Genomic DNA, 57,671 nt, shown 5'->3' on the forward strand with positions numbered 1-57,671 from the left:
CCCGACCACCCCGGCCGCCCCCACATCTGCACCCACCCTCACACCACCACCCACCCGCACCACGTCCCGCCGACCGCCCCCGCCGGACCCCTGCAAGTTGTCTGCGGCGCCAACGCCCACCACAGCATCCACCGCGCCGCCTGGCTGCTCGGACTCCCCGCCCCCGTCACCGTCCCCACACCCGACGGCACGCTCGCCCCCGCCGACCTAGCCGCCGCCCTGGAACGCCTCGATGGCCGGCCCCTCCTCGCCGTCGCCACCGCCGGCACCACCGACTCCGGAGCCATCGACCCGCTGCCCGCCCTCGCCGACCTCGCCGCCGCACACCACGCCCGCTTCCACATCGACGCGGCCTACGGCGGCCCGCTCCTCTTCAGCGACGCCCACCGCCACCTGCTCACCGGCCTCGACCGCGCCCACACCGTCACCCTCGACCTGCACAAACTGGGCTGGCAGCCGGTGGCCGCCGGATTCCTCGCCGTCCCCGACACCCACGACCTCACCCCCCTCGACCACCGCGCCGACTACCTCAACGCCGACGACGACACCGAAGCCGGCCTCCCCGACCTCCTCGGCCGCTCCCTGCGCACCACCCGCCGCCCCGACATCCTCAAGATCGCCGTCACCCTCAAGGCGCTCGGCCGCCGCGGCATCGCCGACCTGGTCGACCGCACCGTGAAGGCCGCACGCACCCTCGCCGACCTCATCGAAGCCCGCCCCACCCTCGAACTCCACTCACACCCCACCCTCACCACCGTCCTCTTCCGCCCGCACGGCGCCGACGACACCACCGTCGCCACCATCCGCCGCCGCCTCCTCCACGACGGCCGCGCCGTACTGGGCCGCGCCACCACCCCCACCGGCCTCTGGCTCAAAGCCACCCTCCTCAACCCCCACGCCCACCCCGACGACCTGCACACCCTCCTCGACCTAGTGGAAGGCCACACCCCCCGATGACCACCGCCACCGCCCCGGACCCACGCACCCCCCTCGACCTCGTCGGCGTCGGCATCGGCCCCTTCAACCTCTCGCTCGCCGCCCTCGCCCACCCCCTCACCGGCCTCACCTGCGCCTTCTACGACCAGCGCCCCGCCTTCCACTGGCACCCCGGCCTCATGATCGAAGGAGCCACCCTCCAGGTCCCCTTCCTCGCCGACCTCGTCACCCTCGCCGACCCCACCAACCCCTGGAGCTTCCTGAACTACCTCAGGCACCGCGAACGGCTCTTCCCCTTCTACTTCGCCGAACGCTTCCACGCCCCCCGCGCCGAGTACGACGCCTACTGCCGCTGGGTCAGCGAAAACCTCCCCGGCCTGCACTACCGCCACCAGATCGACGGCCTCCGCTGGAACGCCGAACACGCCGTCTTCGAGATCGACCACACCCAACTCGACGCCGAGGGCGAAGCCGAAGCACTGGGCCGGACCTACGCCCGCAACGTCGCCCTCGGCATCGGCACCGCACCCCACGTCCCCGAACCGCTCCAGCCGCTCGCCGACGCCCCCGCCCTCCCCGTCATCCACTCCGCCGACTACCTCGACCACCGCGAACGCCTGCTCAACGCCGACCACATCACCGTCATCGGCTCCGGCCAGTCCGGCGCAGAGGTCTTCCTCGACCTGCTCCGCAACCGCCCCGCAGGCCACGAACGGTTGCACTGGCTGGCGCGCACCCCCGCCTTCGCGCCCATGGAGTACAGCAAGCTCGGCCTGGAGCAGTTCACCCCCGACCACACCCGCTACTTCCACGGCCTCCCCGAAGCCACCCGCGACGCCCTCGTCCCCCAGCAATGGCAGCTCTACAAAGGCATCGACCACGACACCATCGCCGCCATCCACCAAGAGCTCTACGAACGCACCGTCGACGGCGGCTGGCCCGACGCCGTCCTCACCCCCGGCGTCACCGTCCGCACCGCAGGCCGCATCGGCGCCCACACCATCGAACTCCACCTGGAACACGCTCACCAGCAGACGCGCAGCCGCCTCACCACCGACGCCGTCGTCCTCGCCACCGGCTACCGAGAACGCAGCCTCGACGCCCTCACCGGCGCCCTCGCCCCCTACCTACGCCGCGACACCGCCGGCCGCCCCCGCATCGACGTCCACCACCGGCTCGACCTCGATGCCCGCGTCACCGGCTCCGTCTACGTACAGAACGCCGAACGCCACAGCCACGGCGTCGGCGCGCCCGACCTCGGCCTCGCCGCCTGGCGCAGCGCCGTCATCCTCAACCATCTCACCGGCACCACGCCCTACCCCCTGCCCGACCGCACCGCCTTCACCACTTTCGGCCTGGCACCACAGCCCCGCACCCCGCAGCAAACGTCAGGCGGACGGCGGCTCACCCACCAACCGCCCGCCACCGCACGCCCGTCAGAAGACCGGAACGCTGTCCCGCGTCAGCTTCCAGTCCACTGACGAGAACCGCGACGCATCGATCGAACCCGACTGCTTCACCCATTCAATGATCAGGTTCCGGATCTCGTCCGACGTCGCCCATACCTGTTCCGCCTTCGCCACATGCGGGAAATTCCCACCGCCGCTCGCCCGGTAATTGTTCACCGCCAGCACGAAACGGGCCGCCGGATCCACCGGCTCACCATTCAGCTGGAGCTTCCCGATCCGCTGCCCCGCCGGCTTCGCGACATCGATCTCGTACGACACCCCGCTCACCGCGTCATAGTTGTAATCCGGGATGTTCTCCGCATTCGTCAGCTTCGACGGATCCACCTCACCGCCCGCCGGCGTCCGCACGTAATACCGCGCCGAGAACTCCAGGTAGTCCTTCAGCTGCGCGCCGGTCAGTACCCGCGCCTCCAGCGTGTTGTCGAACGGATACAACGCCGCCATCGAGCGGATCGTCACCTCTCCCTCCGGCACCTCCGCCGTACGCGAGAAACACGACGCCTGCGACACCACCGGCAGATCCGCGTACTCCCCACCGGCCAGTGCCTTCCGTACCACCTCCGCCTGCACGAAAGCGATGAAATCCAACACCGGAGTGTCCTTGTACGGCGCCTCCGCCGCCGACAGCCGCGCGGTGGACCGCCCGATCACCTGGTTCACATAGCGCACCACCTTCGCGTGCGCGCCCCGCAGCAACCCGGAAATCCGCTCGTCCTCCGCCGCCGCATGGGAATTCAGCACCCGCGCCGATACCGCATCCACCGCCCAACGCCCGCGCTTCCACACCAGCTCGACGTCGAACAACGTCAGCCGCTGCCCCCACTTCAACGGCTCCGAAAGCACCACCTCACGACCGGTGCGCTCATTCTTCACCCGGTACTCCGCGATCTCCGTGTGCGCATGCCCCACGAGAATCGCGTCGATACCCGGCACCTGCTGCGCCACCAACGCGGCCGCATTCTCCACGTACGGCAGCTGGTCACCGTAGGACGACGTACCGCTGGCCCCCGAATGCGCCGCGACGATCACCACGTCCGCACCCTGCGCCCGCAACCGGGGAACCCACTTCGCGGCCTGCTCCTCCAGCCCCGGAAACGCCATCTTCCCCTGGACGTTCGCCTTGTCCCAGATGGCGATGCCAGGATTCGTCAGCCCCAGAATGCCCACCCGCACATCCCGGCCGTGCGGGGTGCGCAACCGCTTGATGACGTAGGGCGGAAACGCCGGACGCAACGACTTCGCATCCACCGCATTCGCACCCAGCAGCGGAAAATCGCAGTTCTCCTCGAACTTCCGCAGCACCGGGATACCGTAATTGAACTCATGGTTACCGAGCGCCGCGGCGTCGTAACCGATGGCGTTCATGGCCTGCGCCATCGGATGCACCGGTCCGCCCGCACCGGTGATCGGATCCACCTTGGCGTAGTAGTACGCCAATTGCGTCCCCTGAATGGTGTCGCCCGCGTCGATCAGGAGAGTGTTACGGCGGCCCTTCTCGGCGCGTACCTCGTTCACCAGCGTCGAAATCTTCGCCAGGCCGACATCGTTGTGCGCCGCGTCGTCGAATTCCGCGTCCGTCGCGTAATCCCAGTTGAAGACGTTGCCGTGCAGATCGGTCGTACCCATCACGGTGAACGCGTACCGCTTGTCGGAATGACCGTGGCCCGGCCCGTGACCGGCGGCGACCGGCGCGCCCGCCGGCGTGCTCGCCGCGGTGGCCGGCGCACCCGCGCCCGTCAGCGCCACCGCGGCACCCGTGGCGACGGAACTTCCGAGAAACGTTCTGCGATCGAGCGGCATGACCTCTCCTTGACCGTCCGCATCCCTGCGAACCGTTGGTCGTACGACGAGACACCGTTGGTCGTACAACGGAACCTGCAACGGAACAACGCGCGTAGATTCTGGCGCAGACGTAACTCCCGCAACACCCCTCACAGGTTGCGATCAGATGACCCCCACGCCGCCCGCCACTCCCGCACTCGCCTGACAAACCCCGGCCACCGTGCGAGGCTCTCACCGGAAGTCGTGCGAGGCCCTGCCCAGAGAAGACGCGGCCCCGGCCACCCGGAACGCCACCGCGTCGCGCCACCCCGAGGAGCCCCCACCCCATGACCGACGCGCCCACCCCCTTCACCCCCGCCGAACAGCCCGAGCACACCCTCCCGTACGGCACCCCCGACGCCCCGCGCGTCGCCGTACGCGGCGAAGCGCGCCTCGAAGTCGACCCCGAGATCGCCCGCATCGGCATCACCGTCCAGGCCCGCGGCACCGACCGGGCCGCCGCCCTGCAGGACCTCACCCGCCGCAACAGCGAGGTCATCGACCTGGTCAAGAGCTACGGCGAAGCCGTCGAAAAGCTCGCCACCGGCGCCTTCACCGTCACCCCGCAACTCACCCACAAAGGCCGCGGCGAACGCGTCCGCGCCTACCACGGCAACGTCCACCTCACCGCCACCCTCACCGACTTCAGCGCACTCGGTGAACTCGCCACCCGCCTCGCCGACCACGAACTCACCCGCGTCGCCGGCCCCTGGTGGGACCTGCGCCCCGACTCGCCGGCCCACCGCGAAGCCCGCCAACAGGCCGTACGCGAAGCCGTCCAGCGCGCCCGCGAATACGCCGAAGCGCTCGGCGCCCGCCTCGACGCCCTCCTGGAACTCGCCGACATCGGCGCCGAGGCCCCCGCCCCCGGCGGCCCCATGCTCCGCTCCCGCGCCGCCTACGGAGGCACCGCCCACGAAGAGACCGCCCCCGCGCTCGACCTCGAACCCCAACAGCAGACCGTCTACGCCCACGTCAATGCGCGCTTCACGATGACGCGCCCCACGCTCTGAGACCTCACGCGTCGACACGCGTACGCGCAGGGGCACGAGCCGGCCACGGGAACGGATCCCGGCTCGTGCGGACGTACGTACGACTGCACGTGCAAGGCTCGAATGCTGCTCATCGGAGCGGGCGTTCGCACATTGCAATACTTGTCAAGAGGCCTTCACCGCACCGCCGTTGGGCAGTCACTTCTCCACAGGTCTCTACCCGTCGGTAAGTCATAGGGTCGACCCATGCGCCGAGCAAAGATCGTCTGCACCCTGGGACCCGCCACAGATTCGTACGAGCAGATCAAAGCCCTCGTCGAAGCCGGAATGGACGTGGCCCGCTTCAACCTCAGCCACGGCACCTACGCCGACCACGAGGCGCGCTACGAGCGGGTCCGCAAGGCATCCGACGAGACCGGACGCAGCGTCGGCGTACTCGCCGACCTTCAAGGTCCGAAGATCCGCCTCGGCCGCTTCCGAGAAGGCCCCGTCCTCCTCGAAACCGACGACGAATTCACCATCACCGTCGAACCGGACACCGAAGGCGACCGCCACGTCTGCGGCACCACCTACGAAGGACTCGCCGCCGACGTCACCACCGGCGAGCGCATCCTGGTCGACGACGGCAAGGTCACCCTCGAAGTCATCGGCGTCGACGGCCCCAAGGTCCGCACCCGGGTCATCGAAGGCGGCATGGTCTCCGACCACAAGGGCCTCAACCTCCCCGGCGTCGCCGTCTCCGTTCCCGCCCTCTCCGAGAAGGACCAGGACGACCTCCGCTGGGCACTGCGCACCGGCGCCGACGTCATCGCCCTGTCCTTCGTACGCAGCGGCCGCGACATCGAGGACGTCCACCGCATCATGCGCGAGGAAGGCCGCTTCCTCCCCGTCATCGCCAAGGTCGAGAAGCCGCAGGCGGTCGACAACATCGACGACATCGTCGCCGCATTCGACGGCATCATGGTCGCCCGCGGAGACCTCGGCGTCGAAATGCCACTCGAAACGGTCCCGATCGTTCAGAAGCGCGCGGTCAAGCTGGCCCGACGCAACGCCAAGCCGGTCATCGTCGCCACACAGATGCTCGACTCGATGATCGACAACTCCCGGCCCACCCGCGCCGAGGCCTCCGACGTCGCCAACGCCGTCATCGACGGCACGGACGCGGTGATGCTCTCCGGCGAGACCTCCGTCGGCAAGTACCCCACCGAGACCGTCCGCACGATGAGCCGCATCGTCGAGGCCGCCGAGGAAGACATCCTCGCCAAGGGCCTGCGCCCGCTCACCGAGACCAGCAAGCCCCGCACCCAGGGCGGCGCCGTCGCCCGCGCCGCCGCCGAGATGGGCGACTTCCTGGGCGCGAAGTTCCTCGTGGCCTTCACGCAGTCCGGTGACACGGTCCGCCGACTCTCCCGCTACCGCTCGCCGATCCCGCTCCTCGCCTTCACGCCGGAGCCGGCCACCCGCTCCCAGCTCAACCTCACCTGGGGAGTCGAGACCTTCCTCGGCCCGACGGTCGACTCCACGGACGAGATGGTCGCCCAGGTCGACGAGCAGCTCCTGCGCATCGGCCGCTGCCGGCCCGGTGACGTCGTGATCATCACCGCCGGCTCGCCCCCCGGCGTCCCCGGCTCCACGAACCTGGTCCGAGTCCACCACATCGGCGAGGACGACTCCCCGAAGTAGGGGTACGGCGCGTAGGCGCCTAATACTTCGGCCCGACGTGGGCGTCCATGAGCGCTACGGACGCCCGTCGGGCCACGGAGACGTTGAACGGGTCGGAGCCGCGCGCGAGAACCGACCACTGGACACCGACCTCGCTCAGCGTGTCCGTGTACAGCTTCCGGATGTCGTCGGACTTGTTGGTGAAGAGGTACCGCGGATACTCGTAACGCTTCCGTTCCCCGGCGACCGTTCGCGTCGTCCAGTTGGTGATCCGGCAACCGTCGGAGTGGATCAGCCCTCGGATGAGATCCCAGGGATGTGCGTCGACGATCTCCTGCTGCCAGGTTTCGAGGACGATGCGCCGCTCGTGCTTCTTGCCGGGGCCGTGTTGCGGGAAGAGGCACCAGAGGTGCTTTGAGTAGACCTTGACGTTGCGGCAGCCGGTCCTGCGGACGCGGCACACGGAATTGTCGGGGAGCACGGCGCGCATCGCCGTCTCACACGCGTCCATCAGGCCCGGCCAGCTTTCGGCGCAGGTGATCATGAGACTGGGCGCGCGGTGCTGGGAGTACTGGATGATGTGGCCATCGCCGAGGTACAGGCCGAGTAGGTACGCATACGCGCTCTCATCGAGGGCAGAGCTGTCGCAGCGTGGACATCTCGGTAGAGGACGCCCTGGGCATGCGTTGCGCTTGTCGCGATCGACGTGCAGCCAGTAGCCGATGGTCCCCAGCGGGACGTTCAGCTCGCGGGCGACGTCAGCGTTCCGGTGGCCGGAGCGGAGGAGCGAGAGTGGCTTGTGCCGTACAGCAGGGTCATGCTGCGTCATATGATCACTGTGCGTGATGCGTGCAGCTCATGGAGTGACTTCTCGGAGATTCACGCGAAGGTGATCGTCCGCTTCGTGCGTTAAGGGTGCCCGGTGTGGGATTCGAACCCACATGCCCTAAGGCACGGCTGTTTGAGAGCCGCGTGTCTGACCAGTTCCACCAACCGGGCGGGCAGCATCAGACACCCTACCGTGTACGTGCCGCAGCTTGTCGCTAGGTAGGCTGCAATGGCACCACCCTGACTGGAACGAGGAGTCACGTGAGCGCCGCCGAGCCCGAGCAGCCCGTCGCCGACGAGCAGTCGCACGTCCCGCCGCAGACCACCCGCGTCGTCATTGCCGAGGACGAGGCGCTCATCCGCCTGGATCTCAAAGAGATGCTGGAGGAGGAGGGCTACACGGTCGTGGGTGAGGCCGGGGACGGCGCGAAGGCCGTGGAGCTGGCCCGCGAGCACCGCCCCGACCTGGTGATCCTCGACGTGAAGATGCCCGTCCTCGACGGGATCTCCGCGGCCGAGCAGATCGCCGAGGAGAGCATCGCCCCCGTACTGATGCTGACCGCGTTCTCCCAGCGCGAGCTGGTCGAGCGGGCGCGGGACGCCGGCGCCATGGCGTACCTGGTCAAGCCGTTCTCCAAGAGCGACGTCGTGCCGGCGATCGAGATGGCTGTGAGCCGCTTCACGGAGCTGCGGACGCTGGAGAACGAGGTCGCGGACCTCACCCAGCGACTGGAGACCCGCAAGCTCGTGGACCGGGCGAAGAGCATCCTGCAGACGCAGTACGGGCTGACCGAGCCCGCGGCGTTCCGGTGGATCCAGAAGACGTCGATGGACCGGCGGCTGTCGATGCAGCAGGTCGCCGAGGCGGTCATCGAGGACGCCGAGGAGAAGAAGCAGAAGGAGAAGGACAAGCCCTCCGAGTAGCCGTCCGCTTCGGGGATCGCGCACGGCGGTTCCGGCGGAGCGGCAGGAGGTACACGTATGCGGCGAGGGCCGCACCACCATCGTGGTGCGGCCCTCGCCGCATACGTAAGGGCGGCAGTGCGCCGGTCAGTCCTCGCCCAGGTATGCCTTGCGGACGGACTCGTCATGGAGGAGGTCGCGGCCGGTGCCGGAGAGAACGATCCTGCCGATCTCCATGACGTGGCCGTGATCGGCGAGGGAGAGCGCGGCCTGGGCGTTCTGTTCGACGAGGAGGATCGTCGTGCCCTGGGAGCGCAGCTCGGTGATGGTCTCCATGATCTTCTGCATCATGATCGGGGAGAGGCCCATGGAGGGTTCGTCGAGCATGAGGAGTTTGGGGCGGGACATCAGGGCGCGGCCCATGGCGAGCATTTGTTGTTCGCCGCCGGAGAGGGTGCCGGAGGCTTGTTTGCGGCGTTCTCCGAGGATGGGGAAGAGCTCGTAGATCCGCTGGATGTCGCGTTCGATAGCGGTGCTGTCTTTGCGGAGGAAGGCGCCGAGCTGGAGGTTTTCGGCGATGGTGAGGCGGGGGAAGAGGCGGCGGCCTTCGGGGGAGTGGGCGAGGCCGCGTTCGACGATCTTGTGTGGTCCGGTGCCGTTGAGGACCTGGCCGTCGAAGGTGATCTTTCCGGCGAGTGGCTTGAGGAGGCCGGAGAGGGTGCGGAGGGTGGTGGTCTTGCCGGCGCCGTTGGTGCCGATGAGGGTGACGACCTGGCCTGCCTGCACGGTGAAGGAGATGCCTTTGACGGCTTCGATCTTGCCGTAGGCGACGCGGAGGTTCTCGACTTCGAGCAGGGCGGTCATCGCGCGTCTCCGTTCGGGGCGTCCTCGTCGGGCGCGTGGTCCGGTGCCGGTCGGGTCTCGTCGGCAGCCTGAGTACCGGCAGCCTGAGTGCCGGCTGCTTGCGTACCGTCCGGGTGCGTACCGGGTGGTTGCGTTTCGGCTGCCTGCGTACCGACCGTGCCCGTACCGGCTGCCTGCGTATCGACCGCCTGCGTACCGGTCGTTCGGGTGCCGACTGCCTGCGCTTCGGCCGCGTCGACCTCGGCGGCTTCTTCCGCGCCGGGGGCACCTTCGAAGGGAGTGCCGAGGTAGGCGGCGACGACGCGTTCATCGGCCTGGACGACGTCGGCGGTGCCTTCGATGAGTTTCTCGCCCTGCACGAGGACGGCGACGCGGTCGCAGAGGTTGAAGATGAAGCGCATGTCGTGCTCGATGACGAGGACGGCGGTGCCCTGGTCGCGGATGGCGAGGACGAGGTCCTGGGTGGCGCGGGTCTCTTGGGGGTTCATGCCGGCGGTGGGTTCGTCCAGGAGGAGGAGGCCGGGTTCGCTGGCGAGGGCGCGGGCGATTTCGAGCTTGCGTTGTTCGCCGTAGGGGAGGTTGCGGGCGAGGTGGTCGCGTTTGGCGGCGAGCCCGGTGAATTCGAGGAGTTCGATGGCGCGGGCTTCGCTGCCGCGTTCGGCTTTTTTGAAGCCGGGGCCTCGGAGGAGTGCTGACCAGAGGCCTTCTTTGGTGCGGGTGTGGCGGCCGACGAGGACGTTCTCCAGGACGGTCATGTTGGCGAAGAGGCGGATGTTCTGGAAGGTGCGGGCGACGCCGGCCTGGGTGACGAGGTGGGGTTTGGGGGAGAGACGGGTGCCCTTGTAGCGGACGGTGCCTTCGGTGGGGGTGTAGAGGCCGGTGAGGCAGTTGAAGAAGGTGGTTTTGCCGGCGCCGTTGGGGCCGATGAGGCCGACGATTTCGCCGGGGGAGACGGTGAGGTCGACGGCGCGTACGGCGGTGAGGCCGCCGAACCGCATGGTGACGCCGGCGGCTTCGAGGACGGCGCCGTTGCTCTTTGTGACGGTGGTGGGTGTGGTCATGGTGTCCTCACGCCCCTGCCTTGGTGGCGCCGGTGGTGTCGTCGCTCAGGCGCTGTTCGGGTACGTCGGGTACGTCGAGTTGGCCGGTCTCGTGGAATTCGAGCTGCTTGCGGCGGTCGGGGATGAGTCCTTCGGGGCGGAAGCGCATGAGGAGGACGAGCGCGAGGCCGAAGAGGAACAGCTGGTAATCCTGGAGAAAGTCCAGCTTGGCGGGGATGAGGAAGAGGAGTGCCGCGCCGACGAGGGGGCCGCTGAGGGTGCCCATGCCGCCGAGGATGACGGCGGCGAGGAGGAAGGCGGAGTTGGGCGGTTGCGGTCCGGCGAACTGGAACTGCTCGGGTGTGACGGTCGTTACTACGTGTGCATGGACGGTTCCGGCGAGTCCGGCGAGGGCGGCGCCGAGTGCGAAGGCGAGCAGGCGAAGGCGGAAGGAGTTGATGCCCATGGCGATGGCGGCGGTTTCGTCCTCGCGGATGGCGATCCAGGCGCGGCCGATGCGGGAGGCGGCGGCGCGGCGGAAGACGAGGACGACGAAGGCCGTCACGAGGATCATGAGGAGGTAGTAGTTGCCGTAGGTGGCGATGGGCACGCCGAGGATGGTGTGGGGTTCGCCGAAGTTGAAGCCGAGGATTTCCAGGTTGGGGACGTTGGGGATGCCCATGGCGCCGTTGGTGACGTCGGGTCCGGTGGTGTCGTTGAGGTTGAGCATGGCGATGCGGAAGATCTCACCGAAGCCGAGGGTGACGATGGCGAGGTAGTCGCCGCGCAGTCGCAGGGTGGGGGCGCCGATGAGGACGCCGAAGACGAGGGCTGCGGCGGCTCCGGTGAGAAGGGCTGCCCAGAAGGGGAGTTGGATGCCGAGGGCGGAGTCGGGGGAGCCGGAGACGAGGGCTGCGGCGTAGGCGCCGACGCCGAGGAAGGCGACGTAGCCGAGGTCGAGCAGGCCGGCGAGGCCGACGACGACGTTCAGGCCGAGGGCGACGGTCGCGAAGATCAGGATGTTGGCGCCGATGATCGTGTACTCGTCGGTGTCCTGGGTGAAGGGGAAGGCGGCCGCGGCGAGGAAGGCGGCGGCGAGTGCGACGCCGCGGTGCCGGCGGGTGAGCGCGGTGAGGCGGTCGATGAGGCCGGCGCGTTGGACTGCGGGGACGGCGAGGGCGACGAAGAGGAGGTAGCCGACGAAGGGGGGCCCGTCCTCGGCGTCGATGCCGTAGGTGAAGGCGAACAGCCCGATACCGAAGGCCACGACGATGAGGAGGAGCTCGGCCCAGGAGGGGAGCTGTTTGGCGGGCCTGGGGGTGGGTACGGCGGCGCAGCTGTTGGTGAAGCGTTGCCAGGGGCCGTGCGGGGGTGTGGAGGGGGTGCGGTCGGCCGGGAGGCCGAGGGCGCCGGCGAGGGTGAGCAGTGCGGTGGCGCCGGCGATGAAGCCGCCGGGTTCGAGGTTGATCAGGCCGCCGAGTTGTACGGCGATGGCGCCGAGGGTGAACCAGGTGGCGGCGAAGGTGGCGAGTGCGGCGAAGAGGACGGGTGCGTTGCGGCCACCGGGGGTGAGCACGGTGAGGCCGCGGAGGCCGAGGCCGGAGAGGGCGAAGGCGAGGGTGAGGAGGGCTCCGACGAGGGTGATGAGCTGGAGTCCGGCCGGGGAGCCGTAGTAGGTGAGGTCGCCGGGGAATTCGCTGCTCCAGGTCCAGGAGAGGCCGGTGGAGGCGGCGGTGAGGAGGGCGCCGGCGGCGGTGATGATGCGGGCGGTGAGTGCGGGGAGGGGGAGGAGGCCCTTGGGCGGTGTGTCCGTGGCGGGGGTCTTGGTGAGGGGAGTGGTGGTCATCGCTATCACGCCCGATCCGCGACGCGTTCGCCCAGTAGGCCCTGTGGCCGCAGGAGGAGTACGAGGATGAGGAGGACGAAGGCCCAGACGTCTTTCCAGGCTCCGCCGCCGAATTGGGCCATGCCGGGGATGTCTTCGACGTAGGCGGTGGCGAGGGCTTCGGCGACGCCGAGGACGACGCCGCCGAGCATGGCGCCGTAGATGTTGCCGATGCCGCCGAGTACGGCCGCGGTGAAGGCTTTCAGGCCCATGATGAAGCCCATGCGGAACTGGACTTCGCCGGTGCGCAGTCCGTAGGCGACGGCGGCGACGCCGGCGAAGGCAGCGCCGATGGCGAAGGCGAGGACGATGATGCGGTCGGTGTTGATGCCCATGAGCGCGGCGGTGTCGCGGTCCTGTGCGGTGGCCTGCATGGCGCGGCCGCTGCGGGTCCGGGAGACGAAGTAGCCGAGGGCGAGCATGCAGAGCGGGGCGGCGATGAGGACGAAGAGGTCGCCGCGTTGGACGGTGGCGCCCAGGACGTCGAAGGCGTCGCCTTTGAACTGCGGGAAGACGCGGGCTTTCTTGGCGTCGGGGTACCACTTCCAGACGGCTTGCTGGAGTGCGATGGACAGGCCGATGGCGGTGATGAGGGGGGCGAGGCGGGGTGCGCCGCGCAGGGGGCGGTAGGCGAAGCGTTCGGCGGCGACGCCGACGAGTACGGAGACGAGGATGCCGCCGATGAGCATGAGGGGGAGGGCTGCCATGAGGGGCAGGCCGGAGGGGAGGGCGAGGTAGACGGTGAGCGCACCGAAGCCGCCGACCATGAAGATCTCGCCGTGTGCGAAGTTGATGAGCTGGACGATGCCGTAGACCATCGTGTAGCCGATCGCGATGAGTCCGTACATCGCGCCGAGGATGAGTCCGTTGGCCAGCTGTTGCGGCAGTTCGTTCACCGCAGGGCCTCCGTGGGGTGGGAAGGTACCGGTGGGCCGTGCATGCGGGGGGTGTGCGGTGTGCCGCGGGCCGCGCCAGGGGCTCGGTGTCCTGCTGGCGCGGCCCGGTGAGGGGGGCAGAGGTGGTGCCGGTCAGCTCTTGTCGAACTTCTTGAACTCGGCGCTGAAGCGGGCTGCCCACTTCTTGTTGTCGACCTGGTAGGCCGTGATCATGGTGTTGGTGGTGTCGCCGTACTTGTCGAAGGAGACCTTGCCGGTGACGCCGTCGAAGGAGACCTTGTTCATGGCGTCGACGACCTTCTTGCGGGCGTCGTCGGGGAGCTTGCCGTTGTTGTCCTGGACGACCTGCTTGACGGCCTGGACGATGGCCCAGGTGGCGTCGTAGGTGGAGCCGCCGTAGGCCTCGTAGGCGTCCTTGTATCCGGCGTCCTTGTAGTCGGCGATGAACTTCTTGGCGGAGGCCAGCTGCTCGACGGGCTTGCCGACGGAGGAGGCGTAGTCGCCCTGTGCCTTCTTGTTGAGTTCGATGTAGTCGCCGCTGTACATGCCGTCGCCGCCCATGAGGGGTACGTCGACGCCGCCGTCCTTGAGCTGCTGGCTGAGCGGTCCGGAGGCGGGGTATTCGCCGCCGTAGAAGACGAGGTCGGGATTTGCGCCCTTGGCCTTGGCGACGACGGCCTTGAAGTCGCGGTCGTCGGGGCTGACGTGTTCGGTGCCGACGATCTTGCCGCCGAGCTCGGTGAACTGGTCTTTGAAGGAGGAGGCGAGGCCGACGCCGTAGGTCTTCTGGTCGTCGATGACGTAGGCGGTCTTGGCCTTCATCTTTTCGTAGGCGTACTGGCCGTCGAACGCGCCCTGGACCTCGTCGGTGGTGGCGGTGCGGAAGTAGGTGGAGAACTGCCGCTTGCGGTCGTTCTTTTTCCAGTTCTTGCCCTGGGTGAGGTCGGGCGTGGTGTTGGCAGGGGAGATGAGGGTGACGCCGTTGGACTGGGCGACCTGCTGCATCGACTGGGCGACGCCGGAGTTCAGCGGGCCGACGATGCCGAGTACTTCCTTGTCGCCGGCCAGTTTGGTGGCATTCTGCTGGCCTGCGTTGGGCAGTGCCTTGTCGTCGAGGGGCCGCAGTTCGAAGGTGATGCCTTCGACCTCGTTCTGTTTGTTGGCGTTCTTCACGGCGAGGTCGGCGGAGTTCTTGATGCCCTGGCCCAGTGCGGAGAGTTCGCCGGTGAGCGGGGCGTCGAGGCCGATGACGACGGTGGCCTTGGACCCGTCGCCGCTCTTGTCTTCGCCGCGGGAGCCGCACGCGGAGAGCGTGAGGGCGCCGGCGGCTACCGCGGTGGTGAGTATCAGCAAGGAACGGTGACGCACGATCAGTCCTTTCCCCTGGCTCGGTCACGCCACTGCGTGACCGTTCGCGCGCCGGGCTGTACGGGGTGATACAGGCCGTGCTGGTACAGCGCGCCCGGCGGCGCGGTGACTGGCGGTGATGGTAGAGCTGCCCCATCGGCGGGGGTAGCGGCGCCGACGAGGATGTGACGCTCTTGTTATGACCTTCGATGAGCGTTTCGCGTGATTGGTCCTTACCGCTGGGGTGTGTACGGCAGGCGGAGCGTCAACTCGCACTTTCACGAGGGAGTTTGCCGGGAGGTGCCCCCGGGGCGTCCGCAATGCGGTGCGGAGGGCAGTGCGGAAGCGGCGCTCCGGAGGCCCGGGGAGGCGTGGCGTAGGCAAAGTGCGTGTGTGTTACACAGCGTTAGGGATACGGGCGGATGGAACGTTCGTCTGTGGGGGAGCGCGAGGGGAACGGGACGGAGCGGAAAGGCCCGCGGACGGGGCTTGCGGGGGCGGAACACACCGCGGCCCCGCTCCGGAGCGTCCGGAGCGGGGCCGCGGGTGTGACGTGGTCGCGCCAGGTCAGGAGGGCTGCGCCGGGGACTCGCTGTCGCGCAGCAGGCAGGTCAGCCGCGCGCTGCAGACGCGCTTGCCCTGCTCGTCGGTGATGGCGATCTCGTACGTGGCGGTGGAGCGGCCGCGGTGTACGGGGGTGGCGACGCCGGTGACCAGGCCGGTGCGTACGCCGCGGTGATGGGTGCAGTTCAGGTCGACGCCGACGGCCAGCTTGCCGGGGCCGCCGTGCAGCATGGCGCCGACCGAGCCGAGGGTCTCGGCGAGCACGGCGGAGGCACCGCCGTGCAGCAGGCCGTACGGCTGGGTGTTGCCTTCGACGGGCATGGTGCCGACGACGCGCTCCGGGGAGGCCTCCACGACCTGCACGCTCATCCGCGTGCCGAGGTGGCCGGCGGAGAACAGGGCCGGCAGGTCCAGGCCCTGGCCGGCCCACTGGTCGAGAACTTCCTGGGGGAACGTGGTCGTGGTCTGCTCGCCCATCGCGTACGGCTCCGTTCGCTTGCGCTGCTCGTCGTGATCGCTGCTCGTCGTGATCGCTGTGCGTCGTGGTGTGCGGGGTGTCGTGGCCGTACGCGTACGGGCCGGCGGCGGGGGCCGCGGGCCGGGCCGAGGCGGGCGTCGTGCCGCCCTCAGGCTACTGAGCGAGCGCTCAGTTCGGGGCCCGGACCGTTGTGCGGCTCGTCACTGCGGGGGTGCGGGTGACAGGACCGCACAGCGGTGGGGCGGGTGGACGCCGCGGCTCCACGGCCCTCGGGGCCATGGGAGCCCGCGGCGATGCAAGGAGGGCGCTCGATCGATCAGACCGTCGTCGGCTCCAGCCTCACCACCACCGACTTCGAGGCGGGGGTGTTGCTGGTGTCGGCCGTGTGGTCGAGGGGGACCAGGACGTTGGTCTCCGGGTAGTAGGCGGCGGCACAGCCGCGCGCGGTGGGGTAGTGGACGACGCGGAAGCCGGGCGCGCGGCGTTCGCTGCCGTCGATCCACTCGCTGACGAGGTCGGTGTACGCGCCGTCGGCGAGGCCGAGTGCGCGGGCGTCCTCGGGGTGCACCAGGACCACGCGGCGGCCGTTCTTGATGCCGCGGTAGCGGTCGTCCAGGCCGTAGATCGTGGTGTTGTACTGGTCGTGCGAGCGCAGCGTCTGCAGGAGCAGCCGGCCTTCGGGGGCGTCGGGATACTCCACCGGAGCGGCGGTGAAGTTGGCCTTGCCGGTGGCGGTCGGGAAGCGGCGGTCATCGCGTGGGGCGTGCGGCAGGGCGAAGCCGGCCGGGTTCGCGACGCGGGCGTTGAAGTCCTCGAAGCCGGGGACGACGCGCGCGATGCGGTCACGGATCGCGGCGTAGTCGTGCGCGAACTCCTCCCACGGTATGCGGCTGGTCTCGCCGAGCACCCGGCGGGCGAGGCGACAGACGATGGCGGGCTCGGAGAGCAGATGCGGGCTCGCGGGCGCCAGGCGGCCGCGGGAGGCGTGCACCATGCCCATGGAGTCCTCGACGGTGACGAACTGCTCGCCGCTGTCCTGGACGTCCTTCTCCGTGCGCCCGAGGGTCGGCAGGATCAGCGCACGGGCGCCGGTGATGACGTGCGAGCGGTTGAGCTTGGTGGAGACATGGACGGTGAGGCTCGCCCGGCGCATGGCCGCCTCGGTGACCTCGGTGTCGGGGGTGGCGGAGACGAAGTTGCCACCCATGGCGAAGAAGACCTTGGCCTGGCCGTCGCGGAGCGCCCGGATGGCGCGTACGACGTCATAGCCGTGCTCTCGGGGCGGAGCGAAGCCGAACTCTTTCTCCAGGGCGTCCAGGAAGGCGGGCGCGGGGCGTTCGAAGATGCCCATGGTGCGGTCACCCTGGACGTTGCTGTGGCCGCGTACGGGGCAGACGCCGGCGCCGGGCCGGCCGACGTTGCCGCGCAGCAGCAGGAAGTTGACGACCTCGCGGATGGTGGGGACGGAGTGCTTGTGCTGGGTGAGGCCCATCGCCCAGCACACGATCGTGCGCTTCGAGGCGAGGACCATGCCGAGCGCGCGGTCGATCTCGGCACGCGTCAGGCCCGTGGCCCGCAGGGTCTCGTCCCAGTCCAGCTTGTCGCGCGCGACGGCCGCGAACTCCTCGAAGCCGTACGTGTGCTCGCGGATGAAGTCCTCATCGAGCGCGCCGTCGGTCGTGAGGAGCAGGTGGTTCAGCGCGCGGAAGAGCGCCTGGTCACCGCCGAGGCGGATCTGGAGGAAGAGGTCGGTGAGGGCGGTGCCGCCACCGGCCAGGCCGCGCGGGGTCTGGGGGTTCTTGAAGCGCTCCAGGCCGGCTTCGGGCAGCGGATTGACCGTGATGATCTTCGCGCCGTTGGCCTTGGCCTTCTCCAGGGCGCTGAGCTGGCGGGGGTGGTTCGTGCCCGGGTTCTGGCCGGCGACGATGATCAGGTCGGCCTTGTGGAGATCCTCCAGGGAGACGCTGCCCTTGCCTATGCCGATGGTCTCGGTGAGGGCCGAGCCGGAGGACTCGTGGCACATGTTCGAGCAGTCGGGGAGGTTGTTCGTGCCGAACTCGCGGGCGAAGAGTTGGTACAGGAACGCGGCTTCGTTGCTCGTACGGCCGGAGGTGTAGAAGACGGCCTCGTCGGGGGAGGCGAGGTCGGTCAGCTCCTCGGCGATGATGTCGAAGGCCCGCTCCCAGGACACGGGGGAGTAGTGGTCGGCGCCCTCGGCGAGGTACATGGGTGTGGTGAGGCGGCCCTGCTGGCCGAGCCAGTAACCGCTGCGCTTCGCGAGGTCGGCGACGGAGTGGGAGGTGAAGAAGTCGGGTGTGACGCGCCGCAGGGTGGCTTCCTCGGCGACGGCCTTGGCGCCGTTCTCGCAGAACTCCGCGGCATGCCGGTGGTCCGGGTCGGGCCAGGCGCAGCCGGGGCAGTCGAAGCCTTCCTTCTGGTTGACGCGCAGCAGCGTCAGCGCCGTACGCTTCACGCCCATCTGCTGCCGGGAGACGCGCAGGGCGTTGGTGATGGCGGGCAGGCCGACGGCCGAGTGCTTGGGGCCGCTGACCTCAGGTGCGTCCTGTACCGGGTCCGACTCGGGTGCTTTGCCTGCCATGGCGTTCTCCTGGGGTGCCGATGTCGCGCCGCTGCCCTGCGAGCAGCCGTTCTGTATATCACCATGCAACCGTTCGGATCGTGCATGGGGCGGTCCCCTGCACGCTCTTCCGGCCGCACTCGATCCTGGCACGGGCGACCGCCCGTCGGCCGGTCGTCCACAGGTCGTCATGGCGAAGTCGGCGACGAGGGGTGACGAAGTTGTCCACAGCTGACGCGTGCGAACAGGTTCCCGCCCCGTCGACCAGGCCGCGGGAGCGGTTCCACGGTCGGCCGGGCAGTACGTGGGAGCGGTCTCGCGGCCGTCGCGTCAGGGAATGTCAGTGGGGCGTGGCAGGATCGGGGGCGTGGCAGCAAAGGCAGCGAAGAAGAGCGAAACGACCGGCAGCGAGACGGCGGGGGGAGAGCGTCCCCGGCTGCTCCTGATGGACGGGCACTCCATGGCGTACCGGGCGTTCTTCGCCCTGCCCGCGGAGAATTTCACCACCGCCACGGGGCAACCGACGAATGCCGTGTACGGCTTCACCTCCATGCTCGCGAACACCCTGCGCGACGAGGCGCCCACCCATTTCGCGGTGGCGTTCGACGTGTCGCGCAAGACCTGGCGGTCGGAGGAGTTCCCCGACTACAAGGCCAATCGTTCCAAGACCCCGGACGAGTTCAAGGGGCAGGTGGAGCTGATCGGTGAGCTGCTGGACACCATGAAGGTGAAGCGGTTCGCCACCGAGGGCTTCGAGGCGGACGACATCATCGCCACGCTCGCCACGCAGGCCACCGAGCAGGGCTTCGAGGTGTCCATCGTCACCGGCGACCGGGACGCCTTCCAGCTGGTCAACGACCATGTCACGGTGCTCTACCCCACCAAGGGCGTCTCCGAGCTGACCCGCTTCACCCCGGAGAAGGTGTTCGAGAAGTACGGCCTCACCCCGGCCCAGTACCCGGACTATGCGGCCCTGCGCGGCGACCCCTCGGACAACCTCCCCGGCATCCCCGGGGTCGGCGAGAAGACCGCCGCGAAGTGGATCAATCAGTTCGGTTCCTTCCAGGAGCTGTGCGAGCGCGCCGAAGAGGTCAAGGGCAAGGCCGGGCAGAACTTCCGCGACCATCTGGACGCCGTGAAGCTCAACCGCCGGCTGACCGAGATGGTCCGCGACGTCGAGCTGCCCTGCGGCCCCGCCGAGCTGGAGCGCGTGGGCTACGACCGGCAGGCCCTCACGGTGTTCCTGGAGGGTCTGGAGATCCGCAACCAGGGCCTGCGCGACCGCCTGCTGGCCGTCGACCCCGGCGCGGAGGACACGGTCACTGCCGAGCCGGTGCCGGGTGTCGAGATCGACGGCCTCGTGGCGGGCGCCGGTCAGCTGGCCCCCTGGCTCGCCGAGCACGGCAGCGCCCTCCTGGGGGTCGCCACGGTCGACTCCTGGAAGCTGGGCAGCGGATCGGTCGCCGAGGTCGCGCTGGCGACCGCGACGGGCCCCGCCGTGTGGTTCGACCCGACCCAGCTGGACGAGGCCGACGACCGGGCTTTCGCCGAGTGGATCGCGGACCCGCAGCGCCCGAAGGTGATGCACAACGCCAAGGGCCTGATGCGGATCTTTCCCGAGCACGGCTGGGACATCGACGGCGTCACCATGGACACGGCCCTCGCCGCCTATCTGGTGAAGCCCGGCCGACGCTCCTTCGCCCTGGACGCGCTCTCCGTGGAGTACCTGGGCCGCGACCTGGCTCCCGCCGCGGCCGGTGACGGTCAGCTGGCCTTCGGCGCCGACGAGCAGGCAGAGGCCGAGGCCCTGATGGCCAAGGCCCGTACGGTCCTCGACCTCGGGGCCGCCTTCGAGACGCGCCTCGAAGAGGTCGGCGCCGCCGACCTGCTGCGCGACATCGAACTGCCCACCAGCGCGCTGCTGGCCCGTATGGAGCGTTCCGGCATCGCCGCCGACCGGGGCTGGCTGGAGCGCATCGAGCAGCAGTTCGCCGCCGCCGTCCAGCAGGCTGTCACCGAGGCGCACGCCGCCGCGGGACACGAGTTCAATCTCGGCTCGCCCAAGCAGCTCCAGGAAGTGCTCTTCAACGAGCTGGGCCTGCCGAAGACCAAGAAGACCAAGACCGGCTTCACCACCGACGCGGACGCTCTCGCCTGGCTCGCGGCGCAGACCGACAACGAGCTGCCCGTGATCATGCTGCGCCACCGTGAGCAGGCCAAGCTGCGCACGACAGTCGAGGGCCTGATCAAGACCATCGCCGCGGACGGTCGCATCCACACCACCTTCAACCAGACGGTGGCCGCGACCGGCCGGCTGTCCTCCACGGACCCCAACCTGCAGAACATCCCCGTACGGACGGACGAGGGCCGCGCCATCCGCCGCGGCTTCGTGGTCGGCGAGGGCTATCAGACGCTGCTGACCGCGGACTACAGCCAGATCGAGCTGCGCGTGATGGCGCACCTCTCGGAGGACGAGGGCCTCATCGAGGCGTTCACCTCCGGCGAGGACCTGCACACCACCGTCGCCTCGCACGTGTTCTCGGTGCCGAAGACCGACGTCGACCCCGAGATGCGCCGCAAGATCAAGGCGATGTCGTACGGGCTGGCGTACGGCCTGTCCGCCTTCGGCCTGTCCCAGCAGCTGGGCATCAGCCCGGATGAGGCCCGCAAGCTCATGGACAACTTCTTCGAGCGCTTCGGGGGCGTGCGGGACTACCTCCAGGACGTCGTCGACCGGGCCCGCGCCACGGGCTACACCGAGACCATGCTCGGCCGCCGCCGCTATCTGCCCGACCTCAACAGCGACAACCGCCAGCGCCGTGAGATGGCCGAGCGGATGGCGCTGAACGCCCCCATCCAGGGCACGGCCGCGGACATCGTCAAGATCGCGATGCTGCGCGTCGACGAGGCCATGACCGCCGCCGGGCTCAGCTCCCGGATGCTGCTCCAGGTCCACGACGAAATCGTGGTCGAGGTGGCGCCCGGCGAGCAGAAGAAGGTCGAGGAGCTGGTGCGGCGCGAGATGGCCGGCGCCGTCGAGCTGCGCGCCCCGTTGGACGTCTCCGTCGGCTCGGGTGGCGACTGGGAGTCGGCCGCGCACTGATCACGGAAGGCGTCACCGCACGCCGAGTGCGGTAGGCGGCCGGGGCGGGTCCGATCGGATCAGCTCCCGGCCGCCGCCTCTTCCGTCGGGGCGGTGGCCCGCAGCCGTCGCCGCCGCCGGCCGATGAGGTGGACCGCTGCCGCCCACGCCGGGAGGCCCACCCCCAGTCCGGCGCCCGCGCCGAAGAGCACCGTCGGCACGTAGTCGAACCACGTCGCCGACCCGCCGTACACCGCGTGCGCCCGCACCACCCGGTGCCCGGCGCCCAGCAGTACGCACACCGTCAGCAGCACACCGCACCCCGCGCGCGTCCGATTGCCGAGCACGGGCAGCGCTTCGGGTGCCGTGCCGCGCGGCGCCCGTCGCCAGGCGGACCGCACGAAACACGCCAGGGCCACCAGGGCCACCGCCGACGTGCCGTACTGCACGTACGTGTACACCGGCCACCCCGCGACGTGCTCCTGCAGTACGGGCAGCAGCCGGACACCCCAGCGCCCGGGATGGGTGAAGGCGTCCCACACGATGTGCGTGAGCGCGCCGATCACCGCCGAGCACCAGAAGCGCACCACGAGCTGCCCGGGCGACAACTCCCGCCAGTCCCGGCCGCGGAACACCGCCCACGCGCGGTCCCGCCACGCCCGCGGCAGCACGGCGAGCAGCGGACCGCGCAACAGGAGCCAGACGCCGACCAGAAGGCCGGCGCACAGCGTGTCCACGGTGAGAACGCCGGGCAGCGCGTGCGTGAATTCTCCGAACGCCATCGCGCCCGGCACGACCGTGTCCGCGAAGTACGTCAGGTCCGGTGCGAACGACCCCGCGACGAGAGCCGAAGCCAGCAGCGGGCCGTGTGCCGTGCCGTCGTGCCGCACCGCCGGAAGCACCGCCGCGGCATGGCTGAGTGTGAACGGCATGCCCCTCCTCCTGACCGAACCCGACCGCTGTACCTGATCGAGTGATCGGTTCGAGGCAGTATGCCGGATGTGGGCGGACGGTGAGCGTGTGCCGGGAACGGTAGCTGCGCGCGGGGAGTTGTCGTAGTGTCGCGTGCGTTGGAGCGCCGAGAGCGCGACGCCGTGCACCCAGCACGGTGGTTCGACGCGAAGGGGGAGTAGGACGTATGGCAGCCAAGTTCGGCCGACGGCTCCGCAGGGGAGCGGCCTCCGGTGTGGTCGCGGCGCTGGCCGTTGCCGCGCTCACCGCCTCGCAGGCGCCGGACGCCGCCAAGGCCGTGGGCAGTTCCCGGGACGTCCCCCGGGGCGACACTCCCATCGACGGTGACTCCTCGTACTTCACCGACCTTCCGCCGCTCGCCGGCCCGCAGTCGCCCGGCAAGGACAAGGGTGGGGACGGCCCCATAGCCACCGGCCCCAGGGAGTCCGGCATACCGGCGACCGTGCTCGCGGCCTACAAGAAGGCCGAGGCCTCGCTCGCGCAGAGCAACCCCGGCTGCAACTTGCCCTGGCAGCTGCTCGCCGCGATCGGCAAGGTCGAGTCCGGGCAGGCCCGCGGCGGTGCGGTCGACGCGAACGGCACGACGCTGCAGCCCATTCTCGGCCCCCAGCTCAACGGCAACGGCTTCGCCCGGATCACCGACACCGACGGCGGCCGTTTCGACAACGACACCACGCACGACCGCGCGGTCGGCCCGATGCAGTTCATCCCGTCCACCTGGGCGAAGTGGGGCACGGACGCCAACGGCGACGGCGCCAGCGACCCCAACAACATCTACGACGCGGCCCTGTCGGCCGGCCACTACCTCTGCGCGGCCGGCCGCGACCTGTCGGTACAGGCAGACCTGAACCGCGCGATCCTCGGCTACAACCAGTCCGAGGAATACCTGCGCACGGTGCTGTCCTGGTACGAGTTCTACCGCAACGGCACGCACGAAGTGCCCGATGGCACCGGCATCCTGCCGACCGGGCCGCGCACGCACCACTCCGGCGCGGGCACCGGCGATTCCGGCAACGGCGCCGACAAGGGGAAGACCGGCGGCAAGCAGAGCGGCGAGAAGGACCGCAAGGGCCCGGGGAAGGACACCGACTCCGGGAAGGGCTCCGGGCCCGACAAGGGCTCCGACACGGGCAAGAGCCCCGAGGGCGGTAAGGGATCCGGCTCGGACACGGACACTGGTGACTCGGGGACCGCGGGCCCGGGGACCGGCGGTGACAATGCCACCAGGCCCGCCCCGACCCCCGCACCCGACAGCGACGACGACTCCGACTCCGCCGGCGACGATGCCACCCCGGGTACGACGCCGGGCGGCGGCAACGAGTCGACCACGAAGCCCCCGGCACCCACCCAGCCCGCGCCCCTCGCCTCCCTCCAGCGCGTGGGGGACAAGGCGCGCAGCGCCACCGCCGGCGAGACCTTCGCCGACCGGCTGCAGGTCCGCGCGAAGAACACCGCGGACCGCACCGTCTCCGGCGTGCGGGTGCAGTACGAGATACGCGGCGACGGCGACACCCGCTTCGAAGGCGGCGCCACCAAGGTCACCGTCACCACCGGCAAGGACGGCCTCGCCACCGCCCCGGCCCTGATCGCGGGCGAGAAGGCCGGAACCTGGACCGTTCGCGCGACGGCGGTCGGCCGCGCCGTGCCGGCCACCGACTTCACCGTCACCGTCAAGGCCGAGCCGCAGGCCGAAGCCCTGTCCCGTACCTCCGACAAGGAGATGCAGGCCGAGCCGGGCGCCGGCTACGCCGACCCGGTCGAGGTGAAGGCGACCTACCGGGGCAAGGCCGCGGCGGGCGTGGCCGTCACCGCGACGATGATCGCCGGGGACGCCGCGGACCCCGCCAAGGCGAAGCAGAGCACCGAAGGCCCGTACTTCAAGGACGCCGAGGGTGCACCGCTGCGCACCCTCACCGGCCTGAAGACCGACGCCGACGGCCTGCTGAAGTTGCCGCAGATCTTCACGGACGGCCACTCCGGCACGTACAAGCTGCGGCTCACCACGGCCGACGGAGCCGTGCTCCTGGTGGACCTCAAGGTCGGCTGACTCTCGTACCGGTACGCAGTGGACCATCACTCGTACCGGCAGGAACCGGGACCGGCAGGCATCGGGAGGGGCGTGACGCGCGGGCGTCACGCCCCTCCCGTATGCGGTCCTGGCGTTCCGTGCGCGGTCTCCGGGATTCGTGCCGGCGCAACGTGTTCTCATCTGCGCCGCCCGTTGCTACGGTGCCCCAGCCCCAACTCCTGACGCTTCGTCAGCTCTGCTGGTGAGGTCCACGGTCGAACGGGAGGCCGAGCATGCGCGCCCTCACAGCAGCCGCGATCGGGCTGGCAGCCGCCCTCGCCCTGGTCTTCGCCCTCACCGCCGTCGGCGCGCCCGACGGGCACACCTCTCCCGAACCACTGCTGACCACCGTCCCCGAACACCCCTGAGGGACCGCCCCCACCCCACCGACGCACCCGAGGGAGGCCGCCGTCATGCGCCGCAAGGCCAGCCTCGTCCTGCTCGCCTTCGCCGTCTTCTGCGCCGCACTGGCCCCGCTGATGCGGTGGTACGCCTTCCCCAGGCTCGCCAAGATCCCGCCGAGCCAGTACCAGTCGATGGTCCTGGAGGCGAGCCCCGCCACCCTCGTCGACTACGGCACGATGAAGGCCGAGAAGGTCCCCGAGGTCAGCATCGTGCAGACGCTGAAGGGCAACGTCGAAGCCGCCGACAAGGTCGAACGCACGGCCGGCCGCGACGTCGTCGTCTGGGACGCGCTGTCCTACGTCGCCGGACCCGACGGCAAGATGGTCTCCGAGATCCCCGAGCGCTACATCTTCGACGCGCACACCCAGGACCCCGTGCACGCAGCGGGCGAGTCGGTCGACGGCGAGCCGGTCCGCCGCGACGGCATCGAGTACAAGTGGCCCTTCCTCACCGAGAAGCGCGACTACACCTACTTCGACGCCCAGACCCGCACCTCAGCGCCCATCCACTACAAGGGCACCCGCCGCTTCCACGGTCTGGACATCTACTACTTCGAGCAGACCATTCCCTGGACCAAGGTCCCGCTCCCCAAGAAGATGCCGGTCAAGGGCGTCACCCCGGAAGCCGTCGAAAAGATGGGCACCACCCGCTGGTACACCACCAAGCGGATGTTCTGGGTCGACCCGATCACCGGCGCCCCCGTCAACGGCGAGGAGATCCACAAGGAGGAGCTGCGCGGCGGCGACCTGCTGCCCGGCGGTGGCAAGGTCACCGCCTTCGCCGGGCACGTGAAGATGCGTGCCGACTACCTGGACGCCACGGTCGCCCTGGTCTCCTCGCAACGCACCCTGATCCTGCTGCTCACCACCTACCTGCCGTGGGGCCTCCTCGGTACGGGCGCCGTACTGCTGGCCCTGAGCCTGTACCTGGAGGCGCGTGGACGACGCCCGGACGCGGGGCGGCTGACGGTCGCGCCGGACGGCCCGGTGGCGGGGCACGAGGCGACGACGGCTTCGTGACCCCTCGCAGCCCGGGCCGCTCCACGACAACAGGCCCGGCCGCCGCGGCTCCCGAGCCACCGCCGCCGCGGCCTCAGCCCCGCCGCATCCGGGCCGTCGTATGGCGCGTCGGCTCGGCCGTCGCCGGGTCCTCCGGCCACGGGTGCTTCGGATACCGGCCGCGCAGCTCCGCCCGGACGGCGCGGTAACCGTCCTGCCAGAAGGAAGCCAGATCGGCGGTGACCGCAGCGGGCCGTCCGGCCGGTGACAGCAGATGGACCAGCACCGGAACCCGGCCGCCCGCCACCCGAGGCGACTCCCGCAGCCCGAACATCTCCTGCAGCTTCACCGCCAGCACCGGCTGATCACCGCCGTAGTCCACCCGGATGTGCGAACCGCTGGGCACCTCGATGCGCTCCGGAGCCAGTTCGTCGAAGCGCGCCGACTCGCCGCTCGCCCACGGCAGCAGCCGCGACAACGCCTGCCCCGCGTCGATCCGCGCCAGGTCCGCCCGCCGCCGGGCCCTGCTCAGCTCCGGCTCCAGCCACTCGTCCCGGCGCGCCAGCAGCGCCTCGTCCGCGACATCCGCCCACGGAGCCCCCAACTCCCCGTGCAGGAACGCCATGCGTTCCCGGAGCGAGCGCGCACCGTCCGACCAGCGCAACAGGCCGAGCCCTTCCCTGCGCAGACCGTCCACCAACGCCTCCCGCACGAGCGCCGGATCCGCGTCCCGCAACGGCCGGGACACCAGCTCGACGGCGCCGAGCCGCGCCACGCTCCGGGCGACCACGTCCCCGTCCGCCCAGCCGACCTCCTCGGCCTCGGCATACAGGGCCCCCGCGGCCCATCGCGCGGTCTCCTCGTCGACGACGGCCGCCAGCCGCACCCGCGCCGAAGCCGCCGTCACGGGCCGGTCCGCCACCGCCACCGCAAGCCACTCGGCACTCCGCAACCGCGAACCGTCACCGACCTCGGCACCGGTCCCCGACGCCATCACGTACGCCCCCGCACCCCGCTTACGGGCCACCCGCTCGGGGAAAGCCAGCGCCGCCACGATGCCGGCCACCACGTCGTCGTTCTCACCGGGTGCCGCCGGCGCGGGGGAGGACGATCCACGGCTACCGGGGGACGCGGAGGGCGCCTCGTCCCGGGACGCGCCCGCACCGACCGCATCCGTGGCTGCCGTGGCGACGGCGGCGCCGGACAAGGCGGAGGCCAGACGCCGGGACTCCTGCCGCCACCGGCCGGCGTACGCGTCCCGCCCGCGGCGGGCCGTACGCCAGGCGTCGGCGAGATCGTCTCCGTACTCGCGCGGCGGCTCCTCACTGAGCAGCGCCACGACCTCCGCCGCCCGCCGCGCACCCACCTGCGCCGCGCCGTCCAGCAGCGCCCGCGCCAGCCGCGGGTGCAGGCCGAGCCGGGCCATCCGAACGCCCCGCCCCGTCGCCCGACCGGCCGCGTCCACCGCGCCCACCGCCGTCAGCACGTCCCGCGCCGCCGCCATCGCCCCACCCGGCGGCGCATCCAGCAGCGCCAGGCCCGACGCGTCCGGATCCCCCCAGCACGCGGCCTGCAGCGCGAACGCCGTCAGATCCGCCACCTTGATCTCCGGGGACGGGAACCGCGGCAGCCGCCCGTCCTCGCCCTCCGACCAGCACCGATAGACCGCACCCGGCGCCTCACGCCCCGCACGGCCCGCCCGCTGCCGCGCCGCCGCCTGCGACGCCCGTACCGTCGTCAGCGCGCTCAGCCCCCGGGCATGATCCATCCGCGGCTCACGCGCCAGGCCGCAGTCGACCACCACCCGCACCCCGGGAACCGTCAGGCTCGACTCCGCCACCGACGTGGCCAGCACCACCCGACGCCGGTCACCCGCACCGGCCAGCACCGCGTCCTGCACCGCCGCCGGCGCCCGGCCGTGCACCTGAAGCACCTCGACACCGGCAGCCCCCAGGTCGGCCAGCTGCCCCGCCACCCGGGCGATCTCCCCCACGCCCGGCAGAAAACACAGCACATCCCCCTCCCGCTCGCGCAGCGCCCGTCGCACCACCGACGCGACATGTGACAGCAGCGCCGGATCCACCCGCATCCCGTGCGCCGGACGCACCGGCCGCTCCGGCGGCGCCCACAGCGTCTCCACCGGATGCGACACCCCCTGCGCCGCCACCACCGGCGCGTCCCCCAGCAGCCGCGACCAGCCCTCCGCGTCCGTCGTCGCCGACGCCGCCACCAGTCGCAGCTCGGGCCGCAGTGCCTCCCGTACGTCCAGCAGGAACGCGGCCGCCGTATCCGCGTCCAGATGCCGCTCGTGGCACTCGTCCAGTACAACGATGTCCACGCCCGGGAGTTCCTGATCACGCTGGAGCCGCTGGAGCAGCACGCCCGTCGTCACCACCTCCACGACGGTGCGCGCTCCCACCGCACGCTCCCCGCGCACGGTGAACCCCACCCGCTCGCCCACGCGCTCCCCGAGCAGCCACGCCATCCGCCGGGCCGCCGCGCGCGCCGCGATCCGACGCGGCTCCGCGACGAGCACCTTGCGTACCGGCGCACCGTCCGCCGTCAGACCCGCCAGCGCCAGCGGTACGAGCGTGGTCTTGCCGGTACCGGGAGGCGCACACAGGACGGCGGTCCCGGCGCCCTCCAGCGCCTCTTGGAGCGCGGGCAGCGCGGACCGTACGGGCAGAGCATCGAGTTCATAGCGGCGGATCACCCGCCCAGTGTCTCGTGGCACGCACACCGTCCCCCTGAGGGATGCTCACGTCCACCGCGCTGCGCCATGCAGCCCGGTCAGGGACTCGCCTACGGGTCGCGGCGGCACACGAAGATCGCCGTCCCCGGGATCAGCCCGCCCCGGAGGGGCGACCAGCCGCCCCACTCCTGGGTGTTCCACGCGGGCCACTCCGGCTCCACCAGGTCCTCCAGCCGGAAGCCCGCCGCGACCACGTCACGTACGCGGTCACCCAGGGTGCGGTGGTGCTCCACGTACACCGCCTCGCCCCGCTCGTCCTGCTCCACGTAGGGAACGCGGTCGAAGTAGGACGACGCGACCGACAGACCCTCGGGACCGGGCTCGTCGGGGAAGGCCCAGCGGATCGGATGCGTCACCGAGAAGACCCAGCGGCCACCCGGCCGCAGCACCCGATGCACCTCACGGAAGACCCGTACCGGATCGGCGACGAAAGGCACCGCCCCGTAGGCCGAGCACGCGAGATCGAAACTGCCGTCCGCGAACGGCAGCACCCCGGCGTCCGCCTCCACCAGCGCCACTTCGGGGGCCGCTGACTGCGCCACCTCGGGTGACGCCTGCCCCTGCGCCTGAATGTCGGCGCCGATGCGCAGGGCGTGCTGCAACTGCCGGTGCGAGAGGTCCAGCGCCACGGGAAGCGCACCCTGCGCCGCCAACCAGCGCGAACACTGCGCCGCACCCGCACCGATCTCCAGGACCCGCCGGCCCTTGAGCTCGGCCGCCGGACCCAGCAGTCCGGCCTCCGCCTCGTCCAGCCCTTCCGGCCCCCACACGAAGCGGTCGTCCCCCAGAAAGGCGCCGTGCTCGCCCTGGTACTCGTCGGCGTTGCGGTCCCACCAGCCACGGCTGGCCCGGCTGCTCTCGGCGTCCCCCGCGTCGCGCCGTACGGCCACGGAGTCGTCGTCCCAGGCTGCCTCGGTGCCGGCCTCGGCGTTCGTGGAAGCGGTGTCGGTGGAGTCGTCGTGTTGGTTCATCGCGCCGGTCGTCGTATCCTTCGCCAAAGCTTGTAGTTTTCTGAGGTTCGTGGGACTGCGCTGGTCCTGACTGGTCACAGTCCCGCGATAGATCTTGGTCAGGCCCCTGTGGCCTGTGACGGCAAGGCTGTGCGGCTCCATCTGTGCCCGGCGCGTGCCGGTTATGGGGCGATCCGCCCGCGGTGTGCGCGTTCGCGCATTGACCGTGTCCGGCTGCCCCCGTATGCTACAAGTTGCGCTGCGGGCCTGCGCACCTCAGACGGAGCAGGTCGCGCTCGCATCTGTTGCATGTCCCCTCGGTTTCGAGGCGCTGACCGGATTCTCCGGAGTTCCGGAGGGCGCGCCTCATTGCTGTCCGACTTCTGCAGAAGCGATAAAGGCTCTCGGCGTAGCAGTACCTACGACTTCAATGTCCGTACCGGAGCCCTTTCCCACATGACGAGCAGCACCGAGACCACCGCCACCACCCCGCAGGTAGCGGTCAACGACATCGGTAACGAGGAAGCCTTCCTCGCCGCGATCGACGAGACGATCAAGTACTTCAACGACGGCGACATCGTCGACGGCGTCATCGTGAAGGTCGACCGGGACGAGGTCCTGCTCGACATCGGTTACAAGACCGAAGGCGTCATCCCGAGCCGCGAGCTCTCCATCAAGCACGACGTCGACCCGAACGAGGTCGTCGCGGTTGGTGACGAGATCGAGGCCCTGGTTCTCCAGAAGGAGGACAAGGAAGGCCGCCTGATCCTCTCGAAGAAGCGCGCCCAGTACGAGCGTGCCTGGGGCACCATCGAGAAGATCAAGGAAGAGGACGGGATCGTCACCGGTACCGTCATCGAGGTCGTCAAGGGTGGTCTCATCCTCGACATCGGCCTCCGCGGCTTCCTCCCCGCCTCCCTGGTCGAGATGCGCCGCGTCCGCGACCTGCAGCCCTACGTGGGCAAGGAGCTCGAGGCCAAGATCATCGAGCTGGACAAGAACCGCAACAACGTGGTCCTGTCCCGCCGTGCCTGGCTGGAGCAGACCCAGAGCGAGGTCCGCCAGACCTTCCTCACCACCCTGCAGAAGGGCCAGGTGCGCTCCGGCGTCGTCTCCTCCATCGTCAACTTCGGTGCCTTCGTGGACCTGGGTGGCGTCGACGGTCTGGTCCACGTCTCCGAGCTGTCCTGGAAGCACATCGACCACCCGTCCGAGGTCGTCGAGGTCGGCCAGGAGGTCACGGTCGAGGTCCTGGACGTCGACATGGACCGCGAGCGCGTGTCCCTGTCGCTCAAGGCGACCCAGGAAGACCCGTGGCAGCAGTTCGCCCGGACCCACCAGATCGGTCAGGTCGTCCCGGGTAAGGTCACCAAGCTCGTTCCGTTCGGTGCGTTCGTCCGCGTCGACGAGGGCATCGAGGGTCTGGTCCACATCTCCGAGCTGGCCGAGCGCCACGTGGAGATCCCGGAGCAGGTCGTCCAGGTCAACGACGAGATCTTCGTCAAGGTCATCGACATCGACCTCGAGCGCCGCCGCATCAGCCTCTCGCTGAAGCAGGCCAACGAGTCCTTCGGTGCCGACCCGACGGCGGTCGAGTTCGACCCGACCCTGTACGGCATGGCCGCGTCCTACGACGACCAGGGCAACTACATCTACCCCGAGGGCTTCGACCCGGAGACCAACGACTGGCTGCCCGGCTACGAGGCGCAGCGCGAGGCCTGGGAGAACCAGTACGCCGAGGCGCAGCAGCGCTTCGAGCAGCACCAGGCGCAGGTCATCAAGTCCCGCGAGGCCGACGAGCAGGCTGCTGCCGAGGGTGCTGCGGCGCCGGCGGCCGGTGGCCAGGGCGGCGGCGGCAACGTCTCCGGCGGCTCGTACAGCTCGGAGTCGACGGACAACTCCGGCGCCCTGGCGTCGGACGAGGCGCTCGCCGCGCTCCGTGAGAAGCTGGCCGGCGGCCAGAGCTGAGCACCACACGCTCACCGCGCTAGCGCCGGGCACGCCAGGCGCTAGCCGATAGCGATGGAGGCCCGTCCCCTTCGGGGGGCGGGCCTCCGTGCTGTTCGCCGGGTGGGCGTCAGTTCACGGGTACGCCGGGATTGGCGATTCCGCGGCCTCCCTTGACCGTGTTGTCGCCGGTAATCGTGACCGGGCAGTCCGCCGCGTCGTAGTTGGTGATGTTGAATCCGTAGCGGCCGGAACCCGAAGCGCCGCTGACGTCCGATTCATTGCCGCGGAAGACCGTTCCGCACCCCCATCCCGACTGCTGCGTATGCGTCTCGTAGCCGTTGTTGATCGTGTGCGTACCGGTGTTGTCCTCGACCAGAACGCCGTTGCCCTTCACGTCGACCCACGAGTCGTCGTAGTGGGTCCCGGTGAGCCCGCTTCCGTCGAACGTGTTGCCGATGATCTTGGTGCCCGTGGTGCCTTCCTTGATGTCGATGTTCTCGCCGCCGACATCCGGACCGATCGTGTTGCCACGGATCTCGACGTTGTCGCTGTTGTCACCGAGGTCCCCCGCACCGCCCACATAGACGCCCTCGCCCATGCCGCGACCGTCCCTGCCGGTGTCGTAGATCCGAGAATCCTTGATCACGCCGTCCTTGCTGGAGTGGCGGAAGTGGACGCCCTCCATGTCGAGCCCGTGCACGGTGACGGAATCGATGACGACACCCCGGGCGGCGTCCGCCATGATCCCCTTCTGCCCGCCGGTGACGGTGAGGCCCTGCACCGTCCAGTACGACGCGCCGTCCAGATGCAGCCCGTAGCCGCCGCTCGCGGTCAGCACCGCCTTCGAGGAACCGGTCAGGGTGATGCGGGACGAGGCGGTACCGGCGACGGAGGTCTCGAAGTTGCCGCGGTACGTACCGTCCGCGAGCTGGATGGTGTCTCCGGGGCGCGCCGCGCTCATCGCGTCCTTGAGCTGGGCGGCCGTGGAGACGTTGATCGCTTCGCGGGCGCCTTCGGACGTCGGCGTCGCGTCCGCGGTGGTGACGGTGACGGCGAAGAGCGTGCCGGCTGCGAGCACGGCGAGGGCCGGCACGAGGAGCAGCGGGCGGGCATGGATCGCCAGGAGAGGTCGGGGGACGCGCATCCTGGGGCCTTCCTGTGAGTGGGGGGAGGGAAGACTGTGCGGTGTGCGGTACTTCGTGTGGCGGGTGGTGTGGGGTGCGACGAGCACTGGGGGCGTATTCGTATCCGGCATGTTCGTATGCATGAACAGTGGGTGTTCACGTGAACACTTTGGGCTGTTGTGAAAGTAGAGTCGGACACGGTGACCGTCAATCCCTTCGACCGTCAATCGCCTCGACCGTCAATCCCTTCGGCTGGGACGACTGCCACACCTGCAGGTTGTGTGACCACCGGGCCGACGCCGATGTGCGTAGAGCGGTTCGCCGGGCTGCCGCATCGGCACCGGTAAACGCCGGGTGAGGAGGGGGCGTTAGGGGGAGCGGGCCAAACAGTGGGAATTCCCCAGGGGCTTCGACGCCCGCACGTGCGGGTGACAGTTCGCGAAGCGGGAATGCTTGCGCCTCGTGCCGCGTTGTTCCGGGCGGACATCGAGGAGGAGCGGTCACTGTGTTGGATCCCCAGGGTTTGTACGAATGGGAGCCGAGCGGGCTCGCGGCGGTCGACGCGATCGCCTCACGCGACTCCGCCGGGCTGGTGCTGCTGTACCACCTGGACGGTTACATCGACGCCGGTGAGACCGGCGACCAGATCGTCGAATCCCTTCTGGAAGGGCTGCCGAACGAGGTCGTCGCCCGCTTCGATCACGACCGTCTCGTGGACTACCGCGCCCGCCGCCCGATGCTCACCTTCGACCACGGCCGCTGGACCTCGTACGAGACGCCCAGCATCGAACTGCGCCTGGTCCACGACGCCACCGACGCCCCCTTCCTGCTGCTCTCCGGACCCGAGCCGGACGTGGAGTGGGAACGCTTCACGGCGGCGGTGCGCGAAATGGTCGAGCGGTTGAACGTACGGCTCGCGGTCAGCTTCCACGGCATCCCGATGGGCGTCCCGCACACCCGCCCGGTCGGCATCACCCCGCACGGCAACCGCACCGACCTGACCCCGGGCCACCGCGACCTCTTCGAGCAGGCGCAGGTTCCGGGCAGCGTCGAGGCGCTGATCGAGTACCGGCTCGCCGAAGCCGGCCACGACGTACTGGGCGTCGCCGCGCACGTACCGCACTACATCGCACGTTCCGCCTACCCGGACGCCGCACTGACCGCACTGGAAGCGGTCACCGCCGCGACCGGCCTGGTGCTGCCCGGTGCCGCGCACGCGCTGCGCACCGAAGCACTGCGCACGCAGGAAGAGATCGAGCGGCAGATCTCCGAGGGCGATGAGGAGCTGGTTGCGCTGGTCAGCGGCCTTGAGCACCAGTACGACGCGGTGGCCGGCGCCGAGTCCCGCGGCAACCTCGTGGCCGAGCCCGCCGAATTGCCCTCCGCCGAGGAGATCGGCCGCGAGCTGGAACGCTTCCTGGCCGACCGCGAGCGCGACCTGGGGGAGGGTGGCGTCTGACCGACGCCTCCGCGGGAGATCGATGGGGGCTTTGCCTGGCGGCGGAGACTGACGTGATGTCGCCCGAAGGCGTGGGGCCGGCTCTGGGCCGGAGCCGGGTGGCCGTATAGCGTGGGGCGCATGGTGAAGGTGGGGCTCACAGGCGGTATCGGGGCAGGCAAGAGCGAGGTGTCGCGCCTGCTCGCGTCGTACGGCGCGGTGATCGTGGACGCGGACAAGATCGCACGAGAGGTCGTCGAACCGGGTACGCCCGGCCTCGCCGCCGTCGTCGAAGCGTTCGGTACGGACGTACTGACCCCGGAAGGCGCGCTGGACCGTCCCAAACTGGGTGCCGTCGTCTTCGCCGATCCCGACAGACTCAAGGCGCTCAACGCCATCGTGCACCCCCTCGTCGGCGCCCGATCCGCCGAGCTGGAGGCCGCGGCCGGCGAGGATGCGGTGGTCGTCCACGACGTGCCGCTGCTGACCGAGAACGGCCTCGCCCCCCTCTACGACGTGATCGTCGTGGTCGACGCCAGCCCCGAAACGCAACTGCGGCGACTGGTGGAGTTGCGCGGCATGACCGAGGACGAGGCCAAGGCCCGTATGAGCGCTCAGGCCGACCGGAAGCAGCGCCTCGCGATCGCGGACCACGTCATCGACAACGAAGGGCCGTTGGAGGATCTCGAGCCGCAGGTGCGCGAGGTCTGGGAGCGGCTGCGGGCTCGCTGAGACCGGGCGGGCGGTAGCCTCACGCCATGACTGCTACCGATCTTGGCCCAGCGTCGTTCGTCGTCAACATACCGGGCGTTCCCGACGCCGAACTGGATCCCGAGCCCCTGGAGCCGGACCAGATCATCTCCGGCGACCCGGTCGTCACCGGCAAGGTGTTCTGGGAGGCCCCGGACGGCAAGCAGATCCGCGGCATCTGGCAGATCACGCCGGGCGTCGTGACGGACATCGAGGCCAACGAACTGTTCGTGGTCGTGTCCGGCCGCGCCACCATCGAGGTCGAGGGTGGATCCACTCTGGAGGTGGGCCCCGGCGACGCGTGCTTCCTGCGCGAAGGCGACCGAACCCGGTGGACGGTGCACGAGACGCTTCGGAAGGCGTATCACATCAGCCTCTAGCGCCCGGAGCACTCGGGCGGCTGCCTTGGCGACCCCCGGCCGGGGCCGCTGTGACGGGTGGAGGATGTGACCGGGCGTGGCTGTGACGGGTGGCGGCTGGGACTGGGGGGCCGGATGTGACGGATGGAGCTGTTAATGGCGGGCGGTCGGCGCGCCGGTTCGGAGGCGAAAGGGTGAGCTGGCCCCAGCCGGGGAATGCGGTGCTAAGCGGGCTTGTTGGGAACTACGCAACGACTTGGCGGCCGAACGCGTCGGGTTGCCCGAATCGCCAGGAGGCGGCGAGCCGCCTGAACGTGGCAGCCGAACGCGGCAGCCGCTGGTACATGGCGGGTGCCCGTGCAGCGGGTGCCCGTACGTACGACCAGGCGGGCTGCCGTACGTACGACCAGGCGGGCTGCCGTACGTAGGAACAGGCGAGCTGCCGTCCGTGCGAGGTGAGTCGCCTGTACGCGTCGGAAGCTTGTACGCGTCGGAGACCTGTACGCGTCGGAGAGGAGACGGCCGTGACCGAGCGCACCCCCGAGACACACGTCATCGACTTCCGCGCGGCTGAGCAACTGTTGGCCGCGCGCGATCCGCGGGGTGCTGTTCAGCTCCTGGACCCGGTCATCGCCGCCCACCCGGAGAACACCGCCGCCCGGCTGTTGCGGGCTAGGGCCTTCTTCCTTGCCGCTCAACTGCGCCCTGCCGAGCTGGAGTTCCAGGTCGTCCTTGAGCGTGAACCCGACAACTCCTTCGCACACTTCGCGCTCGGCCGCACGCTCGAGCGCGCCAATCGCCCCGACGAGGCGCTGCGCCACTTCCGCCTGGCCGCCGCGCTGGACCCGCGTCCGGACTTCATCGAGGCGGCACGGTTTCCGCTGCCGCCGGGCGACTCGGACGACTTTGGCGACTCGGACGGCTCTGGTGACTCGGGCGACTTGGGTGGCCGGGAGGGGTGAGCTGGGGGAGCGGACCTCGACTTATGGGTCTTCGCTATCGCTTCGGCCATCGTCGTCGTTACTGTCACTGTCGCCGCCACCGCAGCGGTCCTGGTCACGCCCACGGCCACGCCCGCGATCGCCGCTGGGCCCGCGACCACTGCTAGGCCCGCGGCCATCGCTGGGGATGTACCCCACGGTGCGTCCCCAGTCCGGTTCGTACGGGGGCACATCCTTGCCGGGCTGGTAGTGCGGCCCCTGGCGTATGTGGCGGCACACGATCACGAGGTCCGCGGCGGCCAGACCCACCACCACCGCACAGGCCGCCGCCCACCCGGGGCGTCCGGCGATCACGAAGATGGCGACCCCGGCGGCCGCCCAGACCAGCCCCCACAGCGCGAGTGCCCGACGCGTCTTCAATGCGCTCCGCGCTTCGACAGGCTCACTGCCCGTACGCATCTCTCCTCACCATTCACCCTGCCTCGTCGCCGTCCACCGGCCTCGGCTCATCGAGAGGCCCAGTTGGCCGGCTCCCTACCTTCCCGGCATGCTCCGGCCGTCTGAGCTGCTGTCTTCCTCAACCCGGGCTGCTCCCTTCTCCTCCAGCTCTTCCTCAAGGATCCTCCGGTCGGGGCTGCCCGTCACGTGGCTGCTTCGGCCTGTGGACAACTTGCGAGAGAACTCGGAACGGGAGGGGGATCGCTACCTTCCGTGTTCGCGCCCCGGCGTTCGGCACGGGCTCCGACGTCACCGCTTCGACGCCACCGTTCCGACGCCGCCGCTCCGATGTCACCCGCCGGGTGACTGTTGATCCAGGAGAGTCCGCCGAGGTCGAGGCGTCGCCGGGCTCGGGTGACCGCCACGTACGCCAGCCGCGCTTCAGCGAGGTCGATCGGGCCCGGCAGACGTTCGCCGTTCTCGTCGGTGTCCTCCAGCTCGACCGGCTCCGTGAAATCGGCAGCGATGCGCACGCTCGGCCACTCCCGCCCCTTCGCGCGATGGGCGGTCGACACCGTGGTCTCGGCCGTCTTCTCGCTCGACAGGCACCGCAGTGCACGGAGGACGTTCTCGGCGCTGTGCTCGTCGAGCAGCTCGACCAGCGGCAGCAGGTCCCGGCCGGACGGGTCGGAGGTGGCGTACTCCCGTAGTTCCTCCCAGGACTCGAACAGCATCAGCTCCGGGTGGGTGGTCCGTCTACCGCCCTGGAGGTCATGGGCAGCCCGGGCCAGTGTGGTCAGCGTTTCGTCACCGCCGGCCAGTGCCACTCTGCGCCCGTCCGACAACAACCTCATGACCTCGGCCATCGCGCCGGCGTTGGAACGGCACAGGACCGCATCGGGGCGAGGAACGGGGCCCAGCTCTGTGTCGAGCAATCGTGATCCCGTGAGCCGGACGGGGGCGTCGACGATGGCCAGCCAGCGGTTCGCTTCCACCGCCAGTACAGGACCGAAACGGAACGAGCGGGAGAGCGTGAGCTGTCTGCCGCGGAACCCGGTCATCACATCGCGTGCGCCTCGCCAGCCGTAGATGGCCTGGGCGGAGTCACCGACGAGAACGAGCTGGGCATGTGCACGCTGGGCGTTGAAGACCTGCTCGACCACCGGGTTGGTGTCCTGAGCTTCGTCCAGGAGCAAGAAGTCGGTCTCGATGAGTGGTGCGCTCAACGCCCACATCTTGAGGTAGTGGTCGTGCTCGAAGCGGACAGCTCCACGATCCGGCTTCTGCAGGTCGGCCCACGCCTTGCGGGCGTAGGGGAGGGCGATCTCTGCCAGCTGATCGTGTTGTGCGTCCGCCTCGGCGCCGCGGAGACGTGGCACGTGTGCGGCAGTGAGTGTCGGATCGGCGGATCGGCAGAAGTTGGTGACCGTGCCCAGGACTGTGCAGGAGAGGGCCTTGCTGGTCACTGTTCGTGAGCCGAGACTCAGTCGAAACCCTGCGTCGATGCCCAGAGCGGCGCCGGTGCGCCAGCCTGCCTGGCGCGGGGCGCTCATCCGCCGCCGGAATCGGTGGCCGACGGCCGCGTACGCCAGGGAGTGCGCCGTACTGCATGTGACATGGGCGGGAAAGCGCCGGGCTGCGTCCTGCGCGATGGCTTTGTTGAAGGCGAGGTATCGGCCGGGGCGGCGGGTGCTGCGGGCGAGCAGGGCCAGCGTGGTCGTCTTGCCCGTGCCCGCCCCGGCCTGGATCACCAGATGGTCGCCTGCGTGAAAGGCGTCGGCGGCGGCCAGCTGCTCGTCGGTGGGGGAGTGGCGAGTGACTCCTGCCGAACCGCGGTCGGGTTGTGCGTCGGGCGGTCGGCTCCGGTTGCGTGGCGTGCCGGGCGAGGGCGTGGGCCCGGCCACTGAGGAGGCAATGAGGGCGCGGGTCGGGGCGGTGAGCGTACGGGGCTGGTCGGACATGAGTCTCCTCCTGCGGGATCGTGTGGGTCGGGTTCGGGTGGTGGGCGGACCGGCGGCAAGGCGCTGACGTCTGTTCGCCGCGCTCGCCGCACTCACCGCGCTCGCCGCGTTCGGTGAACTACGGAGAGTTACTGACGTGGGAACGTTAGCGGATCGCGGTGAGTTGTGGGCGGTGAATTTTTGACCAGCGACTATGCCTGTGGATAACCGTTCGGCGGGGCGGCTGGTCGGGCGTTGTCAGTGCCGTCTGCTTCCATGAATTTCACGTTGGGTCGCGGCATCGCCGCCGCGGTCGCTCAGCGGACGCAAGGGGGAACAGATGGAGGCGACCGTAGACTCGCGAGTCGGGGCACGACACGAACGGAACGACATGGCAAGACGGTGGGAGATGAGCGCGGAGGATGAGGCCGGGGACCCCCGGTCCACCGATGCTCTGTCGTCCGCGTCGTCCGCGTCGTCCGCGTCGTCCGCGTCGTCCGCGTCGTCCGCGTCGTCCGCGTCGTCCGCGTCGTCCGCGTCGTCCGCGTCGTCCGCGGAAGGTCGCCTTCTGGAGTCCGGACGGTCTGCCGCTGCCCGAGCCCGCCGGAGCGGCGGAAGCGAGGGAGCTGAAGGTCGTGCGGCGGCACGGCAACTCCGTCCGTAGCCGTACGGTTCCCGCGTTGTGCCTCACTATCGCCGACGCCCTGCCATTGCTCGTCCGGGCACGGCACGACCCGTCGGCGCATCCCGCTGCGGCCTGCTGGGGCGCTGCTGCTTGGCAGGCGCTGCACCTCGCGGCGCGCGGTCGCCTGCTCCCAGGCCTCACCGCCGGTGATGTGGACGCCTGGCGCGCCGGCCCGTGGGACGCCGAGGACGCCGCGCAGGTGCGAGCGATCGCCGCCGCCATGCCCGCAGAGGCATACGCAGTCCCCGTGCCCGACAGCAAGCCACTGCAACTGCATGCACCGAACGCACTGGTCCGTGCCTTCATCGATGCCGTCGTGGACGCCCTGCCGCGCACACCGGCAGCGGCACACGTGGCGGGCGCCCCGTTCGCCGCGGAGGAGCCCCAGCGGTTGCCTGGCGCGCGGGACTGGGCCGCAGAGGTCGCAGCCGGCGTGGACAGCGGAGTGCGGATCTCCCTGCGCCTGGATCTGGCCACACACGAGCTGTTCGACATCTCGGCGGAGGAGGAAACGCCGAAGACGCCGGAGACGCCAGAGGCTGAGGTGCCGGGAGCGGAGGCGCCAGAAGCGGAGACGACCGCGGGAGCGACAGGGGAGACAAGCGGCAGGGCCGGGGCTGCAGCAGCCGTGCTTCAGGTCAGCCATCTCACCGATCCGACACTCGTCGCCGACGCCCGACAGTTGTGGGAAGGGGAGGCGCCCGACGGGTTCGGGCCGCGCGCCCAGGTGGACACGCTGCTCGCGTTGCGGCGGGCGGCTCGTGTCTGGCCCCCGCTCGGCCGACTGCTCGACCGCGCCGTCCCCGATGTGCTGTCACTCGACGAAGATGAGCTGTACGAGCTGTTGGGGGACGCCGCACCGCGCCTGAGGGCTGCGGGAGTCGCCGTCCACTGGCCCAAGGAGCTGGCTCGAGGCCTGACCGCGAGCGCCGTCCTACGGCCCGCGCCGGGGTCGGCCGCCGACGGTTTCGGTTTCTTCGAGGCCGAGCGGCTGCTGCGCTTCGAATGGCAGATGGCCCTCGGCGGAGTCCCCTTGAGCGACGCGGAGATGAACGTGCTCGCCGAGGCGCACCGCCCCCTCGTACGGCTGCGTGACCAGTGGGTGCTGGTGGACCCCGCACTCGTACGCAAGGCCCGCAAGCGCGAGCTGGGGTACCTCGACCCCACCGAAGCGCTCGCCATGACGCTCGCCGGAGAGACCGAGGTCGACGGGGAGCGCGTCGAGGTCGTACCGCTCGGAGCGCTCGCCGGCCTACGTACGCGCCTCACCTCCGACGCCGCACCCCTGGAAAAGCCTGCCGGACTTCAGGCCACGCTCCGGGACTACCAGCTCCGCGGCCTGGCGTGGCTGGACCGCATGACCACCCTCGGGCTCGGCGGCTGCCTCGCCGACGACATGGGCCTGGGCAAGACCGTCACCACCATCGCCCTGCACCTGCACCGCGACCACCCCGACCCGACCCTCGTGGTCTGTCCGGCCTCGCTGCTCGGCAACTGGCAGCGGGAGATCGAGCGGTTCGCCCCCGGCGTGCCCGTACGGCGTTTCCACGGGACGGGCCGCAGCCTCGCCGACCTGGACAAGGGCGGTTTCGTGCTCACCACGTACGGCACGATGCGCAGCAGTGCCAAGAGGCTGGCCGAGTGCTCCTGGGGGCTGATCGTCGCCGACGAGGCGCAGCACGTGAAGAACCCGCAGTCGTCCACGGCCAAGGCGCTGCGCACGATCCAGGCGCCTGCCCGGGTGGCCCTCACCGGCACCCCCGTGGAGAACAACCTCTCCGAGCTGTGGGCCCTGCTCGACTGGACCACTCCCGGGCTGCTCGGGTCGCTCAAGTCCTTCCGGGCACTGCACGCCCGCGACATCGAAGGTGGTGAGGTGCCGGGTGCCGCGGAGCGCCTCGCCAGGCTGATCAGCCCCTTTATCCTCCGGCGGAAGAAATCCGATCCCGGAATCGCCCCGGAACTGCCGCCGAAGACGGAGACCGACCATCCGGTGCCGCTCGGCCGGGAGCAGGTGGCGCTGTACGAAGCGGCCGTTCGCGAGACGCTCGCACGCATCGAGGCTGCCGACGGCATGGCGCGACGCGGATTGGTGATGAAGCTGCTCACAGTCCTGAAGCAGATCTGCAACCACCCTGCGCAGTACCTGAAGGAGGCCGCGCCCGGTCTCACCGCGCGCTCCGGAAAGCTCGAACTGCTCGACGAACTGCTGGACACCATCCTCGCGGAGGACGGTTCGGTGCTGATCTTCACACAGTACGTGGAGATGGCGCGCCTCCTCGAAGAGCACCTCGGCGCCCGTGGTGTACCCACTCAGCTGCTGCACGGCGGGACGCCGGTTGCCCAACGGGAGGCGATGGTCGACCGCTTCCAGGCTGGGGACGTGCCGGTCTTCTTGTTGTCGTTGAAGGCGGCGGGCACGGGCCTGAACCTCACCCGTGCCGGGCACGTGATCCATTACGACCGCTGGTGGAACCCGGCTGTGGAGGAACAGGCGACGGACCGCGCCTACCGGATCGGGCAGACGCAGCCGGTTCAGGTCCACCGGCTGGTCACGGAAGGGACGGTGGAGGACCGCATCGCCGAACTGCTCACCGCGAAGCGCTCCTTGGCCGAAGCCGTGCTCACCGGAGGCGAGGCCGCGCTGACCGAACTCACCGACGCGGAGCTCGCCGACCTCGTCACGCTGAGGAGGACGGCATGACCGGTCACGAACACGGGCAGCACGGCGAGCACGAGCAGCACCATGAGTACGAGCAGCATGACGAGTACGAGCAGTACGGTGAGCACGATGAGGCGCGGGCGTCTGCGGCCATGGGCGAAGGGCTGGAGAGGGTCCGCAGGGAGCTGGAGCGCGGACGGGCCAGGGCGCGGGCGCGCGAGGCCGCGGCGGAGGAGATCCGTGCCCGGGAGGCCGAGGGCGCGCCGGGCAGCGCCACCCACGTACCGGGCAAGGCTGACCACGAACCGGGCAAGGCTGACCACGCACCGGGCAGCGCTGCTCAAGAAGGGGACGATGGCGGCCCCGGTGCAGGCGAGCCGCGCGCGGGGGACCGTATGCGGCAGGCCGACATCCGTACGCAGCGGATCGACGAGGCCGAGGAGGGGGACAGCGGGCAGACGTCCGGGACTCGGCAGCGGAGCGAGGCGGCCGAGCGCGCGCGACGGGCGGTGCGACGTACGGGCGAGGGACCGCGGAGCGTCGGCCACGAGTCGGCCGGGACAGCGGCTCCGACGAACGAGGGTGAAGCGGACGCCGGACTGTCCTCCGCAGGAACACGTGGTGCTGCAGGCATAGGCCGTAGCCGTGCAGCCGAGCGGGCCCGGCAGGCGTTGAAGCGGGCAGCCCCTGAAGCGAGGCGTGCCAGGGAAGAAGCCTCCCGGCCCCCGGCCCGGGAGTCGCAGCAGGGCGCGGGTATCGCCGAGAACGTCGCAGGCGGCGCAGACGGTGCAGACGGCGCAGCGCAGGCGGCAGTGCGCCGGAGCGCGGCCGCAGAACGGGCCCGCCAAGCGGTGACCCGCCCTGGGCGGACCAGGACGCGCTCCGAGGACGACCGCCGGAACCGCGAGGATCGAGAGGACAACCAGGGCCGCGAAAAACACGAAGGCCGCGAAGACCGCGAGGACTACGAAAGCCGCGAGGACCGGCACGATGAGGCCCGTTCCGAAGCGGGCTCCAGCGACGAACGCCGCCCCGAGGGGCGCCACCCCGAGGAGCGCCGCCCCGAGGAGAGTCGCGACGGCCGTCCCGCCGCTCATTGGTCGGCTCCAGGCCCTGTCCCGGCCGACGTGACCAGCGACCACGACCAGCTGCAGGTACGACGGCAACAGGCCTCGAAGCACGCGCCGCAGGGCCCAGGGCGTGTGGGGGACGCCCTGGGCGGCGGAGGCGACCGGGGCGCTGCGAGCGCGGCGGTGGACGAAGCAGCGGCGGCGAGTCGGGTCGCGGGGCGGACCCGGGTGTTCCCCGCGGTGGCGGCCGGCGGTGTGGACGGTGAGGAGTTCGCCGAGACCTGGTGGGGCCGGGCATGGCTCGAAGCGCTGGAGAGTACGGCGCTCGACACGGCGCGGCTGGCACGGGGCCGGGACTACGCGAGCGGTGGGCACGTGGGCCGCATCACCGTGGCCCCCGGGCGCATCTCGGCGCCCGTGACGGGGAGTCGGCCCTATCCCTACCGGGCCGAGCTCCGCCTGCGGCCCTTCTCGGACGCCGTGTGGGAGGCCTTCCTCGACGGCGTGGCTGCGCGGCCCGCTCACCTCGCCGCACTGCTGGGCAGGACCCTGCCGCGCGCGCTGGCCGAGCGTGGGGACGAGACGGGCGTACGGCTGTTGCCGGGCCCTGGGGACCTCGTACCGCGCTGTTCGTGCCCCGATCGGGGGCACCCCTGTAAGCATGCCGCGGCCCTCTGTTTCCAGGCCGCGCGCCTGTTGGACGCCGACCCGTTCGTGCTGCTCCTCATGCGCGGGCGCGGCGAACGCGAGCTGCTCGACGAGCTGTCGCGGCGCAACGCCACGCACAGTGCCGACACCGAACGAGCGGCCCGTGCCACGCTGCCCGTGGTCCCGGCGCGTGCCGCGGTGCAGGCACGGGAACTTCCGCCGCTGCCGCCCCCGTTGACCGTACCGGAGCACCCCGGTCGGCCCCCGGTGCTGCCGACGGCCGACGACCCCGCCATCGACCCGGCCGCCGTCGAGCTGCTGGCCGCCGATGCCGCCGCCCGGGCCCGTGCCTGCCTGGCCGCCGCGCAGGCTGCCGCTGCATCTCCGGAACACTCCAGCACCGCGTCTCGGGAACGTTCCGGCGGCGCGTCTGGGGAGCACGGCTCCTCGCCGTTTCCCGCTCGCACCCTCTGGGAGGACGCGATCCGGCTGGTCGCCGGGGCGCATCCCACCTCCGGGCTGACCGCCAGCACCAGGGAGATCTACCGCGGCGTGGCCGAGGCCACCGGCCGTCCGGTGAGCGATGTGGCGCGGGCGGTGGCCGCCTGGCGGCAGGGCGGTGCCGAAGGTCTCGACCTCCTGGAGTCGACGTGGGATCCGCCGGCCGGTGACTTCGACCGCGCCCGCAGCGCCCTGTCGTCCGCGGACCTTCCCTCGCTGCGGCCCCGGCACAACCACCTCACGGACGCCGACCGCGGCATACAGCTCCGCTTCGGCCGTGACGGCCGCTGGTACCCGTACGAATCCGACCCCGGTACGGAGGACTGGTGGCCCACCGGCCGCGCCGACGACGACCCGGTGGGCGCCCTGACCCCGCTGCTCGCGACTGAATAGAGTCACCCCGTGGAAGGTCTCGACACACTCACCAGCGCGCTGGCGCGGCGGACGCCCGAGCGGCTCGCCGTGCTGCTTGCCCGGCATGCCGAGCCGCTCTCGCGTCGGCCGGCTCCCGCACGGCTCCGGGAACTGGCCGCCTCCCTCTGGTCGTACGAAACGCTCCACCAAGTGGTGCTCGGGCTCGACAAGCCGGGGCTGCACGTACTGGCCGTGACCGCGCGGCTCAGCCAGGAGCGCGCCCGGCAGGAGGCGCACGGGCCGGCGGCGCCCGAGCCGGGCACCGGGTACCAGTCCCTCATGGCCCACCGGCTGGCCTTCCCGGATCTCGCGGCGGAGCCGGTGCCGGTGGCCGAGGTGTACGCGGCCCTGACAGCGGCCGGGCACGGTGGCGACGCGGACCGTGAGGCCATCGGGGCGGCGCTGGAGGGGCTGTACGAGGTGGCGCTCGCCGCGCCGACGGAGGACGGCCGGGTCGTCGTCCCACCGCGTACGGCGCAGTTGATCGGCGGGCGTGATCTCGGGGAGTTCGAAGCCGCGCCGTCAGTCGAGGAGACCGCCCAGGCCCCCGACCCCGCCCCCGAGCAAGCGTTGATCGCCGAGTCGCAGGCTGCGGCTGCCGGGCTCGGTGGGGCGTTGGAGCGGTTGCTCGCGGCGCTGGCGGTGCAGCCGGCGGCGCTGCGCAAGTCGGGCGGGCCCGCCGTGCGGGAGATCAAGCGGCTGGCGAAGGCCGCCGGCACGTCCGAGCCGCGTACCCGGCTCCTCCTGGACCTCCTGCTCGCGGCCGATCTGATCGCGCTGACCCGCACGCCCACCGGAACCGTCGCGCTGCCCACCGGCGGTTACGACGACTGGCTCGCGCTGCCGCCCGGGGAGCGGCTGGTGCCCGTCCTCACCGCGTGGGCCGGGCACTGGGCGATCGCGACATGGACGCCGTTCGGGGAGGCCCCGACTGCTCTGGAGCGCGGCGACGACCGCCGGGCCCCCGCGCTGCGCCACGGACTGCTCGCCGCGCTCGCCACCTGCACGGAGGGCGGGGCGGGCCGCGGCGTGCCGGTCCCCGCGCTGGATGCGCCCTCGCTGGAGGCGCTGCGGCCGTTGATCGCGGTCACGGCGTGGCACCGTCCGCTGGCCGTTGCCGACGAGCCGCTGATCCTGGAACGCGCCGCCCACACGCTCGACGAGGCCGCCTTCCTCGGGCTCGTCGCGTACGGGACGCTCACGCCGCTCGGCCGGGCTCTCCTGCGTACGGAGACGGACGCCGACCCCGCGCCGTTGCGCGGGGCGCTGCGGTCGCTGCTTCCACCCCCGCTCGAACAGGCCCTCTTCCAGGGCGATCTGACGGCAGTCGTGCCGGGGCCGCCCTCCACGGCGCTGTCCACGCTGCTCGCGCTCGTCGCCGACCGGGAGTCCGAGGACAGTGCCACCGCGTGGCGGTTCAGCGGCGCGTCCGTCCGGCGGGCACTGGACGCGGGCCGCACGGCGGACGCGCTGATCGAGGACCTCACCGCGGTGTCCGCCACGGGGCCGCTGCCGCACCCGCTCACGTACCTGATCAAGGACACGGCGCGCACGCACGGGCGCATCCGGGTCGTACGCGCCGGCTGCTGCATCCGTTCCGACGACCCCGCCCTCGTGGCGGAGCTGGCCGCCCACCGGGCGCTGCGCGACCTGGGACTGCGGGCGATCGCGCCGACCGTGCTGGTCAGCGCGCAGGAGCCCGGGCCCACCCTGGAGGCGCTGCGTGCGGCCGGTTATGCCCCGGCCCTCGAAGCCGAGACCGGGACGACCGTCGTCGAACGCGCGCCGACGCATCGCAGTCGGGCGCCGCTCCGCAAGCCCGCCGATCATCTCGCCGTGGCTCGGCGGCTGTTGGACGGCGAGTCGGAGTGAGGGCGTGGGCGGGGGCGTGACGGGGAGGGAGAGAGCCCTCCGGCCGGCTGTCCGTGCGGCCGGAGAGCCTCCCACATCATGATCAACTAAGCGGCGCACGAGGTCAACGACGTGCCCGGCCGGCCGGTCGCTCCGGCAGAATGGTGGGGTGCGGCTGGAAGCGATCACATGGGAACGGCTGACCGACGCGCTCGCGGAGGAGGCGGCGGGCAGGACGGCACAGGACGGCAGCCCGTGGCTGCGCGTGGGCATCGACGCAGCCCCTGCCGCGCGCCCCGGCGACTTGGCCGGGCGGCTCGCCGAAGCGTTGCGGCTGCGCGGCCGGTTCGTGCAGAAGAGCGGCACCTACGGGTTCCTGCGGCCGGCGTCGCTGCGGCTGGAGTACGGGCGGCACGACCCGGACGCGTACTACGGCGAGTGGTTCGACCGGCAGGCGCTGTGGCGGGAGGTGTTCAACCCGCTGGAGCCCGGCGGCAGCGGCCGCATCCTGCCGGACCTGTGGGACCCCGAGCGCGACCGGGCGACGCGCAGTCCGTACGTCTCGCTGCCGCCCGGCGGTGTCCTGGTGCTGCACGGCCCGCTGCTGCTCGGACACTGGTTCCCGTTCGACCTGACCGTGCACCTCGGACTGTCCGAGGGCGCGCTTCGGCGGCGTACGGAAGAGGGCGAGCGGTGGACGCTGCCGGCGTTCGAGCGGTACGAGACGGAGGTCGCGCCCCGGGAGGTGGCCGACGTGGTCGTACGGGCCGACGACCCGCGACGCCCCGCATGGGGTGGTATCGGTGCACACGGGGGAGCGTGAACCCGCGCAGCCTCCGGCGCCCGAGCCCGTGCCTTCGGTAGCCCTCACCGTTCCTTGATCCACTGGCCGTTACCGTGAGGCGCATGGCAATCGATGAAGTGGGCGAACAGGCAGTGCTGCCGGGCAGCACGGGGCCGACGGCGACTACGGAGGCGCATCCGCGCACGGTCGGCGCGGTCAGGACGGTGTACGCGCCGGACCACGACGGTGATCCGGACCCCGGCGAGATCGTGTGGACCTGGGTGCCGTACGAGGAGAACGACGGGCGCGGCAAGGACCGGCCCGTGCTGGTCGTCGCCCGGGAACCGGCGGGCACGCTGCTCGCCGTGCAGCTGTCCAGCAAGCGGCACGACGACCACGAGTGGATGGCGATCGGTGCCGGCCCCTGGGACCGCGCCGGGCGGCCCTCGTGGGTCGACCTGGACCGGGTGCTGCGGGTGCATCCGGACGGGATGCGGCGGGAGGCCTGCGCGCTGGACCGCGGCCGCTTCAACCTGGTCGTGAACCGGCTGCGGGAGCGATACGGCTGGCGCTGAGCCGATGCGGCCGGGTCGGATGCGGCCCGCGCGTCATCCGTCGTCGGTCGCCGCCAGGATCTTGAGGACGGTGTTCCAGTTGCGGGCGGTGGCCGTGACGCCCAGCTTGACGCTCGCCGCGGTGACGGCCACGGCCAGCTGGGAACGGCCGATGCCGCCCGGACACCAGAGGTACAGGTCGCGGCCGAGCAGCCGGAACGCGTCGGGCGCGTACCCGGCCGCATCCAGGACGTCCAGCGGGGCCGTGTCGGCGGGCGGCTCCGACAGGAACGTGAGGTGCAGCGTCTTGGGCTCCGCCGCGGCCTGTGGGAAGGGATTGGCCGCCACGGCCGCGGCGAGCTCGTCGCGGGTGCGCACCATGACCGGTACGGGAAAGCCCAGGGCGTCCGCGAAGCCGGCCTCCAGGCTGCGCGCGGTTTCCTCCGGCGGGGTGCCGGGATCGGCGAAGACGATGTTGCCGGTCTGGAGGAGGACGGTGACGTCCTGGAAGCCCAGCTCCGCCATGAGGGCGCGCTGCTGCGCCATGGGGAACTTCCTGTGTCCTCCGACATTGATGCCGCGGAGGAGGGCCACCTGGCGAGGCATGGGCGGGACCTTTCGGGAAAGGAGCGGGAGTCCGGGTGGGACGCACGCGGCCGGCGGCTCGGAACAGTGGCTGCCAACGGCTCGGAACAGTCGCCGCGGTCGGTTCAGAACAGCGGCTGCGGGAGCACTCCCTCCAGCGCCAGGAGCTGCCGCTTCGTCTCCAGCCCGCCGCCGAAGCCGCCCAGCCCGCCACCGCTCTCGACGACGCGGTGGCACGGCACGACGACCGGCAGCGGATTGGAGCCCATCGCGACGCCGACCGCACGCGCGGCGCCCCGCTCCCCGACCCGGTCCGCCAGGTCCTGATAGCCGACGACCGTGCCGTACGGGACGTGCGCTGCCAGCTCGCGGAGCACCCGCTCGTTGAACCCCGAGGACAGCGACCAGTCCAGCGGAACCGTGAACTCCCGCAGCTCTCCGGCGAAGTACGCGACGAGCTCCGCGGCGGCGGTGTCCACGGCCGGTATCGCGGCGACCGGCTCGGGGCCGAACGCGCCGCGCAGCCGGGCGAGCGACCGGGCCCGGGCCCGCTCGTCGGCGTGGAAGACGACCATGGCCAGCCCTGCGCCGGTCCCCGCGAGCAGGAGCGGACCGATGGGGGTGTCCAGCATGCGCCAGGCCCACTCGCGCGGCGGCCGGACCGGCGTCTGCGCGCCGTCGCGCGCGGCCGCCGGGGCCGGGCCGGTGCGCTCGGTGGCGGACGCGTCGGCGGTCGCCGTCGCGGGGATTTCGCGTTCCTCGGAAATCGTCACGGCTTCAGCCTAGGGCCGCCCACCGACAATCGCCGTGGGGAGCGGAAATGCCGGTCACCGCTCCCGACGGCTGGGGCCTCAGCCCCGGAAACACCCGGCCCTTACGCGGCCGGGACCTGGAACCCGGCGTCCTTCACGGCGTCCCGTACGACGTCCGGCTTGTTGGTGATGATGCCGTCCACGCCCCAGCCCGCGACCTTCTTCGCCGTGGCCGCGTCGTTGACGGTCCAGGTGTAGACCTCCAGCGGGCGCCCGTGCGCGCCCTCGAAGGCGTGCACGGCCGAGACGTAGGCCATGTTGATCGAGGTGTGGCTGGGGTTGATCTGGTCGGTGAACTGCGCGTACTTGGGCAGGTCGGCGACGGCCGGGGTGCCGAGGAAGCCCGTCTTGATGTCCGGCCGCAGCTCGTGCACCTTCTTGACCGAGTCACCGTTGAAGCTCTGGATGATCAGCCGGCGCTTCACGTGCTGCCGGTCCATCCAGCCCTCGCGCCGCAGCTCCTTGATGGTCTGCGCCTCGATGCCCGGGTAGAGCTCGGGGGACTTCAGCTCCAGAAGCAGCTTCTGGTGGTTGTGGCTGACCGCGTCCATGTAGCGCTCCAGCGTGGGGACCCGCTCGCCCTTGAACTTCTCGCCGAACCAGCTGCCGGCGTCCAGCTTGCGGATCTCGCCGAGGGTGAAGTCGGAGATCTTCCACGGAGAGCGGTTCGGGTACAGCTCCTCGACGTTCGTGGTGCGGTTGAGCGTCGTGTCGTGCATGACGATCAACTTGCCGTCCTTGGTGCGCTGGACGTCGTTCTCCACCCAGTCGATGCCCATGCGGTGCGCCGCGTTGATCGAGGCGATGGTGTTCTCGGGCGCGTACGCCGAGGCTCCTCGGTGTGCCACGGTGACCGGTCTGTGCGGGTGGTCCGCGGCCTGGGCGGCGGCAGCGGGGAGGCTGAACGCCGTCAGCCCTACGAGCGCGCCGGTAACGGCGGCAACAGGCCGAATGTGCATACGGACTCCTCGGATTCGTCGGCAGCGGGGGGTGGTCGGCGGCAGGTTCCCAGCGAGGGTGTACTGGAAGATAGGTCAGAGATGGACATAAATTGAACGAGAAGTGTCGTGTGTCCTGGGTTTGGGACCGTCCGGGGTGGATTTGTGGGGTGTGGCCGCGCAACGGGAGTTCTGGTCGCGCCCGGGAAACCGCCGCTTGACCGGCGTTCGAGGGTCCCTGGTGGCAGATCGTCGCCTTTTCATCCATCGACTGCTTTGGCTGGTTCATCCCTTACCTGTCGCCGCTGCCTCGCATAGGCGGGCGGTGGCGCAGCCCGCAGGGATGGATCAGGCGTCGTTACGGCGAGTGCCCGGGTGTTCGCTCCATGTCGTCCTCGGCGTCACGGGCCCCGGTTGTCAGTGGCGGGTCGTACGGTGGGTGACATGCGGCCCGTTTCCCACATCGAACGCACGGTGGCGCCTTTCGAGGTCGTCAGTCCCTATCAGCCCAGCGGCGATCAGCCGACGGCCATCGCCGAGCTGGAGCAGCGCATCCGAGGCGGTGAGAAGGACGTCGTCCTGCTGGGCGCGACCGGCACCGGCAAGTCGGCGACGACCGCGTGGATGATCGAGAAGCTGCAGCGCCCGACCCTGGTCATGGCGCCCAACAAGACCCTCGCCGCGCAGCTCGCCAACGAATTCCGCGAACTGCTGCCGAACAACGCCGTCGAGTACTTCGTCTCGTACTACGACTACTACCAGCCCGAGGCCTACGTCCCGCAGTCCGACACGTACATCGAGAAGGACTCCTCGATCAACGAAGAGGTCGAGCGGCTGCGCCACTCCGCGACCAATTCGCTGCTCACCCGGCGGGACGTGGTCGTGGTCTCGTCCGTCTCCTGCATCTACGGCCTGGGTACGCCGCAGGAGTACGTCGACCGGATGGTCCCCCTGAAGGTCGGCGAGGAGATCGACCGCGACCAGCTGCTGCGCCGCTTCGTCGACATCCAGTACACGCGCAACGACGTGTCGTTCACCCGCGGCACCTTCCGGGTGCGCGGCGACACCATCGAGATCTTCCCGGTCTACGAAGAGCTCGCCGTCCGCATCGAGATGTTCGGCGACGAGATCGAGGCGCTGTCGACGCTCCACCCGCTCACCGGCGAGGTCATCAGCGACGACCAGCAGCTGTACGTCTTCCCCGCGAGCCACTACGTGGCGGGCCCCGAGCGCATGGAGAAGGCCATCGCCGGCATCGAGGCCGAGCTCGCCGACCAGCTCGCCAAGATGGAGAAGCAGGGCAAGCTGCTGGAGGCCCAGCGGCTCCGGATGCGTACGACGTACGACATCGAGATGATGCGGCAGATCGGCACCTGCTCCGGCATCGAGAACTACTCGCTGCACATCGACGGCCGCGCGCCGGGCACCGCGCCGAACACCCTCCTGGACTACTTCCCGGAAGACTTCCTGCTGGTCATCGACGAGTCGCACGTCACCGTGCCGCAGATCGGCGCGATGTACGAGGGTGACGCCTCCCGTAAGCGGACCCTGGTCGACCACGGCTTCCGGCTGCCGTCCGCGCTGGACAACCGGCCGCTGAAGTGGGAGGAGTTCCAGGAGCGGATCGGGCAGGCCGTCTACCTCTCCGCGACGCCGGGCCAGTACGAGCTCTCGCGCGGCGACGGCCACGTGGAGCAGATCATCCGCCCGACCGGCCTGGTCGACCCGGAGGTCGTCGTCAAGCCCACCGACGGGCAGATCGACGACCTGGTCCACGAGATCCGTACGCGCACGGAGAAGGACGAGCGCGTCCTGGTGACCACGCTCACCAAGAAGATGGCCGAGGATCTCACGGACTACTTCCTGGAGCTCGGCATCCAGGTGCGCTATCTGCACAGCGACGTGGACACGCTGCGCCGCGTCGAGCTGCTGCGCGAGCTGCGGGCCGGTGAGTACGACGTACTGGTCGGCATCAACCTCCTCCGGGAGGGCCTGGACCTGCCAGAGGTCTCCCTGGTGGCGATCCTCGACGCCGACAAGGAAGGCTTCCTGCGGTCGGGCACGTCCCTGATCCAGACGATCGGCCGTGCGGCGCGCAACGTCTCCGGCCAGGTGCACATGTACGCCGACAAGGTCACCCCGGCAATGGCCAAGGCCATCGACGAGACCAACCGGCGGCGCGAGAAGCAGCTCGCGTACAACAAGGAACACGGCATCGACCCGCAGCCGCTCCGCAAGAAGATCAACGACATCGTCGCGACGATCGCGCGCGAGGAGGTCGACACGCAGGAGCTGCTGGGCACGGGATACCGCAAGTCGGCAGACGGCAAGGACGCCAAGGGCAAGGCGCCGGTGCCCGCGCTGGGTGGCGCGGCGGAGAAGGGCGGCAAGAGCGGCAAGAAAAAGGCTGCCGCCACCCCGACGGACCGGCCCGCGGCCGAGCTCGCCGAGATGATCGAGGAAATGACCGAGCGCATGCGGGCGGCCGCCGCTGAGCTCCAGTTCGAGGTCGCTGCCCGGCTGCGCGACGAGGTGGGGGAGCTCAAGAAGGAGCTGCGCCAGATGAGGGAGGCAGGGCTGAAGTAAGCGGGGGAACGGGCAGAACGGTAGGCGTACGGGCGTGGCCTGTACGCCTACCGGCATGTCGAGAGGAAGGCGGGCGCTCCTTGAACCTGCCCCGACCTGCGTTTTTGCCAAAATCTTTACTTAGCCATGGCGTTCCTTTACTCTCGATGGTGCGGAGGGGAGTATTCCCGCAGCGGCGTACCCGTCATCACGGATCGGATGGAGATCCCGGGGCGTCGGCCCACAGAGTCGCCGAGCACGGTGCGCGACCTCGGGCGGAAGAGACCTCCGGCAGCGACGACGCTGTTGTGTTGTTACGAACCTGCCGGAGGAGCAGTGGACGTTTCCCTGACCATGTGGGTGCTGACCATTGTCGGTCTGTGCGCCCTGATCACCGCCGACTTCTTCATCGGGGGCCGCAAGCCGCACGACGTATCGATCAAGGAAGCCGGCATCTGGACCGGTGTCTGGATCGCGCTCGCCGCCCTCTTCGGGCTCGGACTTCTTCTGTTCGGCGGCGGACAGCCGGCCGGTGAGTTCTTCGCCGGCTTCATCACCGAGAAATCGCTGAGCGTCGACAACCTCTTCGTCTTCGTCCTGATCATGGCGAAGTTCGCGGTGCCGTCGATATACCAGCAGCGGGTGCTGATGGTCGGCGTACTGATCGCGCTCGTCCTGCGGGCCGTCTTCATCGGCGCCGGCGCGGCGATCATCGCCAACTTCTCCTGGGTCTTCTACCTCTTCGGCGCCTTCCTCATCTGGACGGCCTGGAAGCTCATCCAGGAGGCGCGGGCCGAGGAAGAGGACGAGGAGTTCGAGGAGAACCGCTTCCTGAAGATGGTCGAGCGGCGCTTCCCGTCGACCGACAAGTACCACGGCACGAAGCTGTTCATCGTGGAGAACGGCAAGCGCCTGATGACGCCGATGTTGATCGTCATGCTGGCGATCGGCACCACCGACGTCCTCTTCGCGCTGGACTCGATCCCCGCGATCTTCGGCCTCACCCAGGACCCGTACATCGTGTTCACCGCCAACGCCTTCGCCCTGATGGGTCTGCGGCAGCTGTACTTCCTCATCGGCGGACTGCTGAAGAAGCTGGTCCACCTCTCGTACGGCCTGTCGGTGATCCTCGGCTTCATCGGCGTGAAGCTGGTGCTGCACGCACTGCACGAGTCGGGTGTGCACGTCCCCGAGATCAGCATCCCGGTGTCGCTGGGCGTCATCTGCGCCGTACTGATCATCACGACGATCACCAGCCTGCGGGCCTCGAAGAAGCAGGCACAGACCGAGGCGGCAAGCCACGCGCCGCAGGACGAGCAGAAAAAGTCCATAGGCGCCTGACGCCGCAACGCACACGCGGTGTGCGGGCCCCGCCCGCACACCGCGCCTCCTCGATCGTCCGTGGCTCTACCAGCCGCGCTCGCGCCACTCCGCGAGGTGCGGGCGCTCGGCGCCCAGGGTGGTGTCCGCGCCATGGCCCGGGTAGACCCAGGTCTCGTCCGGCAGCTGCGCGAAGAGCTTGCTCTCCACGTCGTCGATGAGGCTGGTGAAGTGCTCGGCGTCGCCGTGGGTGTTGCCGACCCCGCCGGGGAAGAGGCAGTCGCCCGTGAAGAGGTGGGGGTGGCCGTGCGGGTCGTCGTAGACCAGGGCGATGCTGCCGGGCGTGTGGCCCTTCAGGTGGCGGGCGGTGAGCGTGACCCGTCCGACGCTGATGGTGTCGCCGTCGTCGACCAGGACGTCCGTGGGAACGGGAATGCCGTCGGCGTCATAGCGGCCGGCGAAGGTCCGCGCGCCGGTCCGCTCGACGACCTCGCCGAGCGCTCCCCAGTGGTCCTGGTGCCGGTGCGTGGTGACGACCGAGGAAATGCCGCCGTCGCCGATCAGCCCGAGGAGCACGTCCGGCTCCGCCGCGGCGTCGATCAGCACCTGCGTATCGGTTGCGCGGCAGCGCAGCAGGTAGGCGTTGTTGTTCATCGGACCGACCGCGATCTTGGAGATGATCAGGTCGGTCAGCTCATGCACGTCGGCCGGTCCGCCGACTTTGACTGCTCCGGTGTACGCCATGCCCGCAGCCTACTGGCCGGGGTCCGGGGAAAACCGGGCGCGGGCGGTCCGGCGACCGCGCTGTGTTCGAAGCCGGGGTCAGCGGTCCGGTCGTGCCCGGGATCAGCGGTCCGGCAGCTCCGGCAGGGCGGCGTCGCCGTCGGTCGAGAGGCCGGTGCCCGAGGTGCGGCCGGTGAGCCAGCCGACGAGCGCGGTGGGGGAGCCGCTGACGGTGAGCGGGGTGCCGTCCGCGCGACCGGTCCGCCAGCTCCGCCCGTCGTCCGTGCGCAGCCGCAGCGCGACGACCCGGTCGTCGTCCTTCAGCCGCCGCTCCGCGAGGAAGGCCAGCTCGGCGTCCACGTACTCCGTGGCCAGGTGGTCGATCGTGTAGCCGACGCCGAGGTCCACGTGGTGCAGTTCGACCTCGGCGAGGCGGCGGAAGGGCAGCCGCCCGGCCCGCTCGAAGACGCCGTTCCGCATCTCCACCTCGAACGTCAGGCGCTCGGGGCCCAGGGCCGCGCAGGCCGTCTCCCAGCGCTCGGCGGCGGACCGCAGGTCCTCCAGGTGGGCGGTGAGCGGGCGGTCGGCGTCCCGCTCGATGTCGGCGTCGCGGGCCGCGGGGGAGGCGTACATGGGCGTGGGCGTGCCCGTACGCGCCCATGTGAAGAGGTTGACGAGGGCGTCGGCGTTGCGGGCGAGGTGGGCCAGCACGTGGCCGCGGGTCCAGTCGGGCAGAAGGGAGGGTTCGCCGACGGCCTCGTCGTCGAGTTTGCCCATGGAGACCAGGAGGCGGTCGGTGGCGGCGTGGACGGCTGCCGCGTCGTACGCGAATTCCTGTGCGATGTCGGTCATGGACCGAAGCTAGCGCCGCCATCGTCCCGGCGGGAGTCGGCGCGCGTCGCCAGCCGGGAGCGCGCGACCGGCGTGGCACGCGCCGCGGCGGAAGGGATCGGCCGGTCGCGGTGTTGAGGGAGGTTGAGGGAGGGGGTCGCCCGGGGCGGCGTGGCGCGGGTCCGGTGTCGGTCGCGGGGCTGTCCACGACCGGATCTCGATCACATATCCGCAGGTCAGGAGTGGTGTCAACGGTTCGCGAGAGGGCGTTGTCAGACCCCGGCGTTACGGTGAATGACGCGGTGGGCTCTGCCGTCCGGAAGGGCCGTGTGCAGGCGTGTGCAGGTCTTCGACACGGCGCCGCCAGGCGGTCGGAACCACCGTGCAGCAGGCCACTCGGCGCTCGCGTGCCGGGCCACCGGCGTCTTCGCGTCAGTGGAGCGCCGCCCGGCCACACCTTCGGGTGAACCCGGTCGGCGGAAACCGTAAATCGAATGCACGTGCTATAGGCTCGTGTGTGGCATCGAAACGACATTGAACAGACATTGCCGCGACGGCCCCCATACCCTGGGGCGGGGGTGCGCGGCACCCCGCCCCTCTCACGAAAGGTGCCGACCGGCGTGACAGACCGTCTCATCGTCCGTGGCGCTCGCGAGCACAACCTCCGCAACGTCTCGCTCGACCTCCCCCGTGACTCCCTCATCGTGTTCACGGGTCTCTCCGGGTCGGGCAAGTCCTCGCTCGCGTTCGACACGATCTTCGCCGAGGGGCAGCGGCGCTACGTCGAGTCGCTGTCCTCGTACGCCCGGCAGTTCCTCGGGCAGATGGACAAGCCCGACGTGGACTTCATCGAGGGCCTCTCCCCGGCGGTCTCGATCGACCAGAAGTCGACGTCGCGCAACCCGCGCTCGACGGTCGGCACGATCACCGAGGTCTACGACTACCTCCGCCTGCTCTTCGCCCGCATCGGCAAGCCGCACTGCCCCGAGTGCGGCCGCCCGATCGCCCGCCAGTCGCCGCAGGCCATCGTGGACAAGGTGCTGGAGCTGCCCGAGGGCAGCCGGTTCCAGGTGCTCTCGCCGCTGGTTCGCGAGCGCAAGGGTGAGTTCGTCGACCTCTTCTCGGACCTGCAGACCAAGGGGTACAGCCGGGCCCGGGTCGACGGCGAGACGATCCAGCTCTCCGAGCCGCCGAAGCTGAAGAAGCAGGAGAAGCACACGATTGAGGTGGTGGTCGACCGCCTCACGGTCAAGGACAGCGCCAAGCGCCGGCTGACCGACTCCGTCGAGACGGCGCTCGGCCTCTCCGGCGGCATGGTCATCCTCGACTTCGTGGACCTCGACGCCGACGATCCGCAGCGCGAGCGGATGTACTCGGAGCACCTCTACTGCCCGTACGACGACCTGTCGTTCGAGGAGCTGGAGCCGCGCTCCTTCTCCTTCAACTCGCCGTTCGGCGCCTGCCCCGAGTGCACCGGCATCGGTACGCGCATGGAGGTCGACCCCGAGCTGATCGTCCCGGACGAGGACAAGTCGCTCGACGAGGGCGCCATCCACCCCTGGTCGCACGGCCACAACAGGGAGTACTTCGGCCGCCTGATCGACGCGCTCGCCGACGCGCTCGGCTTCCGTACCGACATCCCGTGGGCCAGCCTGCCGCAGCGCGCCAAGAAGGCCCTGCTCAACGGCCACCGGACCCGTATCGAGGTGCGCTACCGCAACCGCTACGGCCGGGAGCGGGCGTACACCACGCCGTTCGAGGGCGCCCTGCCGTTCGTGCGGCGGCGGCACTCCGAGGCGGAGAGCGACTCCAGCCGCGAGCGCTTCGAGGGCTACATGCGCGAGGTGCCCTGCCCCACCTGTGAGGGCACGCGCCTGAAGCCGATCGTGCTGGCCGTCAGCGTGCAGGGCAAGTCCATCGCCGACGTCGCTGCCATGTCCATCAGCGACTGCGCCGACTTCCTGCGCGACATGAAGCTGGACGCCCGCCAGAAGAAGATCGCCGAGCGGGTGCTCAAGGAGGTCAACGAGCGGCTGCGGTTCCTGGTCGACGTCGGCCTGGACTACCTCTCGCTGAACCGCGCGGCCGGCACGCTGTCCGGCGGCGAGGCCCAGCGCATCCGGCTCGCCACCCAGATCGGCTCCGGCCTGGTCGGCGTGTTGTACGTGCTCGACGAGCCGTCGATCGGCCTGCACCAGCGGGACAACCACCGCCTCATCGAGACCCTGGTCCGCCTTCGCGACCTGGGCAACACCCTCATCGTCGTGGAGCACGACGAGGACACCATCAAGACCTCGG

42 protein-coding genes and 1 tRNA gene (1 of these 43 running past the window's edge) are annotated in these 57,671 nt (G+C 70.3%); 22 read left to right on the plus strand and 21 right to left on the minus strand.

All coding sequences use genetic code 11. The features are described 5' to 3' along the window. On the plus strand, nt 1-957 hold a 957-nt coding region (locus tag IF20_RS34805), incomplete at its 5' end, for a pyridoxal phosphate-dependent decarboxylase family protein (protein WP_234426961.1). Next, nucleotides 954-2,417, plus strand: a complete 1,464-nt coding sequence (locus IF20_RS34810) for a lysine N(6)-hydroxylase/L-ornithine N(5)-oxygenase family protein (protein ID WP_110944842.1) — start codon at nt 954-956, stop codon at nt 2,415-2,417. The genes IF20_RS34805 and IF20_RS34810, both read left to right, overlap by 4 nt. Here the strand turns inward: IF20_RS34810 and IF20_RS34815 are convergent. Next, nucleotides 2,373-4,205 carry a bifunctional metallophosphatase/5'-nucleotidase gene (locus IF20_RS34815; protein ID WP_052869453.1) on the minus strand — a complete coding sequence of 611 codons (1,833 nt, stop codon included), beginning with the start codon at nt 4,203-4,205 and terminating at the stop codon, nt 2,373-2,375. The two genes, IF20_RS34810 and IF20_RS34815, sit on opposite strands and share 45 nt — an antisense overlap. Before the next feature lie 308 nt (nt 4,206-4,513). Here IF20_RS34815 and IF20_RS34820 point away from each other — a divergent pair, with 308 nt between their 5' ends. Next, nucleotides 4,514-5,239: an SIMPL domain-containing protein gene (locus IF20_RS34820; protein WP_052869454.1), complete on the plus strand. Its 726-nt coding sequence runs from the start codon at nt 4,514-4,516 to the stop codon at nt 5,237-5,239. Between the two features lie 225 nt (nt 5,240-5,464). Continuing rightward, nucleotides 5,465-6,901, plus strand: a complete 1,437-nt coding sequence (pyk, locus tag IF20_RS34825; RefSeq protein ID WP_052869455.1) for a pyruvate kinase — start codon at nt 5,465-5,467, stop codon at nt 6,899-6,901. Between the two features lie 19 nt (nt 6,902-6,920). On the opposite strand, the gene IF20_RS34830 is transcribed toward pyk, so the two are convergent. Together IF20_RS34830 and IF20_RS34835 are read right to left on the minus strand one after the other, a co-directional pair. Next, on the minus strand, nt 6,921-7,709 hold the full coding sequence (locus IF20_RS34830) for a hypothetical protein (RefSeq protein WP_052869456.1): 789 nt from the start codon (nt 7,707-7,709) through the stop codon (nt 6,921-6,923). An 87-nt stretch (nt 7,710-7,796) separates the two neighbouring features. Next, nucleotides 7,797-7,879: transfer RNA gene (locus IF20_RS34835), tRNA-Leu, on the minus strand. Nucleotides 7,880-7,969: 90 nt separating this feature from the next. Here IF20_RS34835 and IF20_RS34840 point away from each other — a divergent pair. Beyond that, the gene (locus IF20_RS34840) at nt 7,970-8,632 is read left to right on the plus strand and encodes an ANTAR domain-containing response regulator (protein WP_052869457.1); all 663 of its coding nucleotides are present in this window, start codon (nt 7,970-7,972) and stop codon (nt 8,630-8,632) included. 126 nt (nt 8,633-8,758) lie between these two features. Here the strand turns inward: IF20_RS34840 and IF20_RS34845 are convergent, their stop codons facing one another. The 7 genes from IF20_RS34845 to IF20_RS34875 all read right to left on the minus strand — a co-directional run bounded on the left by IF20_RS34845 (nt 8,759) and on the right by IF20_RS34875 (nt 18,284). After that, nucleotides 8,759-9,475, minus strand: a complete 717-nt coding sequence (locus IF20_RS34845; RefSeq protein ID WP_052869458.1) for an ABC transporter ATP-binding protein — start codon at nt 9,473-9,475, stop codon at nt 8,759-8,761. After that, nucleotides 9,472-10,536 (minus strand): ABC transporter ATP-binding protein, encoded by a 1,065-nt coding sequence (locus tag IF20_RS34850; protein WP_052869459.1) that lies wholly within the window; start codon nt 10,534-10,536, stop codon nt 9,472-9,474. Before IF20_RS34850 ends, IF20_RS34845 begins: the two co-directional genes overlap by 4 nt. A gap of 7 nt (nt 10,537-10,543) precedes the next feature. Continuing rightward, a complete protein-coding gene (locus IF20_RS34855; protein WP_052869460.1) occupies nt 10,544-12,361 on the minus strand; it encodes a branched-chain amino acid ABC transporter permease in 1,818 nt (605 codons plus the stop codon). A gap of 5 nt (nt 12,362-12,366) precedes the next feature. Continuing rightward, on the minus strand, nt 12,367-13,296 hold the full coding sequence (locus IF20_RS34860) for a branched-chain amino acid ABC transporter permease (RefSeq protein WP_052869461.1): 930 nt from the start codon (nt 13,294-13,296) through the stop codon (nt 12,367-12,369). Nucleotides 13,297-13,428: 132 nt separating this feature from the next. After that, entirely contained in the window at nt 13,429-14,649 is a 1,221-nt protein-coding gene (locus tag IF20_RS34865; RefSeq protein ID WP_052869507.1) for a branched-chain amino acid ABC transporter substrate-binding protein, read from the minus strand. A gap of 561 nt (nt 14,650-15,210) precedes the next feature. Next, nucleotides 15,211-15,684, minus strand: a complete 474-nt coding sequence (locus IF20_RS34870; RefSeq protein ID WP_052869462.1) for a PaaI family thioesterase — start codon at nt 15,682-15,684, stop codon at nt 15,211-15,213. Between the two features lie 317 nt (nt 15,685-16,001). Beyond that, complete coding sequence (locus tag IF20_RS34875) at nt 16,002-18,284, minus strand: FdhF/YdeP family oxidoreductase (RefSeq protein WP_052869463.1); 2,283 nt, start codon at nt 18,282-18,284, stop codon at nt 16,002-16,004. A gap of 346 nt (nt 18,285-18,630) precedes the next feature. On the opposite strand from IF20_RS34875, the gene polA reads away from it, so the two are divergent. Continuing rightward, the gene (gene polA / locus IF20_RS34880; RefSeq protein ID WP_052869464.1) at nt 18,631-21,366 is read left to right on the plus strand and encodes a DNA polymerase I; all 2,736 of its coding nucleotides are present in this window, start codon (nt 18,631-18,633) and stop codon (nt 21,364-21,366) included. A gap of 59 nt (nt 21,367-21,425) precedes the next feature. Here polA and IF20_RS34885 read toward each other — a convergent pair whose 3' ends face one another. Then, entirely contained in the window at nt 21,426-22,277 is an 852-nt protein-coding gene (locus IF20_RS34885) for a DUF4184 family protein (protein ID WP_052869465.1), read from the minus strand. A 206-nt stretch (nt 22,278-22,483) separates the two neighbouring features. Between IF20_RS34885 and IF20_RS34890 the strand changes: the two genes are divergently transcribed. The 3 genes from IF20_RS34890 to IF20_RS34895 all read left to right on the plus strand — a co-directional run bounded on the left by IF20_RS34890 (nt 22,484) and on the right by IF20_RS34895 (nt 25,809). Further along, entirely contained in the window at nt 22,484-24,364 is a 1,881-nt protein-coding gene (locus IF20_RS34890; protein ID WP_052869466.1) for a lytic transglycosylase domain-containing protein, read from the plus strand. 254 nt (nt 24,365-24,618) lie between these two features. Beyond that, entirely contained in the window at nt 24,619-24,753 is a 135-nt protein-coding gene (locus tag IF20_RS38665) for an SPW_0924 family protein (RefSeq protein WP_110944843.1), read from the plus strand. Between the two features lie 45 nt (nt 24,754-24,798). Next, nucleotides 24,799-25,809 carry a DUF3068 domain-containing protein gene (locus IF20_RS34895; RefSeq protein WP_052869467.1) on the plus strand — a complete coding sequence of 337 codons (1,011 nt, stop codon included), beginning with the start codon at nt 24,799-24,801 and terminating at the stop codon, nt 25,807-25,809. A gap of 73 nt (nt 25,810-25,882) precedes the next feature. On the opposite strand, the gene hrpB is transcribed toward IF20_RS34895, so the two are convergent. Together hrpB and IF20_RS34905 are read right to left on the minus strand one after the other, a co-directional pair. Beyond that, nucleotides 25,883-28,501, minus strand: coding sequence for an ATP-dependent helicase HrpB (hrpB, locus tag IF20_RS34900; RefSeq protein ID WP_052869468.1), 2,619 nt, complete (start codon nt 28,499-28,501; stop codon nt 25,883-25,885). Between the two features lie 89 nt (nt 28,502-28,590). Beyond that, nucleotides 28,591-29,511 (minus strand): class I SAM-dependent methyltransferase, encoded by a 921-nt coding sequence (locus IF20_RS34905; RefSeq protein ID WP_234426962.1) that lies wholly within the window; start codon nt 29,509-29,511, stop codon nt 28,591-28,593. Nucleotides 29,512-29,946: 435 nt separating this feature from the next. Here IF20_RS34905 and rpsA point away from each other — a divergent pair, with 435 nt between their 5' ends. Continuing rightward, nucleotides 29,947-31,458, plus strand: a complete 1,512-nt coding sequence (gene rpsA, locus IF20_RS34910; RefSeq protein WP_052869469.1) for a 30S ribosomal protein S1 — start codon at nt 29,947-29,949, stop codon at nt 31,456-31,458. Between the two features lie 109 nt (nt 31,459-31,567). On the opposite strand, the gene IF20_RS34915 is transcribed toward rpsA, so the two are convergent. Next, nucleotides 31,568-32,584, minus strand: a complete 1,017-nt coding sequence (locus IF20_RS34915; protein ID WP_052869470.1) for a right-handed parallel beta-helix repeat-containing protein — start codon at nt 32,582-32,584, stop codon at nt 31,568-31,570. A gap of 485 nt (nt 32,585-33,069) precedes the next feature. Here IF20_RS34915 and IF20_RS34920 point away from each other — a divergent pair, with 485 nt between their 5' ends. The 4 genes from IF20_RS34920 (at nt 33,070) to IF20_RS34935 (ending at nt 36,073) form a co-directional block, all read left to right on the plus strand. After that, nucleotides 33,070-34,023, plus strand: coding sequence for a PAC2 family protein (locus tag IF20_RS34920; RefSeq protein WP_052869471.1), 954 nt, complete (start codon nt 33,070-33,072; stop codon nt 34,021-34,023). 120 nt (nt 34,024-34,143) lie between these two features. Then, nucleotides 34,144-34,734 carry a dephospho-CoA kinase gene (gene coaE, locus IF20_RS34925; RefSeq protein WP_052869472.1) on the plus strand — a complete coding sequence of 197 codons (591 nt, stop codon included), beginning with the start codon at nt 34,144-34,146 and terminating at the stop codon, nt 34,732-34,734. A 26-nt stretch (nt 34,735-34,760) separates the two neighbouring features. Continuing rightward, the gene (locus IF20_RS34930) at nt 34,761-35,132 is read left to right on the plus strand and encodes a cupin domain-containing protein (RefSeq protein WP_052869473.1); all 372 of its coding nucleotides are present in this window, start codon (nt 34,761-34,763) and stop codon (nt 35,130-35,132) included. 503 nt (nt 35,133-35,635) lie between these two features. Beyond that, entirely contained in the window at nt 35,636-36,073 is a 438-nt protein-coding gene (locus tag IF20_RS34935) for a tetratricopeptide repeat protein (RefSeq protein WP_052869474.1), read from the plus strand. 21 nt (nt 36,074-36,094) lie between these two features. Here the strand turns inward: IF20_RS34935 and IF20_RS40320 are convergent, their stop codons facing one another. Continuing rightward, nucleotides 36,095-36,511: a DUF6343 family protein gene (locus tag IF20_RS40320; protein WP_234426963.1), complete on the minus strand. Its 417-nt coding sequence runs from the start codon at nt 36,509-36,511 to the stop codon at nt 36,095-36,097. A 182-nt stretch (nt 36,512-36,693) separates the two neighbouring features. Then, the gene (locus IF20_RS34945) at nt 36,694-38,451 is read right to left on the minus strand and encodes a UvrD-helicase domain-containing protein (RefSeq protein ID WP_110944845.1); all 1,758 of its coding nucleotides are present in this window, start codon (nt 38,449-38,451) and stop codon (nt 36,694-36,696) included. Nucleotides 38,452-39,110: 659 nt separating this feature from the next. Here IF20_RS34945 and IF20_RS34950 point away from each other — a divergent pair. The 5 genes from IF20_RS34950 to IF20_RS34970 all read left to right on the plus strand — a co-directional run bounded on the left by IF20_RS34950 (nt 39,111) and on the right by IF20_RS34970 (nt 47,620). Then, nucleotides 39,111-41,819, plus strand: a complete 2,709-nt coding sequence (locus IF20_RS34950) for a DEAD/DEAH box helicase (protein ID WP_052869509.1) — start codon at nt 39,111-39,113, stop codon at nt 41,817-41,819. Beyond that, nucleotides 41,816-44,389, plus strand: coding sequence for an SWIM zinc finger family protein (locus IF20_RS38675; RefSeq protein WP_234426964.1), 2,574 nt, complete (start codon nt 41,816-41,818; stop codon nt 44,387-44,389). Before IF20_RS34950 ends, IF20_RS38675 begins: the two co-directional genes overlap by 4 nt. 9 nt (nt 44,390-44,398) lie before the next feature. After that, nucleotides 44,399-46,282, plus strand: coding sequence for a helicase-associated domain-containing protein (locus IF20_RS34960; RefSeq protein ID WP_052869476.1), 1,884 nt, complete (start codon nt 44,399-44,401; stop codon nt 46,280-46,282). Nucleotides 46,283-46,430: 148 nt separating this feature from the next. Beyond that, nucleotides 46,431-47,084 carry a nucleoside/nucleotide kinase family protein gene (locus IF20_RS34965; RefSeq protein WP_052869477.1) on the plus strand — a complete coding sequence of 218 codons (654 nt, stop codon included), beginning with the start codon at nt 46,431-46,433 and terminating at the stop codon, nt 47,082-47,084. 83 nt (nt 47,085-47,167) lie between these two features. Continuing rightward, on the plus strand, nt 47,168-47,620 hold the full coding sequence (locus IF20_RS34970; protein WP_052869478.1) for a type II toxin-antitoxin system PemK/MazF family toxin: 453 nt from the start codon (nt 47,168-47,170) through the stop codon (nt 47,618-47,620). Nucleotides 47,621-47,653: 33 nt separating this feature from the next. Here the strand turns inward: IF20_RS34970 and IF20_RS34975 are convergent, their stop codons facing one another. From IF20_RS34975 to IF20_RS34985, 3 genes are all read right to left on the minus strand, one after another. Continuing rightward, nucleotides 47,654-48,205 carry a DUF1697 domain-containing protein gene (locus IF20_RS34975; protein ID WP_052869479.1) on the minus strand — a complete coding sequence of 184 codons (552 nt, stop codon included), beginning with the start codon at nt 48,203-48,205 and terminating at the stop codon, nt 47,654-47,656. A 104-nt stretch (nt 48,206-48,309) separates the two neighbouring features. Next, on the minus strand, nt 48,310-48,816 hold the full coding sequence (locus IF20_RS34980; protein WP_052869510.1) for a methylated-DNA--[protein]-cysteine S-methyltransferase: 507 nt from the start codon (nt 48,814-48,816) through the stop codon (nt 48,310-48,312). A 242-nt stretch (nt 48,817-49,058) separates the two neighbouring features. Further along, entirely contained in the window at nt 49,059-49,955 is an 897-nt protein-coding gene (locus tag IF20_RS34985) for a glycerophosphodiester phosphodiesterase (RefSeq protein ID WP_052869480.1), read from the minus strand. 423 nt (nt 49,956-50,378) lie between these two features. Between IF20_RS34985 and uvrB the strand changes: the two genes are divergently transcribed. Continuing rightward, the gene (uvrB, locus tag IF20_RS34990) at nt 50,379-52,520 is read left to right on the plus strand and encodes an excinuclease ABC subunit UvrB (protein ID WP_052869481.1); all 2,142 of its coding nucleotides are present in this window, start codon (nt 50,379-50,381) and stop codon (nt 52,518-52,520) included. A gap of 315 nt (nt 52,521-52,835) precedes the next feature. After that, on the plus strand, nt 52,836-53,840 hold the full coding sequence (locus IF20_RS34995) for a TerC family protein (protein WP_052869482.1): 1,005 nt from the start codon (nt 52,836-52,838) through the stop codon (nt 53,838-53,840). A 66-nt stretch (nt 53,841-53,906) separates the two neighbouring features. Here the strand turns inward: IF20_RS34995 and IF20_RS35000 are convergent, their stop codons facing one another. Further along, nucleotides 53,907-54,563, minus strand: a complete 657-nt coding sequence (locus IF20_RS35000; RefSeq protein WP_052869483.1) for an MBL fold metallo-hydrolase — start codon at nt 54,561-54,563, stop codon at nt 53,907-53,909. A 102-nt stretch (nt 54,564-54,665) separates the two neighbouring features. Beyond that, a complete protein-coding gene (locus tag IF20_RS35005) occupies nt 54,666-55,394 on the minus strand; it encodes a maleylpyruvate isomerase family mycothiol-dependent enzyme (protein ID WP_052869484.1) in 729 nt (242 codons plus the stop codon). Between the two features lie 599 nt (nt 55,395-55,993). On the opposite strand from IF20_RS35005, the gene uvrA reads away from it, so the two are divergent. Then, on the plus strand, nt 55,994-57,671 hold the 5' portion of the coding sequence (gene uvrA, locus IF20_RS35010; RefSeq protein ID WP_052869485.1) for an excinuclease ABC subunit UvrA. It continues 1,355 nt past the right edge of the window; only the first 1,678 of its 3,033 coding nucleotides appear in the window; it begins with the start codon at nt 55,994-55,996; its stop codon lies off the right edge, out of view.

It is taken from the genome of Streptomyces niger (genome assembly GCF_000718305.1).
Taxonomy (GTDB): Bacteria; Actinomycetota; Actinomycetes; order Streptomycetales; family Streptomycetaceae; genus Streptomyces; species Streptomyces niger.

Coding starts and splice junctions, on each gene's coding strand:
- IF20_RS34810 (WP_110944842.1), top strand. CDS start 954: ATGACCACCGCCACCGCCCCGGACCCACGCACCCCCCTCGACCTCGTC.
- IF20_RS34815 (WP_052869453.1), bottom strand. CDS start 4,205: ATGCCGCTCGATCGCAGAACGTTTCTCGGAAGTTCCGTCGCCACGGGT.
- IF20_RS34820 (WP_052869454.1), top strand. CDS start 4,514: ATGACCGACGCGCCCACCCCCTTCACCCCCGCCGAACAGCCCGAGCAC.
- pyk (WP_052869455.1), top strand. CDS start 5,465: ATGCGCCGAGCAAAGATCGTCTGCACCCTGGGACCCGCCACAGATTCG.
- IF20_RS34830 (WP_052869456.1), bottom strand. CDS start 7,709: ATGACGCAGCATGACCCTGCTGTACGGCACAAGCCACTCTCGCTCCTC.
- IF20_RS34845 (WP_052869458.1), bottom strand. CDS start 9,475: ATGACCGCCCTGCTCGAAGTCGAGAACCTCCGCGTCGCCTACGGCAAG.
- IF20_RS34850 (WP_052869459.1), bottom strand. CDS start 10,536: ATGACCACACCCACCACCGTCACAAAGAGCAACGGCGCCGTCCTCGAA.
- IF20_RS34855 (WP_052869460.1), bottom strand. CDS start 12,361: ATGACCACCACTCCCCTCACCAAGACCCCCGCCACGGACACACCGCCC.
- IF20_RS34870 (WP_052869462.1), bottom strand. CDS start 15,684: ATGGGCGAGCAGACCACGACCACGTTCCCCCAGGAAGTTCTCGACCAG.
- IF20_RS34875 (WP_052869463.1), bottom strand. CDS start 18,284: ATGGCAGGCAAAGCACCCGAGTCGGACCCGGTACAGGACGCACCTGAG.
- IF20_RS34885 (WP_052869465.1), bottom strand. CDS start 22,277: ATGCCGTTCACACTCAGCCATGCCGCGGCGGTGCTTCCGGCGGTGCGG.
- IF20_RS34890 (WP_052869466.1), top strand. CDS start 22,484: ATGGCAGCCAAGTTCGGCCGACGGCTCCGCAGGGGAGCGGCCTCCGGT.
- IF20_RS38665 (WP_110944843.1), top strand. CDS start 24,619: ATGCGCGCCCTCACAGCAGCCGCGATCGGGCTGGCAGCCGCCCTCGCC.
- IF20_RS34895 (WP_052869467.1), top strand. CDS start 24,799: ATGCGCCGCAAGGCCAGCCTCGTCCTGCTCGCCTTCGCCGTCTTCTGC.
- IF20_RS34905 (WP_234426962.1), bottom strand. CDS start 29,511: ATGAACCAACACGACGACTCCACCGACACCGCTTCCACGAACGCCGAG.
- rpsA (WP_052869469.1), top strand. CDS start 29,947: ATGACGAGCAGCACCGAGACCACCGCCACCACCCCGCAGGTAGCGGTC.
- IF20_RS34915 (WP_052869470.1), bottom strand. CDS start 32,584: ATGCGCGTCCCCCGACCTCTCCTGGCGATCCATGCCCGCCCGCTGCTC.
- coaE (WP_052869472.1), top strand. CDS start 34,144: ATGGTGAAGGTGGGGCTCACAGGCGGTATCGGGGCAGGCAAGAGCGAG.
- IF20_RS34930 (WP_052869473.1), top strand. CDS start 34,761: ATGACTGCTACCGATCTTGGCCCAGCGTCGTTCGTCGTCAACATACCG.
- IF20_RS40320 (WP_234426963.1), bottom strand. CDS start 36,511: ATGCGTACGGGCAGTGAGCCTGTCGAAGCGCGGAGCGCATTGAAGACG.
- IF20_RS34945 (WP_110944845.1), bottom strand. CDS start 38,451: ATGTCCGACCAGCCCCGTACGCTCACCGCCCCGACCCGCGCCCTCATT.
- IF20_RS38675 (WP_234426964.1), top strand. CDS start 41,816: ATGACCGGTCACGAACACGGGCAGCACGGCGAGCACGAGCAGCACCAT.
- IF20_RS34970 (WP_052869478.1), top strand. CDS start 47,168: ATGGCAATCGATGAAGTGGGCGAACAGGCAGTGCTGCCGGGCAGCACG.
- IF20_RS34975 (WP_052869479.1), bottom strand. CDS start 48,205: ATGCCTCGCCAGGTGGCCCTCCTCCGCGGCATCAATGTCGGAGGACAC.
- IF20_RS34980 (WP_052869510.1), bottom strand. CDS start 48,816: ATGCTGGACACCCCCATCGGTCCGCTCCTGCTCGCGGGGACCGGCGCA.
- IF20_RS34985 (WP_052869480.1), bottom strand. CDS start 49,955: ATGCACATTCGGCCTGTTGCCGCCGTTACCGGCGCGCTCGTAGGGCTG.
- uvrB (WP_052869481.1), top strand. CDS start 50,379: ATGCGGCCCGTTTCCCACATCGAACGCACGGTGGCGCCTTTCGAGGTC.
- IF20_RS35000 (WP_052869483.1), bottom strand. CDS start 54,563: ATGGCGTACACCGGAGCAGTCAAAGTCGGCGGACCGGCCGACGTGCAT.
- IF20_RS35005 (WP_052869484.1), bottom strand. CDS start 55,394: ATGACCGACATCGCACAGGAATTCGCGTACGACGCGGCAGCCGTCCAC.